The organism is Zemynaea arenosa (assembly GCF_004614185.1).
Classification (GTDB): domain Bacteria; phylum Pseudomonadota; class Gammaproteobacteria; order Burkholderiales; family Burkholderiaceae_D; genus Telluria; species Telluria arenosa.
Window position 1 is genome coordinate 1 of sequence record NZ_SPVF01000067.1, and the last position, 55,229, is coordinate 55,229.

Annotated in this window: 43 protein-coding genes, 1 rRNA gene and 2 pseudogenes; 30 read left to right on the forward strand and 16 right to left on the reverse strand. The window is 66.1% G+C overall.

Annotated features, from left to right (window positions below; translation table 11 throughout):
* Positions 1-156: 156 nt before the first annotated feature.
* The 3 genes from rrf to E4L96_RS04370 all read left to right on the forward strand — a co-directional run bounded on the left by rrf (position 157) and on the right by E4L96_RS04370 (position 3,075).
* A 5S ribosomal RNA gene (gene rrf / locus E4L96_RS04360) occupies positions 157-269 on the forward strand.
* A gap of 306 nt (positions 270-575) precedes the next feature.
* Entirely contained in the window at positions 576-1,232 is a 657-nt protein-coding gene (locus E4L96_RS04365; protein ID WP_135206004.1) for a hypothetical protein, read from the forward strand.
* A 178-nt stretch (positions 1,233-1,410) separates the two neighbouring features.
* Positions 1,411-3,075, forward strand: coding sequence for an alkaline phosphatase D family protein (locus tag E4L96_RS04370; RefSeq protein ID WP_229414218.1), 1,665 nt, complete (start codon positions 1,411-1,413; stop codon positions 3,073-3,075).
* Here E4L96_RS04370 and E4L96_RS04375 read toward each other — a convergent pair.
* Both E4L96_RS04375 and E4L96_RS04380 read right to left on the reverse strand, forming a co-directional pair.
* Positions 3,076-4,517: pseudogene (locus E4L96_RS04375) on the reverse strand (DHA2 family efflux MFS transporter permease subunit).
* A gap of 40 nt (positions 4,518-4,557) precedes the next feature.
* Entirely contained in the window at positions 4,558-5,112 is a 555-nt protein-coding gene (locus E4L96_RS04380) for an acyloxyacyl hydrolase (protein WP_135206006.1), read from the reverse strand.
* 85 nt (positions 5,113-5,197) lie between these two features.
* On the opposite strand from E4L96_RS04380, the gene E4L96_RS04385 reads away from it, so the two are divergent.
* A complete protein-coding gene (locus E4L96_RS04385) occupies positions 5,198-6,088 on the forward strand; it encodes an NAD(P)-dependent oxidoreductase (RefSeq protein WP_135206007.1) in 891 nt (296 codons plus the stop codon).
* Here E4L96_RS04385 and E4L96_RS04390 read toward each other — a convergent pair.
* Positions 6,085-7,275 (reverse strand): M20 aminoacylase family protein, encoded by a 1,191-nt coding sequence (locus tag E4L96_RS04390; RefSeq protein ID WP_135206008.1) that lies wholly within the window; start codon positions 7,273-7,275, stop codon positions 6,085-6,087. The genes E4L96_RS04385 and E4L96_RS04390 overlap by 4 nt on opposite strands.
* Positions 7,276-7,456: 181 nt before the next feature.
* On the opposite strand from E4L96_RS04390, the gene E4L96_RS04395 reads away from it, so the two are divergent.
* The 4 genes from E4L96_RS04395 (at position 7,457) to E4L96_RS04410 (ending at position 14,222) form a co-directional block, all read left to right on the forward strand.
* Positions 7,457-9,550, forward strand: coding sequence for a molybdopterin-containing oxidoreductase family protein (locus E4L96_RS04395; protein ID WP_135206009.1), 2,094 nt, complete (start codon positions 7,457-7,459; stop codon positions 9,548-9,550).
* The gene (locus tag E4L96_RS04400; RefSeq protein WP_135206010.1) at positions 9,498-10,604 is read left to right on the forward strand and encodes an aminopeptidase; all 1,107 of its coding nucleotides are present in this window, start codon (positions 9,498-9,500) and stop codon (positions 10,602-10,604) included. Before E4L96_RS04395 ends, E4L96_RS04400 begins: the two co-directional genes overlap by 53 nt.
* 217 nt (positions 10,605-10,821) lie before the next feature.
* Positions 10,822-12,513, forward strand: a complete 1,692-nt coding sequence (locus E4L96_RS04405; protein ID WP_135206011.1) for a long-chain-fatty-acid--CoA ligase — start codon at positions 10,822-10,824, stop codon at positions 12,511-12,513.
* A gap of 26 nt (positions 12,514-12,539) precedes the next feature.
* On the forward strand, positions 12,540-14,222 hold the full coding sequence (locus E4L96_RS04410) for a long-chain fatty acid--CoA ligase (protein WP_135206012.1): 1,683 nt from the start codon (positions 12,540-12,542) through the stop codon (positions 14,220-14,222).
* Here E4L96_RS04410 and E4L96_RS23515 read toward each other — a convergent pair.
* The 3 genes from E4L96_RS23515 to E4L96_RS04425 all read right to left on the reverse strand — a co-directional run bounded on the left by E4L96_RS23515 (position 14,219) and on the right by E4L96_RS04425 (position 18,085).
* Complete coding sequence (locus E4L96_RS23515; RefSeq protein ID WP_167758596.1) at positions 14,219-15,994, reverse strand: hypothetical protein; 1,776 nt, start codon at positions 15,992-15,994, stop codon at positions 14,219-14,221. The genes E4L96_RS04410 and E4L96_RS23515 overlap by 4 nt on opposite strands.
* A 66-nt stretch (positions 15,995-16,060) precedes the next feature.
* Positions 16,061-17,638 (reverse strand): alkaline phosphatase D family protein, encoded by a 1,578-nt coding sequence (locus E4L96_RS04420; protein ID WP_135206013.1) that lies wholly within the window; start codon positions 17,636-17,638, stop codon positions 16,061-16,063.
* Positions 17,639-17,644: 6 nt separating this feature from the next.
* On the reverse strand, positions 17,645-18,085 hold the full coding sequence (locus tag E4L96_RS04425) for an acyl-CoA thioesterase (RefSeq protein ID WP_135206014.1): 441 nt from the start codon (positions 18,083-18,085) through the stop codon (positions 17,645-17,647).
* 60 nt (positions 18,086-18,145) lie between these two features.
* Between E4L96_RS04425 and E4L96_RS04430 the strand changes: the two genes are divergently transcribed.
* A complete protein-coding gene (locus E4L96_RS04430) occupies positions 18,146-19,993 on the forward strand; it encodes an ABCB family ABC transporter ATP-binding protein/permease (protein WP_135206015.1) in 1,848 nt (615 codons plus the stop codon).
* A 31-nt stretch (positions 19,994-20,024) separates the two neighbouring features.
* Here E4L96_RS04430 and E4L96_RS04435 read toward each other — a convergent pair whose 3' ends face one another.
* Complete coding sequence (locus tag E4L96_RS04435) at positions 20,025-21,059, reverse strand: type II asparaginase (protein ID WP_229414222.1); 1,035 nt, start codon at positions 21,057-21,059, stop codon at positions 20,025-20,027.
* A gap of 111 nt (positions 21,060-21,170) precedes the next feature.
* Positions 21,171-22,430 (reverse strand): dicarboxylate/amino acid:cation symporter, encoded by a 1,260-nt coding sequence (locus E4L96_RS04440; protein ID WP_135206017.1) that lies wholly within the window; start codon positions 22,428-22,430, stop codon positions 21,171-21,173.
* 124 nt (positions 22,431-22,554) lie between these two features.
* On the opposite strand from E4L96_RS04440, the gene E4L96_RS04445 reads away from it, so the two are divergent.
* Positions 22,555-23,280, forward strand: coding sequence for an amino acid ABC transporter ATP-binding protein (locus E4L96_RS04445; protein ID WP_135206018.1), 726 nt, complete (start codon positions 22,555-22,557; stop codon positions 23,278-23,280).
* A gap of 3 nt (positions 23,281-23,283) precedes the next feature.
* Here the strand turns inward: E4L96_RS04445 and E4L96_RS04450 are convergent, their stop codons facing one another.
* On the reverse strand, positions 23,284-23,583 hold the full coding sequence (locus tag E4L96_RS04450; protein WP_135206019.1) for a type II toxin-antitoxin system RelE/ParE family toxin: 300 nt from the start codon (positions 23,581-23,583) through the stop codon (positions 23,284-23,286).
* Positions 23,580-23,852 carry a YlcI/YnfO family protein gene (locus E4L96_RS04455; protein ID WP_135206020.1) on the reverse strand — a complete coding sequence of 91 codons (273 nt, stop codon included), beginning with the start codon at positions 23,850-23,852 and terminating at the stop codon, positions 23,580-23,582. The genes E4L96_RS04450 and E4L96_RS04455 overlap by 4 nt, the downstream gene beginning before the upstream one ends.
* 101 nt (positions 23,853-23,953) lie before the next feature.
* Between E4L96_RS04455 and pyrC the strand changes: the two genes are divergently transcribed.
* From pyrC to E4L96_RS04470, 3 genes are read left to right on the forward strand one after another with little or no spacing between them, the layout of a single operon-like run.
* Positions 23,954-25,003, forward strand: coding sequence for a dihydroorotase (gene pyrC / locus E4L96_RS04460; RefSeq protein ID WP_135206021.1), 1,050 nt, complete (start codon positions 23,954-23,956; stop codon positions 25,001-25,003).
* Positions 25,004-25,010: 7 nt separating this feature from the next.
* Positions 25,011-25,814 carry a DUF3025 domain-containing protein gene (locus tag E4L96_RS04465; RefSeq protein WP_229414219.1) on the forward strand — a complete coding sequence of 268 codons (804 nt, stop codon included), beginning with the start codon at positions 25,011-25,013 and terminating at the stop codon, positions 25,812-25,814.
* Entirely contained in the window at positions 25,811-26,791 is a 981-nt protein-coding gene (locus E4L96_RS04470) for a Gfo/Idh/MocA family protein (RefSeq protein WP_135206023.1), read from the forward strand. The genes E4L96_RS04465 and E4L96_RS04470 overlap by 4 nt, the downstream gene beginning before the upstream one ends.
* Here the strand turns inward: E4L96_RS04470 and recG are convergent.
* Positions 26,788-28,836, reverse strand: coding sequence for an ATP-dependent DNA helicase RecG (gene recG, locus E4L96_RS04475; RefSeq protein ID WP_135206024.1), 2,049 nt, complete (start codon positions 28,834-28,836; stop codon positions 26,788-26,790). The two genes, E4L96_RS04470 and recG, sit on opposite strands and share 4 nt — an antisense overlap.
* A 100-nt stretch (positions 28,837-28,936) precedes the next feature.
* On the opposite strand from recG, the gene queA reads away from it, so the two are divergent.
* The 13 genes from queA (at position 28,937) to E4L96_RS04540 (ending at position 47,425) form a co-directional block, all read left to right on the forward strand.
* Positions 28,937-29,980, forward strand: coding sequence for a tRNA preQ1(34) S-adenosylmethionine ribosyltransferase-isomerase QueA (gene queA / locus E4L96_RS04480; RefSeq protein WP_135206025.1), 1,044 nt, complete (start codon positions 28,937-28,939; stop codon positions 29,978-29,980).
* Positions 29,973-31,112 (forward strand): tRNA guanosine(34) transglycosylase Tgt, encoded by a 1,140-nt coding sequence (gene tgt, locus E4L96_RS04485; protein WP_135206026.1) that lies wholly within the window; start codon positions 29,973-29,975, stop codon positions 31,110-31,112. Before queA ends, tgt begins: the two co-directional genes overlap by 8 nt.
* A 123-nt stretch (positions 31,113-31,235) precedes the next feature.
* The gene (yajC, locus tag E4L96_RS04490) at positions 31,236-31,559 is read left to right on the forward strand and encodes a preprotein translocase subunit YajC (protein ID WP_135206027.1); all 324 of its coding nucleotides are present in this window, start codon (positions 31,236-31,238) and stop codon (positions 31,557-31,559) included.
* A 28-nt stretch (positions 31,560-31,587) separates the two neighbouring features.
* A complete protein-coding gene (gene secD, locus E4L96_RS04495) occupies positions 31,588-33,477 on the forward strand; it encodes a protein translocase subunit SecD (protein WP_135206028.1) in 1,890 nt (629 codons plus the stop codon).
* Between the two features lie 15 nt (positions 33,478-33,492).
* Entirely contained in the window at positions 33,493-34,512 is a 1,020-nt protein-coding gene (secF, locus tag E4L96_RS04500; protein WP_135206029.1) for a protein translocase subunit SecF, read from the forward strand.
* A gap of 57 nt (positions 34,513-34,569) precedes the next feature.
* The gene (locus E4L96_RS04505; protein ID WP_229414220.1) at positions 34,570-35,271 is read left to right on the forward strand and encodes a helix-turn-helix transcriptional regulator; all 702 of its coding nucleotides are present in this window, start codon (positions 34,570-34,572) and stop codon (positions 35,269-35,271) included.
* 54 nt (positions 35,272-35,325) lie between these two features.
* The gene (locus E4L96_RS04510) at positions 35,326-35,934 is read left to right on the forward strand and encodes a glutathione S-transferase family protein (RefSeq protein ID WP_135206030.1); all 609 of its coding nucleotides are present in this window, start codon (positions 35,326-35,328) and stop codon (positions 35,932-35,934) included.
* A 184-nt stretch (positions 35,935-36,118) separates the two neighbouring features.
* Complete coding sequence (locus E4L96_RS04515) at positions 36,119-36,739, forward strand: PEP-CTERM sorting domain-containing protein (RefSeq protein ID WP_135206031.1); 621 nt, start codon at positions 36,119-36,121, stop codon at positions 36,737-36,739.
* Between the two features lie 131 nt (positions 36,740-36,870).
* The gene (locus E4L96_RS04520; protein ID WP_135206032.1) at positions 36,871-40,338 is read left to right on the forward strand and encodes a choice-of-anchor X domain-containing protein; all 3,468 of its coding nucleotides are present in this window, start codon (positions 36,871-36,873) and stop codon (positions 40,336-40,338) included.
* Between the two features lie 20 nt (positions 40,339-40,358).
* The gene (locus E4L96_RS04525; protein ID WP_135206033.1) at positions 40,359-40,937 is read left to right on the forward strand and encodes a hypothetical protein; all 579 of its coding nucleotides are present in this window, start codon (positions 40,359-40,361) and stop codon (positions 40,935-40,937) included.
* A gap of 42 nt (positions 40,938-40,979) precedes the next feature.
* Positions 40,980-44,603: an NIDO-like domain-containing protein gene (locus E4L96_RS04530; protein ID WP_135206034.1), complete on the forward strand. Its 3,624-nt coding sequence runs from the start codon at positions 40,980-40,982 to the stop codon at positions 44,601-44,603.
* Positions 44,600-46,261, forward strand: a complete 1,662-nt coding sequence (locus tag E4L96_RS04535; protein WP_135206035.1) for a di-heme oxidoredictase family protein — start codon at positions 44,600-44,602, stop codon at positions 46,259-46,261. The genes E4L96_RS04530 and E4L96_RS04535 overlap by 4 nt, the downstream gene beginning before the upstream one ends.
* A gap of 207 nt (positions 46,262-46,468) precedes the next feature.
* Entirely contained in the window at positions 46,469-47,425 is a 957-nt protein-coding gene (locus E4L96_RS04540) for an IS1595 family transposase (protein WP_135206036.1), read from the forward strand.
* A 338-nt stretch (positions 47,426-47,763) separates the two neighbouring features.
* On the opposite strand, the gene E4L96_RS04545 is transcribed toward E4L96_RS04540, so the two are convergent.
* The 4 genes from E4L96_RS04545 to E4L96_RS04560 all read right to left on the reverse strand — a co-directional run bounded on the left by E4L96_RS04545 (position 47,764) and on the right by E4L96_RS04560 (position 49,780).
* Complete coding sequence (locus E4L96_RS04545) at positions 47,764-47,970, reverse strand: hypothetical protein (RefSeq protein ID WP_135206037.1); 207 nt, start codon at positions 47,968-47,970, stop codon at positions 47,764-47,766.
* A gap of 120 nt (positions 47,971-48,090) precedes the next feature.
* Positions 48,091-48,924, reverse strand: a complete 834-nt coding sequence (locus tag E4L96_RS04550; RefSeq protein ID WP_135206038.1) for an HDOD domain-containing protein — start codon at positions 48,922-48,924, stop codon at positions 48,091-48,093.
* A 116-nt stretch (positions 48,925-49,040) separates the two neighbouring features.
* Positions 49,041-49,322 carry a hypothetical protein gene (locus E4L96_RS04555; RefSeq protein ID WP_135206039.1) on the reverse strand — a complete coding sequence of 94 codons (282 nt, stop codon included), beginning with the start codon at positions 49,320-49,322 and terminating at the stop codon, positions 49,041-49,043.
* Positions 49,319-49,780, reverse strand: coding sequence for a MarR family winged helix-turn-helix transcriptional regulator (locus E4L96_RS04560; RefSeq protein ID WP_135206040.1), 462 nt, complete (start codon positions 49,778-49,780; stop codon positions 49,319-49,321). The genes E4L96_RS04555 and E4L96_RS04560 overlap by 4 nt, the downstream gene beginning before the upstream one ends.
* Positions 49,781-49,897: 117 nt before the next feature.
* Here E4L96_RS04560 and E4L96_RS04565 point away from each other — a divergent pair, with 117 nt between their 5' ends.
* A complete protein-coding gene (locus E4L96_RS04565) occupies positions 49,898-50,812 on the forward strand; it encodes a DMT family transporter (protein WP_135206041.1) in 915 nt (304 codons plus the stop codon).
* A gap of 28 nt (positions 50,813-50,840) precedes the next feature.
* Complete coding sequence (locus E4L96_RS04570) at positions 50,841-51,788, forward strand: GlxA family transcriptional regulator (RefSeq protein WP_135206042.1); 948 nt, start codon at positions 50,841-50,843, stop codon at positions 51,786-51,788.
* A 592-nt stretch (positions 51,789-52,380) separates the two neighbouring features.
* Here E4L96_RS04570 and E4L96_RS24215 read toward each other — a convergent pair.
* A pseudogene (locus E4L96_RS24215) lies at positions 52,381-52,947 on the reverse strand (NUDIX domain-containing protein); the annotation flags it as partial.
* A 69-nt stretch (positions 52,948-53,016) separates the two neighbouring features.
* On the opposite strand from E4L96_RS24215, the gene E4L96_RS04580 reads away from it, so the two are divergent.
* Complete coding sequence (locus E4L96_RS04580) at positions 53,017-53,778, forward strand: DeoR/GlpR family DNA-binding transcription regulator (RefSeq protein ID WP_135206044.1); 762 nt, start codon at positions 53,017-53,019, stop codon at positions 53,776-53,778.
* 131 nt (positions 53,779-53,909) lie between these two features.
* Entirely contained in the window at positions 53,910-55,163 is a 1,254-nt protein-coding gene (gene astC / locus E4L96_RS04585; protein ID WP_135206045.1) for an acetylornithine/succinylornithine family transaminase, read from the forward strand.
* Positions 55,164-55,229: the final 66 nt, after the last annotated feature.

Sequence of the window (55,229 nt, forward strand, 5' to 3'; positions counted from 1 at the left end):
TAAGCTAACTGATACTAATTGCCCGTACGGCTTGTCCCTATAACCTTGACAGGTTGAAGCGCTCTACTGTGTGAGTGCTACCCCAAGTAAAACCAATACTTCTTCCAGATTCAGAGCGCCGCCCGCGATACCGCAGCGACGCTCGTACAAGTTATGCCTGATGACCATAGCAAGTCGGTCCCACCCCTTCCCATCCCGAACAGGACCGTGAAACGACTTTGCGCCGATGATAGTGCTGCAACCAGTGTGAAAGTAGGTTATCGTCAGGCTAGTTATAAAGAAAAAATCCCCGACAGACTGGACGCGCTCAAGATCGCGCCCAGCGCCGTCGGGGATTTTTTTGCTTTGTGCCCGCCGGTTAAGTACCGCTTAACCGCTGGTCAACGCTTCTGCGCTAGCATGCCGCAATTTCAACTCTGCAGGAGTGGATATGAAAAGCGCATTGCTGGTGACTCTGGCCCTCGCGACCCCCGCCTTGCCTTCCGCTGAACAGGCCATCTACGCTGGCGATTTCACACTGGCCTACTCCGTCATCCACCACCGCCTGCAAGCCAAGCCGACCCCTCAGCAGCGCTTTGACCTGCTCCTCCAGCTGGCACGTGCCCAGCAGACTGCTCGCCTGTCCGGCCTGCCCTCGGACGATGAGTCTCGCACGGTGGCAGCTGGTCGCGCAGGCCAAGAAGCTGGGTGCCGATGAGCAAGCCCAGGCCCGCCATGCCGAACTGGTGACAACGTATTTCCGTCAGCTCACCGGCGCCGAGAAAGAAGACTTCATGTCGCTGCAGCCCGCCTTCGCCGCCGTCGCGCGCCAACTCAAGGATCCCTGCAGGAAAGCCGATGCCTTGTTCTTTGCGGCCCTGATGCCCCAGGTGGCCAACCGCGTGCTCGAGTCGGCAGCCGGCATGGAACAGGCGCGCGCCACCGCGGCGGCCGCCCAATGCGAGCTCGAGTTGTCCTACGCCTACCGGCATTTGGCCGAGGTGGCGGAAGCGCGAGGCAACCTGGCGGAGGCGGCGCGGTTGTCCGACCAAAGCCTTGCCTTGCGTCGCCAGCTGAAGTTCCAGGTGTTCCTGCCCTATTCCCTGCTCCAGACGGCCAACTACGCGGACAAGCTTGGCGACCACAGGAAGGCTGGGGCGCAGCGAGCCGAAGCCTTAGCGCTGGCCCAGCGGCTGCATTTGCCCGCCCAGGAAAAGGCCGCGCAGGAAGCGCTGGCTGCTGTGCAGCGCTGAGCACAAGCCAGCAACGTCGCTCTGGAACGGTCAAACCGTTCAGATCGTTGTTTCGATAAAGATCAAGAGGTTTGCTCTTGTGTATCGTCACGCCGCTGTCAAGAAATCGGGGTAAGGTCAGTCTCAGCACTTAACACTGGAGGCTGAGCTCATGCCGGTTCCGTTACCGCGGCGTCGCTTGATCCTGCAAATGCTGTCGGGTGGCCTGCTCGGAGCTGCAGGACTGGGGACCGCCGGCGTGGCCGACACGGTCGACCCGCGCGCCAATCCCCGTTTCTTGCACGGCGTCGCCAGCGGCGACCCGCTGCCCGACCGCGTCATCCTCTGGACGCGCGTGACACCGAATGACGACTGGCACGGGGAAATCCCCGTGGACTGGCGGATCGCCGAGGATCCGGGAATGCGCCATCTCGTTGGCAGCGGCAGGTTGTACGCGACCGAATCGCGCGATTACACGCTCAAGGTTGACGTTCCGAACCTGCGCCCCGGCCACATCTACTTCTACCAGTTCCAGGCGGGCGCCGAACCTTCGCCGATCGGCCGCACGAAAACTCTGCCGGACGCCAGTGTCAGCCAGGTCCGCTTCGCTGCCTTTTCCTGCTCGAACTACCCCGCAGGGTACTTCCATGTCTTTGCCGACGCGGCCAAGCGCGACGACCTCGATGCCGTGCTGCACCTGGGTGACTACATCTACGAATACGGCAAGGGCGGCTATGCAACTCAGCGCTGCGTCGAGCTGGACCGCATTCCGCAGCCGCTCGGCATCCTGATGACCCTGCAGGACTACCGCGCCCGCTATGCCCAATACCACAGCGACAGGGACCTGCAGGCCCTGCACGCGTCCGTGCCCTTCATCACCGTCTGGGACGATCACGAGTTTGCTGACGACACCTGGAGCAGCGGCGCCTGCGACCACGATGAATCGAAATCGCCCTTCGCCGCCCGCCGCGCGGCCGCAGTGCAGGCCTATCACGAGTGGCTGCCGATCCGCATGCCGGACGCCACCAATCCCGACCGCATCTACCGCTCCTTCGACTTCGGCAAACTGGTCTCGCTGCACATGCTGGACACGCGCCTGATCGGCCGCGACCGTCCGGTGAACATCGATGAATTCCGCGACCCGGCCGGCCGCCTCAACGTGGAGGCCTACAAGGCCGCCGTGGCCGACCCGGCCCGCAACATGATTGGCGCCGAGCAGCTGGCCTGGCTGGAGGGCCAGGTCGCGCGCTCGAAGGCGCGCTGGCAAGTCCTCGGCCAGCAGGTGCTGATGGCCAACATGGCTCACCCGCAATCCGTCATCGATGGCCAGCTGAGCATGCCGGAACTGCAGACCCTGCGCGAGCTGGAGCGCAGCGTCCCCGAACGCTTGAGCGAGGCGGACTGGGCGTATCTGAAGGCGGACGCGCTGCCCTGGTATCTGGACTCCTGGGATGGCTACGCTGCAGAGCGCGAGCGCGTGTTCGACATCATGCGCAAGCGCGGCAAGAACCTCGTCGTGCTGGCGGGCGACACCCACAACGCCTGGGCCGCCGACCTGTTCGATGCGCAGAACCGCCGGGTCGGCGTCGAGTTCGCGACCGCATCTGTCTCCTCGCCGGGCCTCGAAACCTGCTACGAGATGGCGCCGGTCGACATCGCCGCCATGTACCGCGACACCGTGCCCGCCCTGCGCTATGCCGAGACTGCCCGGCGCGGCTACATCGTCATCACGGCCACGCAGACCGAGCTGACCTGCGACTACCATTTCGTCGATCGCACCGACAGCCGCCATTACACCGCCACTCTCGGCAAGACCCTGCGCACCTTGCCGGGTCCGTCTCACCGCACCGTACTCGACACCTGATCAGTCGCTGGGCGTCACCGTCACCGGCTCGACCGTGGGCGGCGGCGCGGTCCCGCGGCTGATTGTCTCCCCATCGGTTCGCTTGAGCCGCCAGAACACGGCGGACGACAGGATCGTCAGCCCCGCCAGCGTGAGAAAGCCGTGGTGGATGGCCTGCGTCACCAGCCGGTGATCGGTCTGCGGCACCTTGCCCAGGAACCATTGCGTGACCAGCGTCCCCGAGGCGAGGCCGAAACTCATCGACAGCTGCTGGAACGAGCTCGAGATGGTGCTCGCCATGCTGGAATCTTTTTGCTCGACATCCGCATACGCCAGCGTATTCATGCTGGAGAACTGCAGCGAGTTGAAGAAGCCTGCGTCAGGCCGATCAGCACAATGACCCAGATCGGCGTCGCATCGTTCACGGTGGAGAACAACGAGATGGTCACGCCGATCAGCACAGTATTCACGACCAGCACCTGCCGGTAGCCGAGCTTGCCGAGGATGCGCGCCGACAGGAACTTCATCCCCATCGCCGCCAGCGCCGCCGGCATCATCAAGAGACCGGACAGCCACGGCGGAAATCCCATGCCGACCTGGTACAGCAGCGGCAGCAGAAAGGGCAGGCCGCCCACGCCGAGTCGGGTGATGAAGCCGCCCAGCACCGAGATGCGGAAGGTGCGGATGCGGAACAAGCTCAGCCGCAGCAGGGGATGCGCCCGCTCGCTCGCGTGCCAGGCATAGGCGGCCAGCAGGGCCACGGACAGGCCGAGCATCAGGAATCCGGTCACCGGATCGAGGGTGTGCTCGCCAAACACTTCCAGCAGCCAGGACAGGATCGCCGTGCCCGACGCATACAGGATGAAGCCGATCACATCGAGCGGCCGCTTCTCGCCGCCCTTGTAGTCCGGCATGTAACGCCAGACCAGGAACAGCGCGATGATCCCGACCGGCACGTTGACGAAGAAGATCTCGCGCCACGACATCCAATGCACGATGAGCCCGCCAACCGTCGGCCCCAGTAGCGGCCCGATCAGCGCCGGGATGATGACGAAGTTCATCGCCCCCAGCAGCTCCGACTTGGGAAACGTGCGGATGATGGTGAGCCGCCCGACGGGCATCATCATCGCCCCGCCGACGCCCTGCAGCAGGCGCGCACCCACCATCATCTCCGAGTTTAGCGACAGCCCGCACAGCGCCGAGGCCAGCGTGAAGATGGCAATGGCAGTCGCAAACACGCGCCGCGTACCGAACCGGTCCGCGATCCACCCGCTGATGGGAATGAAGACGGCGAGGCTGAGGATGTAGGTGCTGGCCACCGACTTCAGGCTCAGCGGTGTGACCAGAAGGCTGGCGGCGATGGATGGGATGGCGGTATTGACGATCGTCGCGTCCAGCTGTTCCATGAACAGCGCCGTCGCCACCAGCCAAGGGAGATAGGTTTTTACTGCGGGGCTGGCCATGCCCGATTGTGGCATATCGGCCAGCCGCCAGACGCACGCGTCAGAAGTGGTAGCCGAGCTTGGCCACGACCGTATTCACGCCGCTGTTGGGATGCTTGATGCCGCCGTTGGAGTAGTGCTGGATCTTGAGGGCCGCATCGAAGCCGTTGTCGAACACATAGCCCACGCCGATGTGGTCGCCGAATTCGAAGGCGGTCGACAGGCGGCGCCCGTCGTTGTCATAGGTGTGCGACAGCAGATGCGCGCCGATCGCGCCCTCCACGTACAGGCCCTTTTTGCTCACGTTCTCCCAGCGCCACACGGGGGTGATGCCGATGTCGACCAGGTTCTGCGAATTGCCGGGAATGCTGTGCCAGTAGTTGGCGCGCCAGTCGGCCACGGTCAAATCCCAGTAGCCGGACAGATGGCGGCCATTGGACTCGAACCAGCTGCGGTTGAAGTCGTGCTGCACGCCGAAGCGGACGATCTGCGTACGGGTGCCGGTCGCGACTTCGAAAGAGGTGCCGTTCACGAAGTCCTGCGCCGAGGCGGCCTGCGCGGCGCCCAGTGCGCTCGCGACGGCCAGGCATTTCCAAACTTGCTGAAGAGAGAACATAATGGCCTTTGAAAAAAGAACGCCGTCAATTGTACCCATGTTGTCGAATTGACGAGTGAGACCAAACTGAAATGAAGGAGTTGCCGTGAACCGGCCGGACATCGCATTCCTGGGCATCGGCTTGATGGGCCAGCCGATGGCGCGGCGCCTGCTGCAGGCGGGCTACCGCGTGCGGGTGTGGAACCGGTCGCCGGGCAAGGCGGAGGCCCTGCGCGCGGACGGTGCCGCACCGGCGCTGAGCGTGGCCGAGGCCGCGCAGGGTGCGCAGATCGTGATCAGCATGGTGGCCGACGGGACGGTCGTGCGCACCTGTATCCAGCAGGCGCAGCCCGCGCTGACTCAAGACGCGTTGTGGATCGACATGAGCTCGACGCAGCAGGCCGAGGCGCTGGAGTTCGACGCGCTGCTGCCGGCTTTCATGGATGCGCCCGTGTCCGGCGGTGTCGCCGGCGCCCAGGCCGGGACGCTGGCGATCATGGCGGGCGGCAGCGTGGCGGACTTTGCGCGCGCCGAGCCGGTGCTGCAGGTGCTGGGGCGGCCAACGCTGGTCGGCCCGGCGGGCAGCGGGCAGGTGGCCAAGCTATGCAATCAGCTCATCGTCGGCGGCACGATCAACATCGTGGCGGAGGCGCTGCTGCTGGCCCAAGCGGCGGGCGCGGACCCGGCGGCCGTACGCCAGGCCATCCGTGGCGGCTTTGCCGAGAGCCGCATCCTCGAAGTGCATGGCCAGCGCATGCTGGAGCGGAACTTCATCCCCGGTGGGCAGGTCAAAACGCAGGTCAAGGACATGCAGAACATCCTGGCCGCCGCCGCCGATGCGGGCATCGCGCTGCCAGTGACGGCGCTCGCGCTGGAACACTACCTGAGCATCGCGGACGAGCTGCCGCGCGCCGACCACGCGGCCGCGCTCATCGCGCTGGAAAAGCTGAACCCGGGCCAGCGCCTGGGCGCCGCGCCCGACATCCTGCCGGACTAGGCCGGCAGCGCCGTCTCCACCAGCTTGACCCAGTAGCTCGCCCCGATCGGCAGCAGGTTGTCGTTGAAGTCGTAGCTGGCATTGTGCAGCTGGCACGGGCCAAGCCCGTGGCCGCCCGCGCGGTGGTCGCCTTCGCCATTGCCGATGAACACATAGCACCCCGGTTTGGCCTGCAGCATGAAGGCAAAGTCCTCCGCCCCCATGGTCGGCTCCACGTTGCCATCGACGCGATCGGCGCCGACCACTGCCTTCGCCACCTCGGCCGCAAACGCCGCCTCCTTCTCGTGATTGATCAACGGCGGGTAGTTGCGCTTGAAGTCGAACTGCACCTTAGCGTTGTAAGCCGCCACCGTGTGCTGCGCGATCTCCCGCATGCGCGTCTCGACCAGGTCCAGCACGCCAGTGGTGAAGGTGCGCACCGTGCCCACCAGCTCGGCCTCGTCTGGGATCACATTGGTCGCGCTGCCGGAATGGATCTGCGTGATCGACAGCACCGCCGTGTCGAGCGGATTGCGTTCGCGCGAGATGATGGTCTGCCAGGCCTGCGCCAGCTGCACCGCGATCATGATCGGGTCGATGCCGCGGTGCGGCTGGGCCGCATGCGACCCCTTGCCCTTGATGACCACGCGGAACTCGTTGGACGAGGCCATCATCGGCCCGGACCGCACGCCGAAGCTTCCGGCCGGCATGCCCGGCCAATTGTGCATCCCGTACACCGCCTCCATCGGAAATTTTTCGAACAGCCCATCCTCGATCATGCGCCGCGCGCCCGCGCCGCCTTCCTCGGCGGGCTGGAAGATCAGGTACACCGTGCCATCGAAATTGCGATGCTGCGCCAGATGATGCGCCGCCCCCAGCAGCATGGCCGTGTGCCCGTCATGTCCGCACGCATGCATCTTGCCTGCGTGGCGGGAGGCATGGTCGAACTGGTTCAGCTCCTGTACGGGCAGCGCGTCCATGTCCGCGCGCAGGCCGATTGCGCGAGAAGAGGTGCCGTTCTTGACGATGCCGACCACGCCCGTCACGCCCAGCCCGCGCACGATGGGAATGCCCCACTCGGTCAGGCGCGCGGCCACCACATCGGCGGTGCGGTTCTCTTCGTACGACAGTTCGGGATGCGCGTGCAGGTCGCGGCGGATGAGTTGCAACTCCTGCTGAAAAGCGAGAATGGGTTCGACGAGTTTCATGATGAGTCTCCGTGCGGCCAGCGCTCGTGGCGCTGCCGTAAATGCATGGCGGTGGCCATCCTGTTGCGGCCTGTTCTCAAAGTATTGTAGCCCTTGCCATACCGCGATAGCCAGCCCAGCGAAGAGCTCCCGATTGGTTTACAGTATGCGTTTCCTTCCCCCATCAACACGAGTTGCCGCCATGACCACGACCACTGTGCGCGCCACCTGCCCCCATGACTGTCCGGACACCTGCGCCTTGCTGGTGACGGTCGAAAACGGTGTGGCCACCGAGGTCAAGGGCGACCCCGACCACCCGACCACGGCGGGCGTGCTGTGCACCAAGGTCTCGCGCTACACCGAGCGCACCTACCACCAGGACCGGCTGCTGTACCCTCTGCGCCGCGTCGGCAAGAAGGGCGAAGGCAAGTTCGAACGGATCAGCTGGGACGAAGCGCTCGACACCATCGCCGACCGCCTCAAGAGCATCGTGCGCCGCGCGCCGCAGGCCATCCTGCCGTACAGCTACGCGGGCACGATGGGCCTGGTGCAGGGTGAATCCATGGCCCTGCGCTTCTTCCACACGCTGGGCGCCTCTTTGCTGGACCGTACGATTTGCGCCACGGCGGGCGGCACCGCGTACAAGTACACCATTGGTGGTTCGATCGGCACCGATCTGGAACAGTTCCAGAACTCGAAACTGATCGTGATCTGGGGCGGCAATCCGATCGCGTCCAACCTGCATTTCTGGATGCGCGCACAGGAAGCCAAGCGCCGCGGCGCCAGGCTGATCGCCATCGACCCCTACCGCTCGCTGACGGCCGAGAAGTGCCACCAGCACATCGCCCTGCTGCCTGGCACCGACGCCGCGCTGGCCCTGGGCCTGATGCATGTGCTGATCGCCGAGGACCTGCTGGATCACGCCTACATCGCCCAATACACGGTCGGCTTCGACCAGCTGAAGGAGCGCGCCGCCGAATTTCCGCCCGCGCGCGTGGCCGAGATCTGCGGCATCACGGTCGACGAAGTGATCAACCTGGCGCGTGAATACGGCAGCATGGCCCGCGCGGGCGAGCCGGTGGCGATCCGCATGAACTACGGCCTGCAGCGCGTGCGCGGCGGCGGCATGTCCGTCCGCTCGATCGCCTGCCTGCCCGCGCTGGTGGGCGCCTGGCGCCACCCGGCCGGCGGCGTGCAGCTCTCGACCAGCGGCGGCTTCCCGGCCAACAAGGCAGGCCTGCAGCGCCCCGACCTGCTCAAGGGACCGGCGCGCACCATCAACATGGTCACCATCGGCGACGACCTGCTGAAGGAGACCTCGCCCGAATTCGGCCCGAAGATCGAAGCCGTCATCGTCTACAACTCCAACCCGGTCGCGGTGGCGCCCGAGTCGCCCAGGGTGGCGCAGGGCTTCGCGCGCGAGGACCTGTTCACGGTGGTGCTGGAGCACTTCCAGACCGACACCGCGGACTACGCCGACATCGTGCTCCCCGCCACCACGCAGCTGGAACACACCGACGCGCACCTCGCCTACGGCCACCTGTACATGATGGCCAATAACCCGGCCATCGCGCCGCTGGGCGAGGCCAAGCCGAACACGGAGATCTTCCGCCTGCTGGCGGCGCGCATGGGCCTCGACGATCCGATCTTCAAGGAGACCGACGAGCAGCTCGCCGCCCAGGCCTTCGACAAAAATGATGCGAAGGCCATCCATTTCGACTGGGAGTCCCTGAAGCGCAAGGGCTGGCAGAAGCTCAACATGCCGGCTGCGCCGTTCGCGGAAGGCGGCTTTCCCACGCCCTCCGGCAAGTGCGAGTTCTACTCCGAGCAGATGCTCAAGGACGGCCTCGATCCGCTGCCCGCCTACATCCCGCCGTATGAATCCGTGGCCTCGAATTCCGCGCTGGCCGCGAAGTATCCGCTCGCGATGATCTCCCCGCCGCAGCGCAACTTTTTGAATTCCACTTTCGTCAACGTGGCCAGCCTGCGTGCGACGGAAGGCGAACCGCATCTCGACATCCACCCGCACGACAGCGCACAGCGCGGTATTGAGAACGGCGACATGGTCCGCATCTTCAATGATCGAGGGTCGTTCGTCTGCAAGGCCCGCGTGACCGACAAGGCCCGCCGCGGCCTCGTGGTCGGCCTGTCGGTGTGGTGGAAGAAGCTCGCCGCCGACGGCAAGAATGCCAATGAAGTCACCAGCCAGCGCCTCACCGACATGGGGCGCGCACCAACGTTTTATGACACGCTCGTACAAGTGGAAAAAGCTGCTGCCGGAACGCATCCGGCATAGCAGCAAGGCGCGGCGCCTGATCGCTGCAGGACTGGTCGCGGGCCTGCTGGCCAGCTGCTCCACGCTCAACTACTACGCCCAGGCCGCGCACGGCCAGCTCGCGCTGCTCTCGGATGCCCGTCCGGTCGACGACTGGCTGGCCGACGTGAAGACCGACGCCAAGCTGCGCAAGCGGCTGGAGAGCGCGCGCAAGATCCGCGCCTATGCGGTGGCGGAACTCGGCCTGCCGGATAACCAGAGCTACAAGAACTACGCGTCTCTGCAGCGACCCTTCGTGCTGTGGAACGTGGTCGCCACGCCCGAGCTGTCGCTCAAGCCCATGCAGTGGTGCTTCCCCATCGCGGGTTGCGTGGCCTACCGTGGCTACTACAGCAAGGACGATGCGCAGACCTACGCGAAAGAGCTGCGCGCCGACGGCAACGACGTGCAGGTCGGCGGCGTGCCCGCGTACTCCACGCTCGGCTGGTTCAACGATCCGCTGGTCTCCACCTTCATCAACTATCCGGATGCGGAGCTGGCGCGCCTGATCTTCCACGAACTCGCTCACCAGGTGGCCTACATTGCGGGCGACTCGCAGTTCAATGAGTCCTTTGCCACCACGGTGGAAGAGGAGGGCGTCAAGCGCTGGCTGGACGCCTTCGGCAATGACCAGATGCGCGATGCCTACACGCGCTACTCCTCGCGCAAGAAGGACTTCCTGCGCCTCCTGCTGGATGCCCGCGCGAAGCTGGACACGGCCTACAAGGCGCCGACCAGCGTGGAGCAGAAACGGGCCGACAAGGCGCGTATCTTCCAGGAGCTGAAGGACGAATACCAGGTGCTCAAGGAACAATGGGGCGGCTACGCGGGCTACGACCGCTTCTTCAACGAGCCGCTCTCCAACGCGCACCTGGCGTCGATCGCCACTTACAACGACTACGTCCCCGCCTTCCGCGCGCTGCTGGCGAAAGAAAGGACTTTCCCCCGCTTCTACGCCGCCGTCAAGCAGCTGTCCACCCAGGACAAGGCGGTGCGCGACCGCCGCCTCAAGGCCCTGGCTCCGCCGACGGCCTGAGCCGCATCTACTCCCGTTAATGCTGCACCGCAAGACCGCCCGAGGGCGGTTTTGCCGTTTTTTGACGCAGTAGAGATATTGCTCAAATTTCAGCCAAATACCTTGCATCCCCGCCGTCCGCCCGATAGCATCTGCTGAGGAGCTGCAAAGCGCTTGCTTTCCTGCGCCCGTAGGCCGGGCTCAATAACGATAAATATTCGGAGACACGAGGCTCACGATGGACAAACTTTGGCTGAAGTCCTACCCTCCCGGAGTCCCAGCGGAGATCGACCCTGACCAGTACAGCTCACTGGTGGAGGTGTTCGAAGAGTCCTTCCGCAAGTACGCCGACCGCAACGCGTACGTGTGCATGGACAAGTTCATGACCTACGCGGAGCTGGACGCCTACTCCAAGCTCCTCGCGGCCTGGCTGCAAAGCCGCGGCATGCAGAAGGGCGCCCGCGTCGCGGTGATGATGCCCAACGTGCTCCAGTACCCGGTCGCCATCGTCGCCATCCTGCGTGCGGGCTATACGGTGGTGAACGTGAATCCGCTGTACACGCCGCGCGAACTGGAACACCAGCTCAAGGACTCCGGCTCCGAAGCCATCATCGTGCTCGAGAACTTCGCGCACACGCTGGAGCAGGTTCTCACGCGCACCCCGGTCAAGCACATCATCGTCGCCAACATGGGCGAGATGCTCGGTGGCCTCAAGGGCATGCTGGTCAACTTCGTGGTCCGCAGCGTCAAGAAGCTGGTGCCGGCGTACGCGCTGCCGAACGCCGTCAGCTTCAAGGACACGCTCTCGCACGCCAAGCGCATGACCTTCACGCCGGTGCAGGCGAAGAGCAGCGACGCCGCCTTCCTGCAGTACACCGGCGGCACCACCGGCGTCTCGAAAGGCGCCACGCTCACCCACCGCAACGTGATCGCCAACGTGCTGCAGACCGAGGCCTGGTCCAAGCCCGGCATGGACCGCGAGCCCAGGGTGGACCAGGTCACCATCGTCTGCGCGCTGCCGCTGTACCACATCTTTGCGCTGACCGCCTGCGCCATGTGGGGCATGCGCGTGGGTGCGCTGAACATCCTGATTCCGAACCCGCGCGACATCGGTGGCTTTATCAAGGAGCTGACCAAGTACAAGGTCAACATGCTCCCCGCCGTGAACACGCTGTACAACGCGCTGGTCAACCACCCGGACTTCAAGACCATCGACTTCTCGGGCCTCAAGTTCTCCAACGGCGGCGGCATGGCCGTGCAACAGGCGGTCAACGAGAAGTGGCTCGCCGCGACCGGTACCCCGATCATTGAAGGCTACGGCCTGTCCGAGACCGCGCCGGTGGCCACCTGCAACCGCGCCGACCAGACCCGCTTCAACGGCACCATCGGCCTGCCCGTGCCCTCCACTGACATCGCCATCCTCGGTGATGACGACCAGCCGGTGCCGCTCGGCCAGCCGGGCGAGATCGCGATCCGCGGCCCGCAGGTGATGGCCGGCTACTGGAACCGCCCGGACGAAACGGCCAAGGTCATGACCCGCGACGGTTTCTTCAAGTCCGGTGACGTGGGCGTGATGAACGAGGAAGGCTACGTGAAGATCGTGGACCGCAAGAAGGATATGATCCTGGTCTCCGGCTTCAACGTGTACCCGAACGAAGTGGAGGCGGTGGTCTCTTCGCACCCCGGCGTGCTGGAATGCGCCTGCATCGGCGTGCCGGACGAGCATTCCGGCGAAGCGGTCAAGCTGTACGTGGTGAAGAAGGATCCGGGCCTCACCGCCGACAAGCTGATGGAGTTCTGCAAGGAGCAGCTGACCGGCTACAAGAAGCCCAAGTACATCGAGTTCCGCGAAGAGCTGCCCAAGACGAACGTCGGCAAGATCCTGCGCCGCGTGCTGCGCGATGAGATCAAGGCCAAAGAAGCGGCATGACAGACACGATTCATAACGAGGTAAGGATGGACAAGATTTGGCTCAAGGAGTACCAGCCGGGCGTGCCCGCGGAGATCGACTGGACGCAGTACCGGTCGCTGACCCATTTGCTGGAGGAGTCATTCCGCAAGTACGCCGACCGCAAGGCCTATGCCTGCATGGACAAGACCATCACCTTCGGCGAAGTTGACCGCATGTCGCAGCAGATGGCGGCCTGGCTGCAGAGCCGGGGCATGAAGCCGGGCGCGCGCGTGGCCATCATGATGCCCAACGTGCTGCAGTACCCGGTCGCGATGGCGGCCATCCTGCGCGCGGGTTACACCATCGTCAACGTGAATCCGCTGTACACGGCGCGCGAGTTGCAGCACCAGATGGTGGATTCGGGCGCGGAAGCCATCGTCGTGTTGGAGAACTTTGCCACCACCGTGGAGCACGTGCTGCCGCACACGCAGATCAAGCACGTCATCGTGGCCGCCATGGGCGACCTGCTGGGCGCCCTCAAGGGCACGGTGGTCAACTTCGTGGTGCGCCGCGTGAAGAAGATGGTGCCCACCTACTCGCTGCCGGGCGCGATCTCCTTCAACAAGATGCTGGCCGAGGGCGCGCGCATGACGCTCAAGCCGGTCAAGCTGGGGCATGACGATATCGCCTTCCTGCAATACACCGGCGGCACCACTGGCGTGTCGAAAGGCGCGGTGCTGCTGCACCGGAACGTGATCGCCAACGTACTGCAAAACGAAGCCTGGCTGCAGCCGACCATGGACACGCTGCCCAAGGACTCGCAGCTGCAGTTCGTGTGCGCGCTGCCGCTGTATCACATCTACGCGCTCACTGTTTGCGCGTTGATGGGCATGCGCCTGGGCGGCATGAACGTCCTGATCCCGAACCCGCGCGACATCCCCGGCTTCATCAAGGAACTGAAGAAGTACCGCATCAATGTCTTCCCGGCCGTGAACACGCTGTACAACGGCTTGATGAACAATCCCGAATTCGCGAGCGTCGACTTCTCGGGCTGCAAGATCGCCAATGGCGGCGGCATGGCGGTGCAGCAGTCGGTGGCCGAGCGCTGGCTCAAGCTCACCGGCTACCCGATCATCGAAGGCTACGGCATGTCCGAAACCTCCCCGGTGGTCACCGCCAACCGCTGCGATATAAAGGAATTCACGGGCACCATCGGCCTGCCGTATCCGTCGACCGAAGTGCGCATCCTGGACGACGCCGGCAACGAAGTGCCGCTCGGGTCTCCGGGCGAGATCGCGGTGCGTGGCCCGCAGGTGATGGCAGGCTACTGGCAGCGCGACGACGAAACCGCCAAGTCGATGACGCCGGACGGCTTCTTCAAGACCGGCGACGTCGGCATCATGGACGACCGCGGCTACACCCGCATCGTGGACCGCAAGAAGGACATGATCCTGGTCTCCGGCTTCAACGTCTACCCGAACGAAGTGGAAGGCGTGGTCGCGATGCACCCCGGCGTGCTGGAGGTGGCCTGCATCGGCGTGCCGGACCAGCACTCGGGCGAAGCGGTCAAGCTGTTCGTGGTGAAGAAGGACCCGGCCCTGACCGAGAAGGCGCTGATGGACTTCTGCAAGGAAGAGCTGACCGGCTACAAGCGCCCCAAGTACATCGAGTTCCGCGACGAACTGCCGAAGACCAACGTCGGCAAGATCCTGCGCCGCCAGCTGCGCGACGAGAAGAAGGCGGCTTAAGCCACCTCGTTCACGAAACGCGCGGCCACGGCGTCCAGCAGTGGCTCACGATACGCCGGGGCCGGCGTCCGCAGCCCGCCCAGCGGGGTATTCATGATGGGGTGGTCCAGCGCCGGATTGGCCAGCCCCAGTTCCTTCCTCAGGTGCAGCACCAGCACGATCTCATACGGGTCGTACCAGTATTCGTCCCGCTCCAGGTCCGGCGATCCCTTCGCCATCGACACCTGGGTGTGGCGGTCGCAGGCCGCCAGCATCAGGGGCGCGAGCGCCTCCGGGTCCGGATGCCGCCAGTGGGCCAGCAGCGCTTCGAACAGCGGCTCGCTGTGCGCCTGCGGCGGATATTTGTCACGGCCGCTTTCGAACCACTGATCCAGCAGGCGCAGGGCGAACAACTGCGTACGCCGTTCGGGCGCGTACTTTTTCTGGCTGAGATCCGCGAAGTCGGCGGTCAGCCGCGCATGGCAGTACTGATGCATTTCGCGCGCCTTGTCCCGCCACCCGATCAGCAGGCAGTGGACAGCCGTGGGCACCATGTGTTCCAGGTCGTCGGCTCGCAGCGTGCCCCGCGCGTGTTGGGCCATGCGCGCACCCTGGACGTGGTAGGCGAGGCTGCGCGTCCATGGAATGGTCCAGTCCTTTCCGATCTCCTTGCGGTACGCCTCCAGCCCATCCTGCTCCCGTTCGCGCATCTGGATGAAGCAGCGGGTGCTCGGGTCGTTCACGGCAGCGCTCACGACTTTTGCAGCGTAGGACGCGCGCATCTCCGGCTCGCTGTCAGCAAGGCTCGGCGAGGCGAGGATGGCGGCTTCCATATCCGCAGCGGTGAAGGCCTCGTCGTACATCAGGAATTTGGCGATCTTGATGTCCCGCGTTTCCGTGTCATCCCCCAAGCTCCAGATATGCGGAGCGCGCTGGCGCAGTGCTTCATACCGTTTGGCGCAGGCCGCGGCGCCCTTGGAGACAGCGCGCTTGGGCACACCCGCGCCCAGCGCCACCTGGATGGCGTGCCAGCGCAGCATCATCGCGCAGTGATCCACGTCGCGCACTGCGCCGTCGTTGCGGTAGGTGTAGCGGTCCGCGCCCTCGTAGTCATACGAGGTGTATTCGAAGCCGGGGCCCCGGTCTGCGTAGGTCTGGAGGAAGGCCAGCTCGTTGAACTGCCAGTCGCGGAAGTTGACGGTGTAGTCCTTGAGGTACTTCTTCAGGTCCGGAAAGCGTGGCGCGATGCCTGGGCGCTCGATGAGCGGAATGCCCGCTGCGGACACCTGGGTCTCCGCGCGGACCGCGGCATCGAGGTGCACGACTTCACTGGCTGCCGCCAGTGTCCTGCAGCGCTGCGCCAACCGGTGGGCGTGCGGGTGGGGCTCGGTGGCCGGGTCTTGCTCCGCCCATTCCGCGTGCAGTTCTGCCAGGCGATCGAGCAGGTCCGCCACGATGAGCCCTTCCGCCGCGCTGATGGTGGCCGGTGGTGTGCTGGCATACTTTTCGGCGAAGAAGGCGGCGGCCCATTCATCCGGAATGACGTACGTGTCGGGCCGGGTGCTGCTGCCTTCCAGCCAGTTGGCCGGGTTCTTCGCCCCCGTCCATTGCGCCCCCAGCTCCGCCATCTGCGCGGCCACCACCGGCTCCAGCGCCGCGCGGTTCTCGGGCGAGCGCGCCACCGAAAAATCGTTGCAAGACTGGTCGGTAAAGTCGGCGGCGGCGCAGGCCAGTGCGTCGGCCAGCAGGGCGAGGTCGGAAGCGGAAAGCGTTGCGCGGGCAGCCTGGGTCATTACATTCTCGACGTTAAGATATTGAACTTATCCTATCGTCGGTTTTAACCTTTGGCAACGGTCTGTTCAGGCCTTAAGCAGGCCCGATCTCCCGGACTCCACCACATACGCGCCCACCGCCGCGATGCCGGAGTCGGCGCGCTGCACGTCGTCCAGCCCGAGAAAGGTCGCGCGGCTGGACTGCGGCGTGAGCTCCATGAGCGTGAAACCGCGCTTGTCGCTGCGGCCGAACCTGATGTGCGGGTTCATTTGCAGGAACTGCTCGGTGCGGGATTGCGGGCGCGAGTTGGAGGTCACCGAGGTGACCACGAACTCGGTCGCCAGCAGGGGATTGTCCTTGCTCGGCGGCCGGTCGAAATCGGCGCGCAGTTCGGTGGCGTAGAAACCGTGCACGTCCCCACCCAGCACCAGCGGATTGGAAACGCCGTAGGTGCGGAAGGACTCCAGCAGCTTGCGGCGCGCGGCTGGATAGCCGTCCCACCCATCGGTCCAAAAGCGGCCATCGCCTAGCTGCAAGACAGGCACCTGGCTCGAACGCGCCATCAGCGTCTGCTGGGCGATCACGTTCCACTCGGCGCGCGAGGTACGCAAGCCCTCGGCCAACCAGGATTCCTGGTCGGCGCCGAGCATGGAACGCTTCGGGTCATTCAGCTGAGTGCAGGCGCGTGTGACGGAGTTGGAACCGCCGCGGCCTGGCCGCGGACAGGCTTCGTAGGCGCGATACTGGCGGTCGTCCAGCACGTGGAAGCGCGCCAGCCTGCCCCAGTCGTAGCGCTGGTACATGCGGGTACGGGTGAAGTCGCCGTTGCGCGGCACCTCCAGCCGTAGCGGCATGTGTTCGTAGAAGGCCTGGTAGGCTGCGGCACGGCGCTGCAGGAAATCCGGCGACAGCAGCTCGTCCCGGTCAGCCGCGTAGTCGTTGGCGACTTCGTGGTCATCCCAGGTCGCGATCCATGGCGCCACCAGGTGCGCCGCCTGCAACTGCGTGTCGCTCTTGTACTGCGCATAGCGCGCGCGGTAGCTCTCCAGCGTGAAGCTCTCGTTCTCGCGCACCGGGCGCGTTGGATGGGTAAGCGCGAACGGGCCCCATTCGTAGATGTAGTCGCCGAGGAAGGCCACCAGGTCCGGCGACGCCTGCGCGATGTGGTGGTGCGCCGCGTAGCTGCCGAATTCCCAGTGCTGGCAGGAGGCCACGGCCAGCTTGAGCGAGGCGGGCAGGGCGTCCGGCGCCGGTGCGGTGCGCGTGCGGCCGATCGGGCTCATGGCGCCGCCGTACATGAAGCGGTACCAGTACCAGCGGTCCGGCCGCAGGCCTTGCGCGTCCACGTGCACGCTGTGCGCCAGCTCTGGTGCGGCCAGCGCCGTGCCTTTGTTGACGATGGTACGGAAACCTTCGTCCTCCGCGATCTCCCAGCGCACCGGCACCGCGACCTTGGGCGCAGAGGACGCGTCGAGAGGCTTGGGCAGGATGCGCGTCCACAGGATCACAGCGGTCGGCAGCGGCGAGCCGGAGGCCACGCCCAGGCTGAAGGGATCGTCCTGCGGCGGCTCGGCCTCGGCCTGGCTGCGCACGCAGCCAGTGGCCGCCGCCAGCGCGGCCAGCTGCCCGGCGCGGGCGAGGAACAGCCGGCGCTGCGCGTCCATCTCTCGTTATTGCTGGATCAGGGACTCGATCGGCGGCAGCTGGCGCGGCTTGCGGTCCGGGCCTGTCGCCACATAGGTCAGGGTGGCTTCCGTGACCTTGACCACGTCCGCCTGCAGGCGGTTGCGCTCCGCGTAGACCTCGACGTACACCGTAATCGACGTGTTGCCGACCTTGACGATGTCCGCATAAAACGAGAGCAGGTCGCCCACGAACACGGGGTGCTTGAACAGGAAGGAATTCACGGCGATGGTCGCGACGCGGCCATTGGCGCGGCGCGTCGCGGGCAGCGAACCGGCAATGTCCACCTGCGCCATGATCCAGCCGCCGAACACGTCGCCGTAGACATTGGCGTCGGACGGCGCGGGCATCACGCGCAGTTCGGGCATTTTCCCCTCGGGCAGGCGGGCGCGCTGGTTGGTGGCGGGCGGATTTTGCTGCGTGGTCATCTTGTTTTTCCGTGAAAAGCTACAATCGTCTGGAATTGTCCCATACTTCCCCGACCCGCCATGCGACGCCACGCTTCCAGTTCCCTGCCGCTGCCCGCGGCCGACAAAGACCAGCGCAACGACTGGGCCACGCTCAAGACGCTGTTTCCCTATCTGTGGGTGTACAAGTGGCGCGTGCTGATGGCCATGGGCGCCCTGGTGTGTGCCAAGCTGGCCAACATGGGCGTGCCGCTGATCCTCAAGCGGCTGGTGGACCAGATGAGCTACAAGCCGGGCGATCCGCACGCGCTGCTGATCCTTCCAGTGGCCACGCTGGTCGCCTACGGCCTGCTGCGGCTCGCGACCACGGTCTTTACGGAGCTGCGTGAATTCCTGTTCGCGCGGGTGACGCAACGGGCGGTGCGCACTATCGCGCTGAAAGTCTTCCGGCACTTGCACGCGTTGTCCCTGCGCTTCCACCTCAATCGCCAGACCGGTGGCATGACGCGCGACATCGAGCGCGGCACGCGCGGCGTGAACTCGCTGATCTCCTTCACCCTCTTCAACATCCTGCCCACGCTGGTCGAGATCACGCTGGTGCTGGGCTACCTGGTGCTGCACTACGACGTCTGGTTCAGCGCCATCACGGCGGGCGCGCTGGTGACCTACATCGTGTTCACGGTGATGGTCACGGACTGGCGCACCCACTTCCGCCGCACCATGAACGAGCTGGATTCCAAGGCCAACACGAAGGCAATCGACTCCCTGCTCAATTACGAGACGGTCAAGTACTTCGGCAACGAGGACTATGAGGCGCGCCGCTACGACGAAGGGCTGCAGCACTTCGAGGCCGCGGCCGTGCGTTCGCAGACCTCGCTCTCACTGCTCAACACCGGGCAGTCTGCGATCATTGCGATCGCCGTGACGCTGATTCTGTGGCGCGCGACCGTGGGCGTGATCGACGGCACCATGACCCTGGGCGATCTGGTGCTGGTGAACTCCTTCATGCTGCAGCTGTACATTCCGCTCAACTTCCTGGGGGTGATCTACCGCGAGATCAAGCAGGCGCTGGCCGACATGGAGCGTTTGTTCGGGCTCCTGCACGAGAACCGGGAAGTGGCCGATTCCGCAGGTGCCAAGCCGCTGGTCACAAAAGGGGCCGAGGTGAAGTTCGCGCACGTGGACTTCAGCTACGAGACCAAGCGCCAGATCCTGTTCGATGTGGACTTCACCATCCCAGCAGGGACCACCACCGCCATCGTGGGCCACAGCGGCTCGGGCAAGTCGACCCTGTCACGCCTGCTGTTCCGGTTTTATGACGTCAACTCGGGCGCCATCACGATCGACGGTCAGGACCTGCGCGATATCACCCAGGATTCGCTGCGCCATGCGATCGGCATCGTGCCGCAGGATACGGTGCTGTTCAACGACACCATCGAATACAACATCGCCTACGGCCTGCCAGGCGCTTCGCATGCCGAAATCGAGGCGGCGGCCCGGGCGGCGTCCATCCACGACTTCATCGTGACGCTGCCGGATGGGTACCAGACCATGGTGGGCGAGCGTGGCCTGAAGCTCTCCGGCGGCGAAAAGCAGCGGGTGGCGATTGCGCGCACGCTGCTCAAGAATCCGGCGATCCTGGTGTTCGACGAGGCCACGTCCGCGCTGGACTCCAAGTCCGAGCAGGCGATCCAGGGGCAGCTAAAAGAGATTGCGAAGGACCGTACGACGATGGTGATTGCGCACCGCCTGTCCACCATCGCGGACGCGCACCAGATCATCGTGCTCGATCACGGCCGCATCGTGGAGCGCGGCACGCACCAGACGCTGTTGCTGGCCAACGGGCTGTATGCCCAGATGTGGGAACGGCAGCAGGCGCGGAAGGATGAAACCTATGCGTCGCCGGCTGCCGCTGTGGAGGACGATTAGTACGGACGCGTACTAATCTGAGTGCATCACATCAGTAAGTCCAGAACATCCGCTGGATGTCCTTGGTGTTGCTGGTCTTGGTCAGCGCCAGCATCAGCAGGATGCGCGCCTTCTGCGCATTGAGCGTATCGGCCACCACGAAGTCCAGTTCATCGTCATTCGCCTCGCCATTGCGCGCCAGGATGCCGGTGCCGGTACGGCTCGCGCGCACGATGATGGCGCCTTTCGCGCGCGCCGCCTTCAGCGCCGGAACCATTTGCGCGGCCAGCGAACCGTCGCCGGTACCGGCGTGGATGATGCCTTTGTCGCCTGCCGCCACGAAGGCGTTCAGCGCCACCGGCGTCACGTTGGCATAGCCGTACACGATATCCACGGCGGGCAGCGCGCTGAGGTTTGACACGTCGAATTCGGTGTCGACCGTGTGCTTGCGCGTCGACGCACGGTAGAAGTAAGCCTTGGAACCCTGGATGTAGCCGAGCAGGCCAAGATCCGTGGACTTGAAGGTGTCCATGGTCGCGGTGTTGGTCTTGGTGACATCGCGCGCGCCGTTGATCTGATCATTCAGGCACACCAGCACGCCCTTGCCGACCGCCTCCGGGCTGGCAGCCAGCAGCACCGCGTTGTACAGATTGATCGGGCCATCCGCCGAGATCGCGGTGGAAGGGCGCATCGCGCCGACCAGCACCACCGGCTTGCGGCTCTTGACCACCAGGTTGAGGAAGTACGCGGTTTCCTCCAGCGTGTCCGTGCCGTGGGTGATCACGATGCCGTCGACGTCGGCCTGCGCCAGCAGGGTGTTCACGCGCTTGGCAAGCGTCAGCCAGTGCTCGTTGGTCATGCTCTCGCTGGCGATCTGGAACACCTGCTCGCCGGTGACGCGCGCCACCTTGGACAGTTCCGGCACCGCCTTGATCAGGCCTTCCACGCCGACCTTGGCGGCGGTGTAGCCCACCGTGGTGGTGCTGGTGGCGCCGGTGCCCGCGATGGTGCCGCCGGTAGCCAGGATGACGACGTGGGCCTGCTTGGTCTGCGCGGTTTGCGCCTGCGAGGCCGGAACGAACAGCATGAACCCGAGCAGCACGGCAAACAGCTGCGTCAGCGAACGTTGAATCATGAGGATCTCCTTCAGATGAAAAAAAGGCCTTCACGCGGAAGGCCCTTTGCTACGTGATGGGTGTCAGGCGGCTTTGACTTCGCTGATCGTGTCCTCGCCCGGGGCGGCCAGCTCGCCCTCCCACTTGGCGACGACGGCGGTGGCGATGGCGTTGCCGACCACGTTGGTGGCCGAGCGGGCCATGTCGAGGAAGTGGTCGATGCCCAGCAGGAGCAGCAGGCCCGCTTCCGGAATGTGGAACTGGTTGAGCGTTGCGGCGATCACCACCAGTGAGGCGCGCGGCACGCCGGCCATGCCCTTGGAGGTCAGCATCAGCACCAGCATCATGGTGACCTGGGTGCCGATCGACAGCTCGATGCCATAGGCCTGGGCGATGAAGATGGACGCGAAGGTGCAGTACATCATCGAGCCATCGAGGTTGAACGAGTACCCGATCGGCAGCACGAAGGCGGCGATGCGGTTGCGCACACCAAAGCGCTCCAGGCCTTCCAGCGTTTTCGGGAATGCCGCTTCCGAGGACGCGGTGGAGAAGGCCAGCAGGGTCGGTTCGCGCACTTCCTTCAGCAGGCGGATCACGCGCGGGCCGATGAACAGGAAGCCGAGGCCCGTCAGTACGATCCACAGCAGCACGATACCCAGGTAGAACTCGCCCATGAAGGTGCCGTACGATGCCAGTACCGAGAGCCCGCTCTTGGCGATGATCGCGGTGACAGCCGCGAACACGGCGATCGGCGCGAGGTTCATCACGTAGCCGGTCAGCTTGAGCATGATGTGGGCGACGCCGTCCAGGAATTCGGTGACCGGCCGGGCTTTCTCGCCGAGGGCGGCGGCCGCGGTGCCGAAGAAGATCGAGAAGATCACGATCTGCAGGATTTCGTTTTTCGCCAGGCCGTCGAAGATGGAGGTCGGCACCAGGTGGGTGACGAATTCCTTGAGCGTGAGGCTGGACGACGAGATGCCGGACGATTCGGTGACGGCCGGCAGGTGCTGGGTCAGGCCGATCCCCGGCTGGAAGATGTTCACCAGGATCAGGCCGAGGGTCAGCGAGATGATGGAGGCGATGATGAACCAGCCGAGCGCCTTGGCGCCGATGCGGCCCACTTCGGAGGCGTCACCCATTTTCGCGATGCCGACGACCAGCGTGGAGAACACCAGCGGCGCGATGATCATCTTGATCAGGCGGAGGAACAGCGTGGTGACCAGGCCCAGATTGTCCGACAGCGCGGCCGGATTGGCCAAAGTGGTATTCGCGATGTACCCGGCGACGATGCCGAGGATCAGGCCAGCGAGAATATAAGTGGTCAGGCGGTTCCGTTTGGTCATGGCGAGTCCTGTGATGCGGATGCGGGGCCGCGGAAATACTGCAATTTGGCGGGTTCCGCAGTATCCTAGGGGGCGCTGGTGATGTCAAGCTAGCCAGTTTTCGCTTTCACCCTCGAATTCGCACATGATTGAACTTCAAAATGTCAGCAAGTGGTATGGCCAGTTTCAGGTGCTGGCCGAGTGTAGTACGCGGGTCGGCAAGGGCGAAGTGGTGGTCGTGTGCGGGCCGTCCGGGTCGGGCAAATCGACTCTGATCAAGACGGTGAATGGTTTGGAGCCGGTGCAGCAGGGCGTCGTCGTGGTCGACGGCGTGCGGGTGACCGACCCGAAGACCGATCTGCAGAAACTGCGTGCGCGGATCGGGATGGTGTTCCAGAATTTCGAACTGTTCCCGCATCTGTCGGTACGCCAGAACCTGACGCTGGCGCAGGTGAAGGTGCTGGGGCGCTCGCCGGAAGAGGCAACCGAGAAGGGGCTGAAGTACCTGGACCGCGTCGGCCTGCTGGCGCACCAGGATAAATACCCCGCCCAGCTCTCGGGCGGCCAGCAGCAGCGCGTGGCGATCGCGCGTGCGCTGGCGATGGACCCGGTGGCGATGCTGTTCGACGAGCCGACGTCCGCGCTGGATCCCGAGATGATCAACGAGGTGCTGGACGTGATGGTCGGCCTGGCGCAGGACGGCATGACGATGATGGTGGTGACTCACGAGATGGGCTTCGCCCGCAAGGTCGCGGACCGCATTGTCTTCATGGACCACGGCCGCATCGTCGAAGATTCGCCCAAAGACGCCTTCTTCACCGCCCCCACGTCCGACCGCGCCCGCGACTTCCTCGCCCGGATCCTCCACTGACCCTCAGTGATAATCGTCCTCGCGCTGATGTCGCGCCGCGATAATGGTGACGAAGCCACCCGTTTGAATCTTGTAGAGCAGGACGAAACCTGTCGCGCCGAATGGGACGACCATCTCGCGCAGGAACGGATCGTCTGGCAGCGCTTTTCGGCACGAAAAGGGGAATTGCTCCAGCAAACGAGTCGCGCTGGCGATGGCGGCGCGGACCCGCTTGGTGCTGGGCCGGTCGCGCTCAGCGATGAAACGCATCAGCCGCGCCAGGTCTTCCCGCCCGCCCGCCGAAAACCGGACGCGGTATTTCATTTCTGAGGTTTGGTCTCAGCCTCGCGGATGATGTTATCGAGCTCCGCCAGGACTTCATCGCTTGAGTAGTATTCGCCGGTCCGTTCTGCCTCGCGCAGACTTTCGAGTCCGCGTGCGATGAACTCGTCCTGCAGCTGGCGGCGGCGGATCTTCTCCCGCACTGCTTCTTCGACGAATTGGGAGAGGGACTCGCCCGGGGCCAGCGCTTTCTCGGCCGCTTCCCGCAGCTCGGGCTCCACGCGGAGCGAGGGGAATGTCGCGCTTTTCATGAACGCCTCCAATGCGTCGCAATTGCGATGCAGTATGGCACCGCGAGCGGTGGGCGGCAAGCGGAGAGGGTAAAATAGCGGCTTCCGCATTGAGGTTTTCCATGAGCGAATTCGATCTCCCCGAGTCCATTACGATCACCCGGCCGGACGACTGGCACGTGCACCTGCGCGATGGCGCGCATCTGGGCAGCGTGGTGGCGCATACGGCCGCGCAGTTCGCGCGCGCGATCGTCATGCCCAACCTGAAGCCGCCCGTCACCACGACCGCCGCCGCCGCCGCATACCGCGACCGCATCAAGGCCGCGCTGCCGCAGGGGAGCGATTTCGAGCCGCTGATGACGCTCTACCTGACCGACAACACGCCGCCGGATGAGATCCGCCGCGCCGTGGACAGTGGCTTCATCCACGCCGTCAAGCTGTACCCGGCCGGCGCCACCACCAATTCGGACGCCGGTGTCACCGACCTGCGCAAGTGCTACGCCACGCTGGAAGTGATGCAGGACCTCGACCTGCCCCTGCTGGTGCACGGCGAAGTCACCGACAACGACATCGACCTGTTCGATCGCGAAGCCGTCTTCATCGAGCGCGTGATGCGCCCCCTGCGCCGCGACCTGCCCGCGCTGCCCGTGGTCTTCGAGCACATCACCACCAAGGACGCCGCACAGTACGTGGCTGAAGCGGAAGGCCCGATCGGCGCTACCATCACCGCCCACCACCTGCTCTACAACCGCAACGACATCTTCCGCGGCGGCATCCGTCCGCACTACTACTGCCTGCCGGTGCTCAAGCGCGAAGAACACCGCCTGGCGCTGGTGACTGCGGCCACCAGCGGCGACGAGCGCTTCTTCCTCGGCACGGACTCCGCACCGCACGGCATCGGCGCCAAGGAAACTTCGTGCGGCTGCGCGGGCTGCTACACCGCACTGCATGCGATGGAGCTGTACACGGAAGCCTTCGCCCGGGCTGGAGCACTGGACAAGCTTGAAGCCTTCGCGTCGCTGAATGGTCCGGCCTTCTACGGCCTTCCGAAGAACGATGGCACCGTCACCTTGCGCCGCGAGACCTGGACCTTGCCGGCCACGCTGCCCTTCGGCGAAACGCAGGTGGTGCCGCTGAATGCCGGTGAGCCGATCGGCTGGAAGATGGCCTGACCTGTCCGTGGACCTGGCCCTGGAACCGGAACCGGTCGACTGGACCCGGCCCTGGTATGACGCGGTCCGCCCCGCATATGCGCGGCTGGGCCAGGGCCCGCTTATCGAGGCGCTGAACCGGGCCTCCGCCGCGCATGCGCTGCACAACGCGGCAGGCCAACCACTCCGCTTCGTCCCGCAGAGCGCACTGCCGGAGGGCGTGGCCTACGAAGCGTTCATTGGCGCCACTGGCAATGTCCCCACGCGGGACAATCTGCACGATTTCTTCAACGCGCTGGTCTGGCTGACCTTCCCGCGCATCAAAGTCCAGCTCAATGCCCTGCAGGCCGCGCAGATCGCGCTGGCAGGTGTCGGCAAGTCCCGCGGTCCGGCGCGCGACGCCGCCACCATCTTCGACGAAAACGCCGCCCTGCTGGTCGTCACCGACGACGACACAGGCCGCGCCCATGTGGCAGCGCTGCGCAACCACGACTGGTACTCAGCGCTGTATGCAGGCCGGGCGCGCTTCGGCCCACAGGCGCAAGTCTGGTCCTTCGGCCACGCGCTGATGGAAAAGCTGGTCGCCCCGCGCAAGGCCATCACCGCCCACACCCGCGTGCTGTACGCCCCGGCGGACTTCTTTGCGCTATCGTTCGACGAGCGCCGCGCGTGGATCGACGCCACCGTGAGCGCGCAGCTGCGCGACGAGGAACTGGCCACCGCATCCTTCACGCCGCTGCCGGTGCTCGGCGTCCCCGGCTGGTGGGAGGGCCAGGACGAGGCCTTCTACGCCGACGCCACCGTGTTCCGACCAAAGAGGAGAACAGAATGACCGAGACCCGCTGGGGCATCATCAGCACGGGCAAGATCGCGCGCCAGTTTGCGACGGCGCTCAAGGACACGCCGGGTGCGGTGCTGGCCGGCGTCGCCTCGCGCACGCTGGACAAGGCGCAGGAATTCACGCGCGAATTCGGCGGCACGCCGTATGGCTCGTACGAAGAGCTGTGCGCGGAGCCGGGGATCGACGTGGTGTACATCGGCACGCCGCATCCGCTGCACGCGCCGAACGCGATGCTGGCGCTGAACAGCGGGAAGGCCGTGCTGTGCGAGAAGCCGTTCACCATGAACCTGCGCGAGGCGGCCGCCGTGGTGGCCCTGGCGCGCGAAAAGAACCTGTTCCTGATGGAGGCAATGTGGTCGCGCTACTTGCCGGCGCTGGAGGAGGCTAAGCGGATCATCGCGTCCGGTGAGATCGGCGAGGTCACGCAGGCGGTGGCAGACTTCGGCTTTTCGGCGCAGGTGCCCGAGGAGCACCGGCTCGTCAATCGAGAACTGGGCGGGGGGGCGCTGCTGGACCTGGGCATCTATCCGCTGTCGGTGTGTGCGTACCTGCTCGGGCCCGTGGCAGGCGTGCAGGCGATGGCCACGATGCGGGATAACGGAGTGGATGCGCATACAGCCTTCACGCTGCGGCACGCCAGCGGGGCGCTGTCATCGTGCACAGCGTCGATGATCGCGCGCTCGCCGGTGGAGCTGACGGTGTCCGGCACCAAAGGATTTGTGCGGCTGGATACGCTGTTCTACAAAGCGAAGACGGTGACGGTGCAGCTGGAGGATGGCTCACGCCGTACCGTCGAGACGCCGCATCTGGGCAACGGTTACGTGCACGAGGCGCTGGAAGTGCAGCGCTGCCTGCGCGAGGGCATGACCGAAAGCCCGCGCATGCCGCTGGACGAAACGCTGGCGCTGATGGGCGTGCTCGATGAGATCCGCGCACAGATCGGCCTTCGCTACGCCGCCGACTCCTAAACCTTCAGGAACTCTTCCCGGCCGCCCAGCCAGCGGGCGAGGTGGGCGTCGACGGTGCGTTCGTCGCCAGCCTGCAGCAGCGCGGCCGCCGTGTCGCGCGCCTTTTCGACCAGCCACTGGTCCGTCTCCAGGTCCGCGAAGCGCAGCATCGCCTGCCCGGACTGGCGCGCGCCCAAAAACTCACCCGGCCCCCGAATCTCCAGGTCGCGCCGCGCGATCTCGAAGCCGTCCTGGGTTTCGCGCATGGTCGCCAGCCGCTGCTTGGCGACGGGACCAAGCGGCCCCTGATACATCAGCAGGCACACCGATGCCGCCGACCCGCGCCCCACGCGTCCGCGCAGCTGGTGCAGCTGCGACAGCCCAAAGCGCTCCGCATGCTCGATCACCATCAGCGACGCATTCGGCACGTCCACGCCGACCTCGATCACCGTGGTGGCCACCAGCACGTGCACAAGGCCGGACGCAAAGGCATCCATGACCTCCTGCTTTTCCTGCGGCTTCAAGCGACCGTGCACCAGCCCCACGTTCAGGTCCGGCAGCGCCTCCTGCAGCGTGAGGTGCGTGTCGGTGGCCGTCTGCAGCTGCAGCGCCTCCGATTCCTCGATCAGTGGACAGACCCAGTACGCCTGCCGCCCTTCCAGCACGGCGGCGTGCACGCGCTCGATGACTTCCTCGCGCCGGTTCTGGTCCACCACCCGCGTGACGATCGGGCTGCGGCCCGGCGGCAGCTCGTCGATGACCGAGACCTCCAGGTCTGCGTAGTAGGTCATCGCCAGCGTGCGCGGAATCGGCGTGGCGGACATCATCAGCTGGTGCGGCACCAGCCCTGCGCTGCCCTTGTTGCGCAGCGTGAGCCTCTGGCCGACGCCGAACCGATGCTGCTCGTCGACGATGACCAGGCCGAGGTTCGCAAAATTGACCGTGTCCTGGATCAGCGCATGCGTGCCGATCACCAGCTGCGCTTCGCCCGACTCCACCATCTCCGTAGCCATGGTCTTCTCACGCTTCTTCAGCGATCCGGTGAGCCACGCCACGCGCACACCCAACGGCTCCATCCACGCCGCGATCTTGCGGAAGTGCTGGTCCGCGAGGATCTCGGTGGGCGCCATGAGCGCAGCCTGATAGCCGCTGTCGATGGCCTGCGCCGCCGCCAGCGCTGCCACCACCGTCTTGCCGCTGCCAACGTCGCCCTGCAGGAGCCGCTGCATGGGGAAGGGATTGCGCAGGTCCGCGCGGATTTCGCGCAGCACGCGGTCCTGCGCGTCCGTGAGCGTGAAGGGCAGTGCGGCCAGAAAGCGCTCGCTCAACGAGCCGATAGCACCGAGCACCGGCGCGCCCTTGGTGCGGCGGTCCTTCTGCGCCCGTTTCAGCGAGAGCTGCTGCGCCAGCAGCTCGTCGAACTTCATCCGTACCCAGGCCGGGTGGGTACGCTCGGTGAGTTCATACGGATCGACGTTCTGCGGCGGATAGTGCAGCAGCTTGATGGCCGGCTCGAAATCCGTGAGGCCGAGGCGCGCGCGCATGGGCAGCGGCAGGGTGTCGGTCCAGTCCACGCGCTTCATCGCATCCGAAATCGCGCGCCTCAGGATCGTCTGGGACAGGCCTTCGCCCGCCGGGTACACCGGTGTGAGGGCGGTCGGCAGCGGCGCCCCTTCGTTGACGATCTTGTACGTCGGATGCACCATCTCCGCGCCAAAGAACCCGTGTTTCAGCTCCCCGCGCGCCCGCACCCGCGTACCCTCGGCCATCTGCTTGACCTGCGAGCCATAAAAGTTCATGAAGCGCAGCTGCAGCTCGCCCGTGTCGTCCGAAATGGTGACCAGCAGCTGGCGCCGCGGGCGGTAGGCGATTTCAGTCTTGATCACCACGCCCTCGACCTGCGACGTGTACCCGCCGCGCAGGCAGGCCTCGCGCACCGGCACGATCTCGGTTTCGTCCTCGTAGCGCATGGGCAGGTGCAGCACCAGGTCCATGTCGGTGCGCAGTCCCAGCTTGGCCAGTTTGTCTTGCGTCTTGGGCGCGGATTTGGCTTTGGTTGGCGGCATAGTGCTGCATTTTTCGCGAGGGAGACAACACCCGCGTACGGGCGTACAATAGAGGGTTCGCCCAGCGATTTATTCTTGCAGATTCCTGTAGATTGTCTCGATGTACACGCTCTCCGACTTCGATTTTAACTTGCCGCCCGAGCGCATTGCGCAATTCCCACTGCCCGACCGGGCGGCGTCCCGCCTGCTGCACCTCGATGGCGCCACCATCGTTGACCGCTCCTTCGCGGACATCGTGGACCTGCTGCAGCCCGGCGACGTGCTGGTGATGAACAACACGCGCGTGCTCAAGGCTCGCTTCTTCGGCGTCAAGGAAACCGGCGGGCAGGTGGAAGTGCTGGTGGAGCGCGTGCTCGACCCGCGCACGGTGCTGGCCCAGGTGCGCGCGTCCAAGTCGCCCAAGCCGGGCAACCGCATCAAGCTGGCCGACGCCTTCTGGGTCGCGGCGGGCGAGCGTGCGGGCGAATTCTTCACCCTGCACTTCGAGGGCGACGTGTTTGAACTGATCGAGGCGCACGGCAAGCTGCCGCTGCCGCCCTACATCGAGCACGCGGCCGACCAGGTGGACGAAGAGCGTTACCAGACCGTCTACTCGAAGGAACCGGGCGCCGTGGCCGCGCCGACCGCGGGCCTGCACTTCACCGAAGAGATCCTGCGCAAGCTGAAAGAGAAGGGCGTGCTGACCGCCGAGGTGACCCTGCACGTGGGCGCCGGCACCTTCCAGCCCGTGCGCGTGGAAGACCTGACCCAGCACCAGATGCACACCGAGTGGTACACCATCCCGCAGGAGAGCGTGGACCTGGTGCGCGCCGCAAAAGCCAACGGCAAGCAGGTGGTCGCCGTGGGCACCACGAGCCTGCGCGCGCTGGAATCGGGCTCGCAGTCGGGCGAGCTGCAGGCGGGGAGCGCCGACACGGCCCTCTTCATCACGCCCGGCTACCAGTTCCGCACCGTGACGCGCCTGATCACCAATTTCCATCTGCCGAAGTCCACGCTGCTGATGCTGGTCTCCGCCTTTGCGGGCTACGCCGACATCAAGAAGGCCTACGCGCACGCCATCGCAAATGAATACCGCTTCTTCAGCTATGGCGACGCCATGCTGCTGACTACGAACTCGATCTACCAGCCGAACCAAAATGCTTGAATTCACCCTCCTGAAAAAAGACACGAGCGGCCTGTCCCACGCACGGCGCGGGCGCCTCAAGCTCAATCACGGCACCATCGAAACGCCGATCTTCATGCCGGTCGGGACCTACGGCTCGGTCAAGGCCATGTCCCCGGTCGAGCTGAAGGAGATCGACGCCCAGATCATCCTGGGGAACACCTTCCACCTGTGGCTGCGCCCCGGCACGGACGTGATGGACAAATTTGGCGGCCTGCACCGCTTCATGGGCTGGGACAAGCCGATCCTCACCGACTCCGGCGGCTTCCAGGTGTTTTCGCTCGGTGCGATGCGCAAGATCACCGAGGAAGGCGTCAAGTTCCAGTCGCCGATCGACGGCAGCCGCCAGTTCCTGTCGCCGGAAGTGTCGATGCAGATCCAGCGCTCGCTCAATTCGGACATCGTGATGCAGTTCGACGAGTGCACGCCCTACGAGATCGACGGCCGCCCCGCCACCGCGGAAGAAGCCGCGACCTCGATGCGCATGTCGCTGCGCTGGGCCCAGCGCTCGATGGATGAATTCAAGCGCGGCGAAAACCCGAATGCCCTCTTCGGCATCGTGCAGGGCGGGATGTACGAGCGCCTGCGCGACGAGTCCCTCGCCGGGCTGGAGGAGATCGACTTCCCCGGCCTGGCCATCGGCGGCCTGTCGGTGGGCGAGCCGAAGGAAGACATGCAGCGCATCCTGGCCCACGTCGGCCCGCGCCTGCCCGAGAACAAGCCGCACTACCTGATGGGCGTCGGTACGCCGGAAGACCTGGTGGACGGCGTGGCCAACGGCGTCGACATGTTCGACTGCGTGATGCCGACCCGGAACGCGCGCAACGGCTGGCTGTTCACGCGCTTCGGCGACATCAAGCTGAAGAACGCGCGCTACAAGGATGACCAGCTGCCGCTGGACGAGACCTGCGACTGCTACACCTGCAAGAACTTCTCGCGCGCGTACTTACATCACCTGCAGCGCTCCAAGGAGATCCTGGGCGCGCGGCTGAACACCATCCATAACCTGCACTATTACCTGCAGCTGATGCGCGAGGTGCGCGCGGCCATCGATGCGGACCGCTTCAACGAGTTCCGCATCCAGTTCGCGGCCGAGCGGCAGCGTGGTATATGAGCGGCGTGTGAACTGTTGAACCGCACAAAGCTTGTAAAAGCAACACCAGCCCTCAAATAGGGCTGAACGCGCACCCCCGGTGCTAGAATACAGCGCTAATTTTTTTAACAATACGGAGTACTTGTGTTTATCTCTAACGCCTACGCGCAGTCCGTCGAGCCGGGCCTGGCCAACAACCTGAGCACCTTCCTGCCGCTGATCCTCATGTTCGTGGTCATGTACTTCGTCATGATCCGTCCGCAGCAGAAGCGCGCCAAGGAAACCAAGGCGATGATCGAAGCGCTCACCAAGGGCGACGAAGTGGTCACCATCGGCGGCATGGTCGGCAAGGTGTCCAAGGTCACCGATGCGTACGTGCTGATCGAAGTGGCGGCGGGCACTGAAGTGTGGGTGCAGAAGAACGCCATCAGCATGCCGCTGCCGAAAGGCACCCTGAAGTCGCTCTGATTCGTCAGACCCACCCGGTCCCCACGCCATGAACCGTTACCCCGTCTGGAAGTACGTCATCATCGTGCTCGCGCTGCTGTTTGGCGCGCTGTACACGACGCCGAACTATTTCGGCGAAACGCCGGCCCTGCAGGTCACCACCGGCAAATCCACCGTCAAGGTCAATAGCGACACCGCCGCCCGCGTGGCCGCGGCCCTCAAGCGCGAGAACATTCCGGATTCCGGCGTGAGCGTCGACGGAGCCGGTTCCACCGCCTCCGTGCGGGCGCGCTTCCCGACCCCGGACGCGCAGTTCAAGGCCAAGCTGGCGCTGGAGCGCGACCTCAACGCCGACCCCACCGACCCGGACTACATCGTCACCGTCAACCTGGCCAAGAACACCCCGGCCTGGATGGAGGCGATCAACGCCAAGCCGATGAACCTGGGCCTGGACCTGCGTGGCGGCGTGCACTTCTTGATGCAGGTGGACACCCACGCGGCGCTGGACACGCGCCTCAAGGGCCTGATCGCCGGCATTCGCAGCCAGCTGCGCGACCAGAACATCCGCCACTCCGGCATCGAGCGTGCGGGCGACAATATCGTCATCAAGTTCCGCGACGAAGCCACCCGTACCCAGGCGCAGAACTACCTGGGCAACCAGCTGCAGGAGCTGCAGTTCGCCAGCGGCTCCGACGGTTCCGACCTGACCCTGACCGCGTCGATCAAGCCGGCCGCGCTGCGCACCATCATCGACGAAGGCATCAAGCAGAACATCATCACGCTGGGCAAGCGCGTGAATGAACTGGGCACCACCGAGCCGGTGATCCAGCAGCAGGGCGCGGACCGCATCGTGGTCCAGCTGCCGGGCGTGCAGGACGCCGCCCACGCCAAGGACATCATCGGCCGTACCGCCACGCTCGAGCTGCGCGCCACCGACGACAGCGTGGTGCCGGGCACCGAATCGACCGCCACCATCCCGCTGGACGCGGAAGTGTTCAAGGACATGAACGGCCAGTCGGTGGTGGTCAAGAAGGACGTGTTCCTGACCGGCGACTACATCTCGTCCGCAACCTACACCACGGACCAGAACCAGCAACCCGCCGTGTCGATTGACCTGAACGGCGACGGCGGCCGCAAGATGCGCACCGCGACCCGCGACCGCATCGGCAAGCGCATGGCCATCCTGCTGAAGGAAAAGGGCAAGTACACCGTGCTGTCCAACGCCACCATCCAGAGCGAGCTGGGAACGCACTTCCAGATCACCGGCCTGGGTACGCCCGAGAAGGCGGCCGAGCTGGCGCTGCTGCTGCGCTCCGGCGCGCTGTCCGCCCCGATGGACGTGGTGGAAGAGCGCGTGGTCGGCCCGCAGCTGGGTGCCGAGAACATCGCCAAGGGCCTGCACTCCACGCTGTGGGGCTTCATCGCGATCGCCATTTTCATGGTGATCTACTACCAGCTGTTCGGCTTCTTCAGCGTGCTGGCACTGGCGCTCAACCTGCTGCTGCTGCTGGCGCTCCTGTCCACGCTGCAGGCCACCCTGACCTTGCCGGGCATCGCCGCAATCGCGCTGGCGCTGGGTATGGCGATCGACTCCAACGTGCTGATTAACGAGCGGATTCGCGAGGAGCTGCGCAACGGGAACACACCGCAGGCGGCGATCGCGGAAGGCTTCCGCCACGCGTGGGCCACGATTCTCGACTCGAACGTGACCACCCTGATCGTCGGCCTGGCGCTGCTGGTGTTCGGCTCGGGCGCGGTGCGCGGCTTCGCGGTGGTGCACTGCCTGGGCATCCTGACCTCGATGTTCTCCTCGGTGTTCTTCTCGCGCGGCGTGGTCAACCTCTGGTACGGCCGCAAGAAGAAGCTGGGCAAGATCGCGATTGGCACGGTGTGGAACGGCGGCGCCAAGGCGCCTGCCGCCACCGCAGAGAAGAATTAAGGACGGGACAGCAAGATGGAATTTTTCAAGATCAAGCGGGACATCCCGTTCATGCGCCACGCGTTGATTTTCAACGTGATCTCGGCGCTGACCTTCGTGGCGGCGGTGTTTTTCCTGCTGCACCGCGGGCTGCACTTCTCGGTGGAGTTCACGGGCGGCACGGTGATGGAACTGCGCTATCCGCATGCGGCCAACCTGGAGAAGATCCGCGGCACGCTGGAAAAGCTGGGCTATGAACAGCCGGAAGTGACGCCGTTCGGCACCGCGCAGGACGTGATGCTGCGCCTGCCGCCGAAGACCGCGGCCGGTTCCACCACCTCGCAGAGCGTGTTCAACGCGATCTGCGCGTCCGAAGGCGGCTCGCCGCGCCAGGTCGCCGCGACCGGCGGCACCGGTGCGCAGTCGAGCAAGGCCACCTGCGTCAACGCGGCCGGCACCGAAGTGGTGGCGCAGCAGCGCGTGGAATTCGTCGGCCCGCAGGTCGGCGAGGAACTGGCGCAGAACGGCTACAACGCGCTGGCCATGGTGGTGATCGGCGTGATGATCTACCTGGCCGTGCGCTTCGAATGGAAGTTCGCGGTGGCGGCGATCATCGCCAACCTGCACGACGTGGTGATCATCCTTGGCTTCTTCGCCTTCTTCCAGTGGGAGTTCTCGCTGACGGTGCTGGCGGCGGTGCTGGCGGTGCTGGGCTACTCGGTCAACGAATCGGTCGTGATCTTCGACCGGATCCGCGAGAACTTCCGCAAACAGCGCAAGATGACCGTGACGGAAGTGATCAACAACGCGATCACCAGCACCATCTCCCGCACCATCATCACCCACGGCTGTACCCAGATGATGGTGCTGTCGATGCTGTTCTTCGGCGGCCTGACCCTGCACTACTTCGCCATCGCGCTGACGATCGGTATCTGCTTCGGCATCTACTCGTCGGTGTTCGTGGCGGCTGCCGTGGCCATGTGGCTGGGCGTGAAGCGCGAAGACCTGATCAAGCCGGTGCGCGAGAAGGACGAAACCGACGGCGCGGTGGTGTAAGCGCCGCTGCGCAAGCAATGCCGCCTCCGGGCGGCATTTTCATTTGGAGGGCGCCGCATGGCCACCAAGAGCTCCCGTTTGCTGCTGCTGATGGACGCCCTGCGCGGCCACCGCCGCCCCGTCACCGCCGCGCAGCTGGCCGAGAAGACCGGGGTCTCCGAGCGCACCATCTACCGCGACCTGCAGGCGCTGGCCGAACTGGGCGCCCCGGTGCAGGGCGAGGCGGGCGTGGGCTACATGCTCAAGCCCGGGATGTTCCTGCCGCCGCTGATGTTCAATGCGGACGAGCTGGAAGCGCTGGTGCTGGGCGCGCGCTGGGTGGCGCGCCAGGGCGACACGGAGCTAGCCGCCGCCGCGCGCGGCGTGCTGGCCAAGGTGGCCACGGCTTCGCCGCAGGACCTGCGCGACCGCATCGCCGAAACCAGCCTGTGGACGCCGGTGTACCACACGCCGCTGCCGGAAGACTTCCTGGCGGCGGTGCGGCTGGCCATCCGGCGCGAGCGCAAGCTGCGCATCGCCTACCGCAGCGAGGCGGGACAGGACAGCGAGCGGGTGGTGTGGCCCTTCGCCCTGGCCTACCTGGACCAGTACCGCGTGCTGGCCGCCTGGTGCGAGCTGCGCGGCGGCTTCCGCCACTTCCGGGTCGACCGCATCGGCGCCGCGCACACACTCGATGAGGTGTATCCAACGCGCCGCCACGAACTGCTCAAGACCTGGCGCGCCGAAAAGGGCATCGCCGAGCCTCCTGACAGAATCTGACGCACGGCGCGGTTATATTGACGTTTTAACCACACACCCTGATGGAGAAACGCCATGCGCCTGTACCAGCATCCGATGTCGACCAATGCCCGCCGCGTCACACTCGCCGCCGCCCATGTCGGCGTGCCGCTCGAACTGGTGGAAGTGAATTTGATGAGCGAGGAAGCGCGCCGCCGCCTGGAGGAGCTCAACCCCAACAGCAAGGTTCCCGTGCTAGAGGACGACGGCTTCGTGCTGTGGGAATCGAACGCCATCATCCAGTACCTGTGCGAGAAGCGGGGCGGCCACCCGGCCTATCCGGCCGGGCTGCGCGAACGCGCGGACGTGAACCGCTGGCTGTTCTGGGGCGCGCAGCACTGGGCCCCGGCGGTGAGCACGCTGGCCTGGGAAACCTTCTTCAAGGGGGCGCTGGGGATCGGGGCAGCCGATCCCGCCATGGTCGCCAAGGGCGAAGCCGAGGTGGCGCGCTTCGCGGCCGTGCTGGATACGCACCTGGCCGGGCGCACCTGGGTCTGCGGCGACGGCGTGACCCTGGCCGACCTGGCGCTGGCCGCGCCGCTGATGTACAAGGACCAGGCCCGCCTGCCGCTGGCCAGCCACGCGCACCTGCTGGCCTGGTTTGCCCGCGTGCAGCAGCTGCCGGCCTGGCAGGCTACCGCTTAATGCTGCGCGGAATCCCGACTCACCGTGCGGCAACATTTTGTGAAATGTTGCAATGTCGATACATTTTACATTCCACAATCCGGCGGTGAGGCGGTTTGTTCCAAATCAAATACTTACGTTTCTGGCCCAAGAATTGCTTCAGTGCTCCGCCATAAATCTATAACCAAAACTGCGGAGAAACACCATGAAAGAACGCGGACTCGCCTGGAGCACCCTCCTGGCGGCGGGAAGCCTGTGTGCGGCGCTCAGCGCCCCGGCCCACAGCGCCATCATCACCTACAACTTCGAGGCCTATGACGACGGCGCGGTCGTCACCACGCTGCCAGGCGTCTCGCTCAGCAACGCAATGGTTCTGCGCTCGGGCATGAGCCTGAACGAGATCGGGTTCCCGCCGAAGTCCGGTGCGGCCGTGATCATCGACGACGGCGCACCGATTGCGCTGTCGTTCGCCAGCGGCGTGTATTCCGTGGCCGGCTACTTCAACTACACGAGCGGCCTGCGCCTGGACGCCTACGACAGCGCCGACCAGCTGCTGGGCACCGTGTTCTCCAGCTACCTGGCCAACCTGGCCGACGGCTCGGGCGACCCCGGCAGCCTGCCGAACGAGCTGCTCAGCTTCGGCACCGGCAGCCCCTTGATCGCCAAGGTCGTGCTCTCCGGTGACCCGGCCGGCTATTCCTTCACGCTCGACGACCTCACCATCGTCACCGCCGACCGCCAGGGCGTGCCCGAACCGGGCAGCTGGGCGCTGCTGGCGCTCGGCGCGGCCTGCCTGGTGGGCAGCCGCCTGCGCTGGCGGGGCTGAGCCACGCGGCATAGGCCGCGCCCCCGGCCGCAGCTCGCCGGGCCGCAGCGCGGTCGCCGCACCACTTTCCGATTTCTTTTTTTCGGTTTCCACTCACCGCGGGCGGTCTGCGTCCGCGTCCAGGAGGACTTATGGGTATCGTTTCGCGCATCCGCGGCACGGGGCTGCTGCTCGCCGCTCTGCTCGGCGGATCGGCCATCGCCGGCACACTGGGCAGCACCAGCCTGTCGCCGGACTCGGCTCGGGCCGGCCGGGCCACCACCGTCACCGCCACCGTGGTGATCACCGACCCCAACTACACCGCAGGCAGCGCCAACGTGCAGCGCCTGAAGGCCGACGGCAGCATCGCCGCCGTGGTAGGCAACCTGCATGACGACGGCTTGAACGGCGATGCGATGGCCAACGACCATCTGTACACGCTGACCTGGACCGTCAACGAGGCCAATGCGGACACGCTGCGCTACCAGGTCAGCGCCGCCTTCAAGAAGGAGCTCAAGCGCACCTTCTCGGCGCCGATGAGCCTGACCATCGAACCCACCACGCCCGCACCGCAGATCGTGAGTGCGACGCTGGCGCCAGGTTCGGTGTCGGCCGGGGTCGGCTTCACCGGTCTCGCCACCGCCCAGTTGGGCGGCCCCGCACCGACCAGCGTGGTGCTGGAGAAGATCGATGCCGCCGGCCGCGTGCTGGTCAGCCTCGGCGAACTGCGCGACAACGGCAGCAACGGCGACACCACCGCCGGCGACGGCCGCTACGCACTGCAGCTGCCGCTGCTGGAAGCGGCGCCAGGCGTGGCCCACTACCGCATTGCTGCAGCCTTCCCCGGCCTGCCGGCGCCGCTGTATTCCGGCGCGCTGGACATCAGCGTGCAGGGCGTGCCCACCGGCGTGACCCTGAGCACGCCGCAGAACGGCGCCTACCTGAACACCCCGGTGATCACGGTGGCGGGCACGGTGCAGGACCCGGGCGCCACGGTCAAGCTGAATGGCATCGCCACGCCAGTCAGCAACGGCAGCTTCTCGGCCTCGGTGCCGCTCAACGAAGGGCCGAACACCATCAACGCCGTGGCGACCAATGCCAACGGCAGCATCAGCACCGCCAACCTGCTGGTCACGCTGGACACCACCGCGCCCAAGGTCGAGATCTACACCCCGGCCGCGAACGGCAGCACGGCGTCCGACCTGGTCACCGTCAGCGGCATGGTCAACGACATCGTGGTCGGCACCGTCAATCCGCAGCAGGCCGTGGTCACCGTGAACGGCCAGGCGGCCGACGTGCTGAACCGTAGCTTCATCGCGCGCAACGTGCCGCTGCAGGTCGGCGCCAACACCGTGCAGGCGGTCGCCACCGACCGTGCCGGCAACCGCGCCACCACCACCATCAATGTCACCCGCACCGCCGCGGGCGGCGCGGGCCTGCGTGTCACGGGGGGCAACAACCAGAGCGGCGTCGTCAACAGCGTGCTGCCGCAGCCGCTCACCGTGGCGCTCACCGACGAGCAGGGTAACCCGAAGGCCAACGTGCCCGTGGTGTTCCGTGTCATCGCCCTCGATGGCGCACTCGGCACCACGGTCGCCGTCAGCGGCAACCAGAGCGCGCTGGCGGTGAACACCGACGCCAACGGCGTGGCCAAGGCCTACCTGCGCCTGGGCAGCCGCGCCGGTGCGGGCAACAACCTGGTCGAGGCCAGCGCCGCCGGCCTCGCCTCCACCGCCGACTTCGCCGCGTCCGGATCGCCGACACGCGCGGCGCTGATGGTGGTCGACTCCGGCAACAACCAGACCGGCACCGTCGGCCAGGCCCTGCCGTTCCCGCTGATCGCCATCGTCACCGACGCCAGCAACAACCGCCTGGCCAACGTGCCGGTCACCTTCGCCGTGACCGGCGGCGGCGGCGGCTTCGGCCCCAACCGCGACAGCACCTTCTCGACCACCAGCGATGCCGACGGCCGCGTGGCCGCCTCGCTGGTCCTGGGCCCGACCCAGGGCGTGAACAACAACGTGGTGGAAGCCAACTTCATCGGCAACACCGGCTACCCGGCCGCCTTCAGCGCCACCGCGCTGGTGCCGGGCGCGGCCAGCGAAACCAGCATCAGCGGCGTGGTGCTCGACAATTCCAACCGTCCGCTGCCGGGCGTGACCATGCGCCTGCTGCACATCACCCAGGGCAACCGCTCCAACATCCCGCAGGAGATGGCGACCGCCGTGCAGACCGACGCCCAGGGCCAGTTCGTGATGAAGCCGGTTCCGGTCGGCGTGTTCAAACTGATGACCGACGGCGGCACCACCACCCGTCCGGGCACCTGGCCGACCCTGGACTTCGACATGATCACCGTGCCGGGCCAGAACAACACGCTGGGCATGCCGATCTTCCTCCCCGAGCTGAACCCGACCAACCGGGTGTGCGTCAACGAGACCACCGGCGGCACCCTGACCCTGGCGGACGTCCCCGGCTTCGCCCTCACCATTGCGCCGGGCTCGGCGACCTTCCCGGGCGGCTCGCGCTCGGGCTGCGTGTCGGTCACTCCGGTCAACATGGACAAGGTGCCGATGGCGCCGGGCTTCGGCCAGCAGCCGCGGTTCGTGGTCACGATCCAGCCGGTCGGCACCCACTTCAGCCCGGCCGCGCGGATGACCATCCCGAACGTGGACGGCCTGCCGCCGCGCGCGGTCACCGAGATGTATTCGTATGACCACGACCTGGCGAGTTTTGTGGCCATCGGCAGCGCCACCGTCAGCGAGGACGGCGCCACCATCACCTCCGACGTCGGCGCCGGCGTGATCAAGGCCGGCTGGCACTGCGGCGGCAACCCCAACACCGCCGGCTCGGCCGGCACCTGTCCGACCTGCAAGAAGTGCCAGGGCGCCAGCTGCGTCAACGACAACGCCGGTACCTGCGACGACGGCCTGTACTGCACCTCGGCCGACGGCAACGCGCCCGGCGCCGACAAGTGCCTGGACGGCTCCTGCCAGGGCAAGGCGATCGGCATCCAGGACGTGGCCAACGGCACCCTGCAGGAATGGAACTTCACCGAGCTGCGCAACATCCTGAACGGCACCGCCGAAGCGTTCAAGTTCGCGCCCGGCTGCTCGATCCAGCCGCCCAGCTTCTCCGGCGCCATCACCATGGGCGCGGTATCGGCCTGCTGCGAAAAAGAGAAGAAGATGGCCACCCAGTTCAAGTACGGCGGCGGCCTGTCGTTCAACGGCATCGGCGCGCAGTGTCTGGTGCCGGGCCTGTCGTTCACCTTCCTCGGCGTGTTCGAGGGCGGGGTGCAGGTCGGCGTGGGCCTCGGCGGCGAGGTCACCGGCACCGGCTACGGCGGCGACTGCATCGGCTGCAAGTGGAAGGTGGAAGGCAACATCAAGGCGACGATCTCCGGCAGCGTCACCGTGGTCACCAAGATCGACCCCAGCATGATTCGCTTCGAAGGCGGCGTGAAGGGCACCGGCCAGGTCGGCGTGAGCTGCACCTGCGACGGCTGCAGCGGCAGCGGCTGCCTCGGTCCGATCACGGTGTACGGCACCGCGATCCTGGGCGGCTTCCTGTCCAAGGGCGGGGAAGTGGTCATTCCCGGCACCACCGTCTGCTACCCCTAATTCGTCTCAAGGAGAATTCCATGTTCCTGCAAGCTACCCTGCGCCTCGGCGCCCTGGCGCTGGCCCTGGCGGCCGGCGCCGCGTCCGCCCAGTCGACCGAAGCCATCACCGCGCACCTGCGCGCCCCCAACTACACCGGCCCGGCCGAGCGCGACGCCCTGCTGACCTTCCAGGGCACGCGCTACAACCCGCCGCTGGTGATCAGCGGCGCCGGCGGCGGCGACCCCGCCAGCATGCAGGCGCGCGCCGACGTCAAGGCACTGCGCGCCCTGATCGAGGCCAACGCCTCCGGCGACGTGAACAAGATCCTGGACCTGTGGACGCTCAAGGAGCGCCCCGAGATCCAGCGCCGCGCCGACCCGGAATCGGTGTCCAAGAACGCCAGCTACTACCGCAAGGTCGAGAAGACCGAGCTGTTCACGGCGGCCATGTACGGCGACTACCGGCTGCTGGTGGTGCGCCATTCCGGCCAGGCGATGTCGCCGCACTTCCGCGTCTATCCGTACATCGTGCGCAATGGCGACTACCAGATGACCAACGACCTGTCCGACGACCCGTTCTACGTGTACCTGCTGAACGCGTACGCCAAGAGCCTGTAACGGGCATCCCGTGAACCGAGGTCATTTCTAACAAGGCACAGTATGAAACCCTTCACTGCAAGCCGCCTCGCCCGCCTGGCCGCGGGCACCGTCCTGCTGGGCGGCCTGGCCGCCGGCGCGGCCGCGGCCGACCTGGACGAGAACTGCGTGGTCAGCGTCCTGAACCGCAACGTACAGGTCAAGGCCGACGGCAGCTGGGTGCTGCCCAACCTGCCCGCCAACTTCGGCGAGGTGCGCGCGCGCGCCACCTGCGTGCGCAGCGGCGTCACCACCTATGGCGAATCGAACACCTTCACCATCCCGGCCAACGGCTCGGTGAACATCCCGCCGATCCACATCGGGCCGACCACGCCGATCCCGACCAGCCTGGTCCTGTCGGCCTCCCCGACCGTGCTGACCACGCCCGGCGCCACCACCCAGCTGCGCGCCATGGCGACCTACAACAACGGCGGCAGCCAGACCGACGTGACCGGCAGCGGCACCAGCTTTTCCACCACCAATCCGGCCATCGCCACCGTCAGTGCGGGCGGGCTGGTGACGGCGGTGCGCAGCGGCACCGTGGTGCTGCTGGCAAACAACGAGGGCACCTCCGGGCTGCTGCAGCTGCGCGTGTCCCTGCAGGGCGCGGACAGCGACGGCGACGGCATTCCGGACGAAGAGGAACTGCGCCTCGGCATGAACCCGAACAACCCGGCCGACGGCCAGCTCGACGTGGACCATGACGGCCTCACCGCCGCCGAGGAATTCGCGGCCGGGTCCGACCCGCGCAACCCGGACAGCGACGGCGACGGCCTGAGCGACGGCGCCGAGGTCAAGTGCGGCCGCAGCGCCTGCACCAGCCCGCTCCTGGCCGACACCGACGGCGACGGCGTGCGCGACAAGCTGGAGCTGCAGACCGGCAGCGACCCGCTCAACGCGGCCAGCGTCAACTGGGGCGCGGCGATCGCAACGATGCGCGTGGCACCGGCCAACTTCACCCTGGTGGTGAACTCACTGACCGGCAGCGCCAGCGTGCAGCTGACCGTGACCGGCGTGCTGGTCGACGGCACCGAGGTCAACCTCACCAGCAGCGCGCGCCAGACCGCCTACGCCAGCAGCAATGTCACCAGCTGCAACTTCGGCGCGCCGGACGGCCGCGTGTACGCCAGCACCGCGGGCACCTGCGACATCACCGTCAGCAATAACGGCCACACGGCCGTGGCCCAGGGCATCGTGCAGGACTTCGCGCCCAACCAGCTCGGCTACATCACGATTCCGGGCTTTGCCAACGGCATCGCGGTCAGCGGCGACTACGCCTTCATCGCGGCCGGCAGCAGCGGCCTGCAGGTGGTCAGCCTGAGCGCCGACCGCCGCACGCCGGCGATCGTGGCCAGCCTGAACCTGTCGGCTAACGCGAACGACATCACCCTGGCGGGCAACATCGCCTACATCGCCACCACCGGCGGCCTGAAGGTGGTCGACGTGGCCACCCCGACCGTACCGCGCCTGCTCGGCACCTTCAGCGGGGTCGGCAACGCAATGGGTGTCAAGGTGCGCGGCACCACGGCCTATGTGGCCGCGGGCAGCACCCTGTACATCGTCAGCGTGGCCAATCCGGGCGCGATGATCCAGGCCGGCAGCATCGGCCTGTCCGGCCAGGCCTGGAACCTGGACGTGGACACCAGCCGCAACCTGGCCGCCGTCGGCATGGGCTATGGCGGGCTGGCGCTGGTCGACATCTCCAACCTGTCGGCCCCGGTGCTGCGTGGCACCGCCCAGACCGGCGATGCGCGCGGCGTGGCCCTGCGCGGCAACCTGGCGATCGTGGCCGACTACAGCAACTCGATGACCTCGGTGGACATCGCCAACCTGGCGGCGCCCCAGATCCTGTCGCGCACCCAGCAGTCGCTGGGCGGCCTGCTGCAGAACGTGATCCTGTCCGGGAACTTCGCGCTCGGCGCCGACGTGGTGTTCGTGAACGGCGTGCCGATCGTCGACATCTCCAACCCGGCCGCGCTGCAGCCGCGCACCATCCTGAACTTCCCGGCGCGCGACGACAACGGCATGGGCATCGCCGCCGATGACAGCTTCATCTACCTGGTGACCGAGCACAGCAGCCTGCAGCGCGGTGGCAGCAGCGGCGACAGCCGCCTGTACATCGGCCAGTACCAGCCGCGCGTGGACCTGGCCGGGGTGGCGCCGACCGCGGCGATCTCGCTGCCGGCCGAAGGCACCCAGGTGTACGAGGGCGCGCCGCTGACGGTGGTGGCGGAGGCGCAGGACGACATCACGGTGGCCGCGGTGCGCTTCCTGGTCAACAACCAGACCGTGTTCACCAGCACCGCCGCGCCGTACCAGTACACCTTCACGGTGCCGAACGGCGTCTCGTCCCTGACGCTGGGCGCGGTGGCCCGCGACCTGGGCGGCAACGAAGGGGCGGCTGCGCCGGTGACGGTCAAGGTCGCACCCGACCCGCTGACCACGGTGATCGGCCGGGTGATCGACGTCGGCGGCCTGCCGCAGGCGGGCGCCACGGTGACCGCACCGGGTGGACGCACTGCCACCACCGATGCGGACGGCCGTTTCCAGATCGTCGGCGTGCCGACCGTGCTGGGCAACCTGGTGCTGCAGGCCAGCCTGACCGGCGGCGACGGCCTGGTGCGCACCGGCGCCTCCGGCGCCACCGCGCCAGTGCTGGCGGGCACCACCGATGTCGGCAGCATCACGCTGATCGAGGCGCGCTGGGAGGATAACTTCGGCACCCTGTGGACCACCTGCGACGACTGCAACACCACCCGCACGCTGCCGTTCACCTTCCCGTTCTACGGCCAGCCGCAGACCACCGCCTACGTCGGCACCAATGGCTACATCACCTTCGGCAGCGGCGACAGCACCTACACCGAAAGCGTGCCTGCGTTCAACAATCGGCCGCGCATTGCCGCCTTCTTCGACGACCTGATCGGCGGCGGCGGGGTGCTGATCAACGACACCCTGCCGGACCGCTTCGTGGTCACCTACGACCGCACCCGCCAGTACTCGCAGGGCGGCAGCAACACGCTGCAGATCCAGCTGTTCAAGGACGGCCGCATCATGTTCGGCTTCAAGGGCATCACCGCGCTCACCTCGGGCAGCATCACCGGCCTGACCCCAGGGCCGAACGCGCCGTTCCAGCAGGTCGACTTCAGTGCCACGCCGAGCCTGGAGCTGGCGGCGCAGACCGCGATCTACGAGTATTTCACCTCGACCAGCCTGTTCGACCTGGACTACGCCTTCATCGTGTTCACGCCGACCGCCGCCGGCGGCTACAGCGTGCGCACGGTGCTGGCGCCCGTGACGGCGCCGGTGGCGACCCTGGTGGGTGCCCCAGCGGGCAGCTCTGGGCCGACCATGCTGCGCGCCGCGATGGCCACCACCACCTCGGTGTCCGCCAGCACCCTGGCCAATGCCGAGGTGCGGGTGCGCTCGTCCACCAACCCGGCCTGGGCCGGCATGGTGAACACCGATGCGCAAGGTGCGTTCAGCCTGTACGGCGTGCCGCCAGGCGGCGTCACCATCGAAGTGTGGCGCAGCGGCGTGCTGGTGGCGCGCGGCGCCGCCGTCTCCACCGGCAAGCTGACCGAGGCCGAACTGCTCCAGGCCCAGCTGGCGGCGCCGGTGGCCCAGCCAAAGTCGGGAGCCGGGCAATGAGCCGGCTGCTGCGGGTAAGTGCCTTGCTGGGCCTGGCCGCCGCGGGCGGCTGGGCGCTGGCCCAGGTCGATGCCTCCCTGGGCACCGGCGGCATCGGACGCGAGATCGCCGTCGAGCGCCATTTGCAGGATGACGAGGAGTTCCGCGTTCCGCTGGCGGCCCTGATCGAGCACGGGCGCAAGCTGTTTGCCGCCAACTGGACCGGGACCGAGGGCGGCGGACGCCCGCTCACCAAGGGCAACGGGCGGGCGCTGTCCGACCCAGCCTCGCCGCTGGTGGGCATGCGCTCGATGAACCGGATTTCCGGTCCGGACTCGAATTCCTGCGCGGGCTGCCACAACCAGCCGTTCGGCCAGGCCGGCGGCAGCGGGGACTTCGTCGCCAACGTGTTCGTGCAGGGGCAGCGCTTCGACTTTGCCACCTTCGACCGCGGCGACAGCGTGCCCACGCGCGGCGCGCTGGACGAGGCGGGCAAGCCGGTGACGCTGGCCTCGATCGCCAACTCGCGCCACACGCCGGGCATGTTCGGCGGCGGTTACATCGAGATGCTGGCGCGCGAGATCACGGTCGAGCTGCAGCGCATCCGCGATGGCATGAAGCGCGGCGAAACGCGGGTGCTGCTGGCCAAGGGCATCGACTTCGGCAAGCTGACCCGCCGCGCGGACGGGCTCTGGGACGTCAGCCAGGTCAAGGGCCTGCCGCGCCTGTCGCTGCTGACCGCCACGCCGATCGATCCGCCGACGCTGGTGGTGCGGCCGTGGCACCAGGCCGGCAATTCGGTGTCCCTGCGCGACTTCACCAACACCTCGTACAACCACCACCACGGGATCCAGACCACGGAGCGCTTCGGCGCCAACGTGGATGCGGATGGCGACGGCTTTGTCAACGAGATGACGCGCGCCGACGTGACCGCGGTGGCGGTGTTCCAGGCCACCATGGCGGTGCCGGGGCAGGTGGTGCCGAACGACGTGAAGGTAGAGAAGGCGATCCTGCACGGGCAGCAGAAGTTCAACGAGTTTCGCTGCGCGTCCTGCCACATCCCGTCCCTGCCGCTGTCGAAGCAGGGCTGGACCTACACCGAGCCGAACCCGTTCAACCCGAACGGCAACGCACGCGTGGGCGACATCCGCACGCTCAAGCTGGACCTGAACGACCCGGCCCTGCCGCAGCCGCGCCTGACCCCGGCCACGCCGAACGACGAGCAGCTGATGGTGCCGGCCTACACCGACTTCCAGCTGCACGACATCTGCGACCCCAAGGATCCGGCGCCGCCGGAAAGCCTGGACATGAACTGGCCCGTGTGGGCGCCCAAGTTCCTGGACGGGAACCGGCGCTTCCTGACGCGGCGGCTGTGGGGCATCGCGAATTCGGGGCCGTACTTCCACCACGGGATGTTCAGCACCATGCGCGAAGCGGTGCTGGCGCACCATGGCGAGGCGGAGGAATCGCGCAAGGCCTTCGTGGGCGGCAGCGACTATGACCGCGACGCGCTGATCGAGTTCCTGAAGTCGCTGCAGGTGCTGCCACCGGGCACGCGTGCGCTGGTGGTGGACGAGAACTTCCAGCCGAAGCGCTGGGGCACCACGAGCACGGCGGCGGTCAGCAACCCGGCTGTTTCAGCGAAAAATGGGGGCAAAACGGCCGCTTTGCCGCGTTGAGCGCGAATTCTTCCGAGTTGTGTGCGTTATCTAACGGAAGAGGGCGCATTGATAACCTACTATGGACTCGTCTCTTTCAGGACATCCCTAGTTTTGGACTTCAGCCCGCTCCCCCAGCGGGCTTTTTTTTTGGCGCTGTCACCGTTAAGTGTGGAACCTGCAGGTAACGCGCGTGTCGAACCAAGTATCTCGTCAGGAGGCTTGGTCATGCGAAAGTCTGATTTCGAAGTCTGGCTAGAGGGATTCAAACGACTAACTCGCACTCAGCGAGCGCACGTGCTGGCTCTCATGCGCGCCGCCGAGCCACCACCCGCAGCGCAGCTCTTAGAGGACGCGGGTGCTCCGGTACTCGCGTGCCCGGCCTGCCGCGGCCACCACCTCCATCGCCACGGTCACAAGTCGCAACTGCAGAGGTATCGCTGCGTCGACTGTGGCCGCACCTTCAATTCACTCACCGGCACACCCATGGCCAGGCTCAGATTGAAGGACAACTGGCTGGCGTACTGCAAAGCCCTGCTCAGATCCGATACCGTTCGGCGCGCAGCGGTGCGGGTAGGCGTTCACAAGAACACAGCATTCCGCTGGCGCCACCGCTTTCTCACCCTACCCAAGACGGACCGGCCGTTTCCACTGCACGGAATTGCAGAGGCCGACGAGCTATTTCTACGCGAGTCGGAAAAAGGCGCGCGCCACCTGGAGCGACCACCCCGCAAACGCGGGGGCGCAGCGACGAAGCGCGGCATTTCGCGCGAGCAGGTGTGCATCGTTGTCGCCCGCGATCGAGCTGGCCAGACTGTCGATTTCATTGCTGGGAAAGGTCCGGTTACCAAGCTTCAACTGCACCGTGGGCTCGCACCGATCCTCGCACCGGATGCATTGCTGGTGACCGACGCCAATGCCTCCTACCGGTACTTCGCCCAGGAACGCGGCTTTATGCACCAGTGGGTGAATCTCAAGGCAGGCGAGCGGGTCAAGGGCGCAGTCCACATCCAAAATGTGAACGCCTATCACAGCCGATTTCGGGGATGGCTCAGCAACTTTCACGGGGTCGCGACTCACTACCTGTCTAACTATCTGGGCTGGCGGTGGGCGCTCGATAAAAGTCGTATCGATGACCCCGCCGTCCTGTTACGAGCGACTGTCGGAGCGTTCTCCCACACTTAACGGTGACAGAGCCTTTTTTTTTGTCTCAGCGCAGAACCTGCGCCAACTTTCGACTGCCTGCCGAGTGGAAAGCAGCAGCGTAGTGGCGCCGCCCAGAATAAGGGTCGGGCGGTCATCGGCAAGTGGTCCCAAGTCTTGAGCGGAGAGCAGCAGTGTCACCGCAGTGATTTTCAGACCAGAACAGGCGCCAACCGTAGCAAGCAATGTTCTCACGGTTTCACCAGTGTCCGGCCATCGTTTGAAGCATGCTGCGGCCACCACGATCGTCAGAAAAACAAAGACCGCGAAATACGCGGCCATGCTTCCAAACGAGGGCAGGGCGACGAGTATGGCCGACCTCATGGTGACTTCGCTGTGACGAAACCGATCCAGCTGCCCAGGGCTAGCCCGGCCAGCAGGCCGGGAACGCCGAAAACGCTGCCGAGTGCGCCTCCGCCGACTGCCGATACGAAGACGGAGTCGAACCGGGAGAAATCCGCACGCGGCTCGGCATTGCAACGGTCAAGCGAGACGCTTTTCCTGACAGGCTTGACTTTGACGTTCATCTCCCCTCCTGCATAGAGTAGAAAAACAGCTTCCTACTTCGCGAGCGGGTCGTCAAGCCGGCACAATTGATCGCATCCAAAACGAAGCGTGCCGTTTTCTGATCCCTTGGTGCTGGACAGTCAGAGCAGGGCGGCGGTGAGGGAGCGCACTTCGTCGGCGGACTCGGCCAGAATGCTGGCGAGGGTGCCTTCGCCGACCACGAAGTCGATGGTCGCTGCCGACTGCGGGCCAGCCGCGCCGGGGCGCTCATGCAGGGGCGAGGCGACCGGGGCCAGGTCGTTGGCCAGCATCAGGGTGTCGCCCAGGGTTTCCGGGGGCAGGGCGCGCATGCCGTTCCACAGCGCCTCCACGGCCTCCAGCACCGCGGCGGGCACCCCGAGTTTCAGCAGCACGGCGCGGCCGATCTCGATCTCGCCGTGCTCGATCCATTCCTCCGGATCCCCGTCCAGCAGGCCCGGGAATTCCTCCACGCGCGACAGCAGGTAGAACGCACCCACCTCGTGCACGATGCCTGCGAACAGGGCCGTCTCCGGGTCCACCTGCGCCACCTTGCGGGCAATGACCTGGGCCAGTGCCGCCACATGGGCCGAGTGCTGCCACAGCTGGTCGGCCTTGGCGCGCAGGGCCGGGTTGGCAATCTTGCTGTCCAGCTGCCGCACCACCACGGCCGCGACCAGCGCGCCCAGGGTGCGGAAGCCCACCCGTTGCACCGCGCTGCGCACGCTGGTCACTTCGTTGCCGGCCCGGTTGTAGGCCACCGAATTGGCCAGCGCTACGGTGCGCGCGGCCAGCACCGGCTCAGCCTGCACCAGGCGGGCGGCGGCCTCGATGTGGCAATCGGGATCGTTCAGTGCGCGCTGCAGGGTGAGCGAGGCTTCGACGCTGGTCGGAAAGGCCAGTTCGCCCCGCGCAGCCTGCGCGGCAATCTGCTTGAATACGTCGGGTCTATCCATACGGAAATTATAAACCCGGTTCCATGCTCAAAAACCGGGCAATTGGTGCTGCACGGCATTATTTTTGGCTGGGCGGCACGGCTTCCCCCATAGCGGGGGCCTATGGCCGTGCGGCGTCAGCCGGCGCTGAAGATGGCGTCGTAGCCGTCCTGCGGGCCGTCCGCATCGCTGAGCTCGTCTTCGAGCCCGATGTCGGTCAGTTCCTCCACCGCGTTCATGAAGTTGTTGGGGCGGGCCGCGCCGATCAGGCGGTAGATCTCGCCCGCCTCGTTGCGCAGGCCGATCAGCATCTTCTCCTGGCGGACCTCGGCTTCGGGCGCCGCGTCGAGCAGGATGTTGGCGACGATCTGGCGGTCGTACTTGGCTGGTTTCTTACCTTCGAGCAGGACGGTTTTCAATGGTTTTCCTCTTTTTCTTCATCGGGGTGGGGTGTGTGGGCCAACTGCTCCTTCATGCGCGCCAGGGTCGTTTCGAGTGCCGCATAGTCGGCCTCGGTGTACGACGCGAACAGGCGCTTGCCGTCCGCGACCACTTTCGGGAACACGTCGTGGAACACCGCGTCGCCGGCCGGCGTCAGGCGCACGAAGAACGAGCGCTTGTCGTCGCTGCTCTGCGTGCGCGCCACCAGGCCCTTGGCTTCCAGGCGCTCGATCACGCCGGTCAGCGTGCCCTTGGTGATCAGGGTCTTCTCGCCCAGCTCCTTGTAGCTCATGCCGGGCGTGTTGCCGAGGGTGGCGATGATGTCGAACTGCGCGTGGGTCAGGCCACTGCGCCGCACCGACACGCCCGAAAAGCGTTCGAAGCCCTGCATGCACTCGGCCAGCAGGCGGACACTTTTTAAGTACCGTTCACCCATAGTTCACAGATTATAGCGGTCCACGCCATTTTGCTGCCGGTGATACCATTGCCGGTCTTGCCAGACGCGTCAGCGCGGCGATCCTTCAACATCAAAGCGACATCCGAAAGCCAGTTCATGACCCAGCACCTGCGCGGCATCCTCGCCCTCCTGCTCGTGACCATTGTGTGGGGCACCACCTTCCCGGCGATGAAGGACCTGACCGTCCACTTCTCGGCGGCGTGGATCGTGTTCGTGCGCTTTGCCATCGCCAGCGTGCTGCTGCTGCCGTTCCTGGTGCGGGGCACGCGGCGCGACATCGTCAACGGCGCGGTGCTCGGACTGCTGCTGTACCTGTGTTATGCCCTCCAGGTCGAGGGGCTGGCCCTGACCAGCTCCAACCGCAACGCCTTCATCACGGGCCTGAACTGCGTGTTCGTGCCGCTGATCGGCGTGTTCCTCGGGCGCGGCGTGGAAAAGCGCATCGTGCTGGCGCTGGTGCTCTCGGTGCTGGGGCTTGCGGCCCTGTGCTGGGACGGCGGGCGCTGGACCTTCGGCGATACCCTGTCGCTGGCTTGCGCGGTCAGCTACGGGTTCTACATCCGCATGATGGCCACCCGCACGCAGCAGGCCACCAGCCTGATGACGCTGACCGCCGCGCAGATCGTGACGGTGTGCGTGTGCGCGGCCGTGTGGCTGCTGCTGCACGAAGTGCCGCGCACCCCGGTCGACCTGCCTAATGACTACAACGACTACTGGGAATACATCGGCCGCAGCCTCGCGCAGCACTGGCTCAACTTCGCCTGGCTGGGCGTGATCTGCACCGCGGCCATCATCTCGCTGCAAAGCTGGGGCCAGCGCCACACCACGGCCAACGAGGCGGCCGTGATGTACGCCTTCGAGCCGGGAGCGGCCGCCGTCTTCGGCTACTTCTGGATCAACGAGACCCTGACGGCCCGCGGCTGGCTCGGCGCGGCCCTGCTGATCTCCGGTATGATAGTCAGCCAATGGAATACCGAGAGCCGTCCAGCGGCCAGCCTCGCTCCCGAATGAGCCTTCCTTCCCATCCCTGTTGACGACCGTGCGGCCTGACGATATCGCGCTGCTGGCGCAGGAACGTCCGCTGCGTGTCCTGCTCGTGCATGCCGGCGAGGCGGATGCGCTGACCTGGTCCGGCGTGTACCAGCCCTTGCGCATGGCGGCCAAGCTGCTCGGGCCCGAGCGGCTGCACGTGGACGTGCGCAGTCCCGACAAATTCGCCGCCGACGCCCCGCGCCATCACTGGCACCTGGTGCTGCTGGTGGCCGACGAGGCGCAGGCCGCGCTGCGCCCCCCGCAGCTGCGCGCCATCGTGGACCGCTGCCGCGCCGCGCCGTTCTGGGGTGGCGTGGGTGCGGGCGTGCTGTGGCTGGCCGACAGCGGCGCCTTGAATGGCGCGCGCACCGCGCTGCCCTGGTCCCTCTACGCGGACGTGGACACCGTGGCCGATCACGCGATCTTCACGCCGCACCTGTTCGAGGTGGATGGCCACCGGCTGACATGCTGCGGCGGCGCCGCGTCGATCGATTTTGCGTTGACCCTGGTGGAGTCGCTGTTCGGCGCGGGCGTGCAGGCGCAGATCAAGGAGGCCTTGTGCGTGGACCGTGTGCGCGGCCCGCAGGAGCGCCAGCGGGTGGCGCTGCAGGCCCGCTTCGGCACCCTGCAGCCGAAGCTGACGGAGGCCGTGACGCTGATGGAAGCGAACATCGAAGAGCCCTTGTCGACCGACGACATCGCGCAGCTGGTCGGCATTTCGCGGCGGCAGCTGGAGCGGCTGTTCAAGCAGTACCTCGATTCGCTGCCCTCGCGCTACTACCTCGAACTGCGCCTCAAGCGCGCCCGCCAGCTGCTGCGCGACACCAGCCACTCGATCGTGCAGGTCGGCCTGATGTGCGGCTTCTCCTCCGGCTCCCACTTCTCCACCGCCTTCGGCCAGCTGTTCGGCAACACCCCCCGCGAAGAGCGCCAGCGCAAGCTCGCCGGCCAGTAACGCCGCGCGCCCGAGCCGATTCCTACCCCTCTACGCCGGGGTACGTCCCCAAGTGTTTCGGCGGGGCGGCTGGCGTCACATTTCGGCGCCCTTTGCGGCGGACGCGCTATGTGCGGGCTGTGGGAAAGATCCGGAGCGGCGGGGCGGAAAGCGGGAAAGAGGGGTAGGAAGCAGAACCGCGTCCGTGGCGGCACGTTCTACGCGGTTCGGCTTGGCTGGCGGGTCAGGTGGCGGGCGGGATGTCAAGCATCGAGGTGAAGACCTGCTTGCCCAGGCTGCGGGCGGTTTCCGCCATCAGGTCGGCGCCGGACGAGGCGCCGCCGATGCGCAGGACGGCGTCGCAGCGGGACAGCAGGCGCTGGGCGTGGGGATGGAACAAGGCGTCGTAGATGGCGTCGCCGTCGGCGCGCGAACCGGCCAGGCGCACGGTCGGCAGGGCGAGCCATTCGCCCAGAACGGGCAGGTGTCCGGCCTCGTACAGCGGCAGCACGCAGGCCTCCATGGCCTCGACATTGCGCGCGATGAGGGCGGGATCGCCGCCGGTGCCGGAGCGGTATGGGCCGGCAATCAGGATCATCATCGCGCGCGGGGCGAACAGGTGCTGGGCGGCGTACTGCAGCAGCAGCACCGTCTTCCCATCGACGATGCCGCTGCCGATCATGCCCAGCGCCGCGTCGATCCCCAACTCCAGCACGTCCAGGTCTTCGCCTTCCTCCGCGATGCCGCCGCCCGCGCTCACGCGGTCCTGTGCCTCGTACTCGGCCACGAAGAAGTGCAGCCGCTCGGTCACGCTGCCGGGGCTCATGAACAAGTCCCACAGCCGCCGCACCGCGCCCACCCGGTAGCCCGTCTCCTCCTCGACTTCCGCCCGGATGCGCTCCTCGGGCGCGGCTCCGTCGAGCAGCCCCGCCGCGGTCTCGATCAGGTACCCGTCATGCCCGTTCACCCACGCGGGCAGACGGAACTGGCGCGTCAGCACCACGCTGCGCCGCGCGCGGTTGTACAGCAGCAGGGTGGCCCCATTGCCCCGGTCATAGGTCTCGCGCGTCTGCTCCACACGCACCCCGTCGCGGCCGGGCAGGGCGAAGGTCGTCTTCTTCAACACGCCCCAGTCATCCGACAGCAGTTCCACATTCCTGATCTCTACCAAAGCTTTCACGAAATCTCCAATTCATGCAATTTCGTGTAAACTATCGTGCATGATCGTGCAATGTCAAGGACAACCCGCATGCTGACCCGCCAGCGCAAGCAGCACCTCCTCGACCTCCTCAAGCGCGACGGCCGCCTGGTCGCCCGCCAGCTGAGCGAGGAATTGAACGTCTCCGAGGACACCATCCGCCGCGACCTGCGCGAGATGGCGCGCGACGGCCTGCTCCAGCGCGTGCACGGCGGCGCACTGCCCGCCAGCCCGGCGCTCGGCAACTTCACCGCACGCCAGGACATCGCCACCGATGACAAAGCCGCCATCGGCCGCGCCGCCGCTGCCATGGTCCAGCCGGGGCAGGTGATCTTCGTGGACGGCGGCACCACCTGCGCCCAGCTGGTGCGGGCCCTGCCGCGCCACCTGCAGGCCACCGTGGTCACCCACAGCCCGTCCATCGCCATGGAGCTGATGGGCCATCCGGCCATCGAGGTCGTGATGCTGGGCGGCCGCCTGTTCCGCCACTCGATGGTCAACGTGGGCGCCGGCACCATCGAGCAGATCGCGCAGATCCGCGCCGACACTTACTTCATGGGCGTCACCAGCGTGCACCCGGACACCGGCCTGTCCACCGGCGATTACGAAGAAGCGTGCGTGAAGCGCGCCCTGTGCCGCGCCGCCGCCGAGACTATCGTGCTGGCCTCCTCCGAAAAACTGGGCACCGCCGCGCCCTACAAGGTGGTAGGCCTGCAGGATGTCAGCGGCATCGTGCTTCCCGCCGGCGCCCCGGACGAGCTCACCCAGCCATTGCACGACCGCGGGCTTGCGTTGACCTTCGCGGAGGCATAAATCCGCGGGCATGCACGTTCGACAACACGTGCAAAACTGAAAATGCCTGTCGCCATTTCAAAAGAATCCCGCAGATGCGTTTCCTATAATGGCCCGACCATTGATCAACCTGAAATGGATGAGGAAGCCCCATGACCGCAATGCTCGATTCCAGCGCCACCACCCGCCCTGTCTCCCGGCAGACTTTCGACGAAGTCATCGTCCCCACCTATGCGCCGGCGGCCATGATCCTCGTGCGCGGCAAGGGCCTCGAGCTGTGGGACCAGGACGACAAGCGCTACCTGGACTTCACCAGCGGGATCGCGGTCTCCGCCCTGGGCCACTGCCCGGACGCCGTGGTGCACGCGCTGACCGAGCAGGCCCACAAGGTCTGGCACCTCTCCAACGCCTACACCAATGAGCAGGTGCTGCGCCTCGGCCTCGCCCTGACCGAAGCCACCTTCGCCGACCGCGCCTTCTTCTGCAACTCCGGCGCGGAAGCCAACGAAGCAGCCCTCAAGCTGGCCCGCAAGTACGGCCACGAGAAATTCGGCGCCCACAAGTCGCGCATCGTGTCCTGCCTGTCCTCGTTCCACGGCCGCACCCTGTTTACCGTGTCCGTCGGCGGCCAGCCGAAGTACACCGAAGGCTTCGAGCCGCTGCCGCCGAACATCGACCATATCAAGTACAACGACATCGAATCCGCGCGCGCCGCGATCGGTGACGACGTCTGCGCCGTGATCGTGGAGCCGATCCAGGGCGAGGGCGGCGTGATCCCGGGCGACACCGCCTTCCTGAAGGAGCTGCGCGCGCTGTGCGACAAGACCGGCGCCCTGCTGATCTTCGACGAAGTGCAATCCGGCGTGGGCCGCACCGGCGCCCTGTACGCCTACATGAACCATGGCGTGACCCCGGACATCCTGACCTCGGCGAAAGCACTGGGCAACGGCTACCCGATCGGCGCCATGCTGACCACCAACGACATCGCCAAGCATTTCGGCGTCGGCTCGCACGGCACCACCTACGGCGGCAACCCGCTGGCGGCTACCGTCGCGCTGAAGGTCATCGAGACCGTGAACCAGCCGGCCTTCCTGGCCCGCGTGCGTGAAGCGGCCGACAAGATCGTCGCCAACCTGCGCAAGCTGAAGGCCGACTACCCCGAGGTATTCGGCGAGCCGCGCAACGCCGGCCTGCTGATTGGCCTGCCCCTGGCCGATGCCTACAAGGGCCGCGCCAAGGACTTCACCAAGGCGGCTGAAGCCCTCGGCCTGATGCTGCTGGTGGCCGGCCCGGACGTGATCCGCATGGCCCCCGCGCTGGTGGTGACCGACGAGCAGATCGCCGAAGCCGACGCGCTGCTGCGCAAGGCCATCGACGCGGTGCTGGCCCCGGCCTCCGCCAAGTAAGCGGGCTTCCGGTGGGCCTGGCGGCATGCGCTGCCGGTCGGCCCGGCGGCCTGCAATGCCGGGTGG

Coding starts and splice junctions, on each gene's coding strand:
- E4L96_RS04380 (WP_135206006.1), bottom strand. CDS start 5,112: ATGTTCTCTCTTCAGCAAGTTTGGAAATGCCTGGCCGTCGCGAGCGCA.
- E4L96_RS04390 (WP_135206008.1), bottom strand. CDS start 7,275: ATGAAACTCGTCGAACCCATTCTCGCTTTTCAGCAGGAGTTGCAACTC.
- E4L96_RS04395 (WP_135206009.1), top strand. CDS start 7,457: ATGACCACGACCACTGTGCGCGCCACCTGCCCCCATGACTGTCCGGAC.
- E4L96_RS04400 (WP_135206010.1), top strand. CDS start 9,498: ATGACACGCTCGTACAAGTGGAAAAAGCTGCTGCCGGAACGCATCCGG.
- E4L96_RS04405 (WP_135206011.1), top strand. CDS start 10,822: ATGGACAAACTTTGGCTGAAGTCCTACCCTCCCGGAGTCCCAGCGGAG.
- E4L96_RS04410 (WP_135206012.1), top strand. CDS start 12,540: ATGGACAAGATTTGGCTCAAGGAGTACCAGCCGGGCGTGCCCGCGGAG.
- E4L96_RS23515 (WP_167758596.1), bottom strand. CDS start 15,994: ATGACCCAGGCTGCCCGCGCAACGCTTTCCGCTTCCGACCTCGCCCTG.
- E4L96_RS04420 (WP_135206013.1), bottom strand. CDS start 17,638: ATGGACGCGCAGCGCCGGCTGTTCCTCGCCCGCGCCGGGCAGCTGGCC.
- E4L96_RS04425 (WP_135206014.1), bottom strand. CDS start 18,085: ATGACCACGCAGCAAAATCCGCCCGCCACCAACCAGCGCGCCCGCCTG.
- E4L96_RS04430 (WP_135206015.1), top strand. CDS start 18,146: ATGCGACGCCACGCTTCCAGTTCCCTGCCGCTGCCCGCGGCCGACAAA.
- E4L96_RS04435 (WP_229414222.1), bottom strand. CDS start 21,059: ATGCTGTTCGTTCCGGCCTCGCAGGCGCAAACCGCGCAGACCAAGCAG.
- E4L96_RS04440 (WP_135206017.1), bottom strand. CDS start 22,430: ATGACCAAACGGAACCGCCTGACCACTTATATTCTCGCTGGCCTGATC.
- E4L96_RS04445 (WP_135206018.1), top strand. CDS start 22,555: ATGATTGAACTTCAAAATGTCAGCAAGTGGTATGGCCAGTTTCAGGTG.
- E4L96_RS04450 (WP_135206019.1), bottom strand. CDS start 23,583: ATGAAATACCGCGTCCGGTTTTCGGCGGGCGGGCGGGAAGACCTGGCG.
- E4L96_RS04455 (WP_135206020.1), bottom strand. CDS start 23,852: ATGAAAAGCGCGACATTCCCCTCGCTCCGCGTGGAGCCCGAGCTGCGG.
- pyrC (WP_135206021.1), top strand. CDS start 23,954: ATGAGCGAATTCGATCTCCCCGAGTCCATTACGATCACCCGGCCGGAC.
- E4L96_RS04470 (WP_135206023.1), top strand. CDS start 25,811: ATGACCGAGACCCGCTGGGGCATCATCAGCACGGGCAAGATCGCGCGC.
- recG (WP_135206024.1), bottom strand. CDS start 28,836: ATGCCGCCAACCAAAGCCAAATCCGCGCCCAAGACGCAAGACAAACTG.
- queA (WP_135206025.1), top strand. CDS start 28,937: ATGTACACGCTCTCCGACTTCGATTTTAACTTGCCGCCCGAGCGCATT.
- tgt (WP_135206026.1), top strand. CDS start 29,973: ATGCTTGAATTCACCCTCCTGAAAAAAGACACGAGCGGCCTGTCCCAC.
- secD (WP_135206028.1), top strand. CDS start 31,588: ATGAACCGTTACCCCGTCTGGAAGTACGTCATCATCGTGCTCGCGCTG.
- secF (WP_135206029.1), top strand. CDS start 33,493: ATGGAATTTTTCAAGATCAAGCGGGACATCCCGTTCATGCGCCACGCG.
- E4L96_RS04505 (WP_229414220.1), top strand. CDS start 34,570: ATGGCCACCAAGAGCTCCCGTTTGCTGCTGCTGATGGACGCCCTGCGC.
- E4L96_RS04510 (WP_135206030.1), top strand. CDS start 35,326: ATGCGCCTGTACCAGCATCCGATGTCGACCAATGCCCGCCGCGTCACA.
- E4L96_RS04515 (WP_135206031.1), top strand. CDS start 36,119: ATGAAAGAACGCGGACTCGCCTGGAGCACCCTCCTGGCGGCGGGAAGC.
- E4L96_RS04520 (WP_135206032.1), top strand. CDS start 36,871: ATGGGTATCGTTTCGCGCATCCGCGGCACGGGGCTGCTGCTCGCCGCT.
- E4L96_RS04525 (WP_135206033.1), top strand. CDS start 40,359: ATGTTCCTGCAAGCTACCCTGCGCCTCGGCGCCCTGGCGCTGGCCCTG.
- E4L96_RS04530 (WP_135206034.1), top strand. CDS start 40,980: ATGAAACCCTTCACTGCAAGCCGCCTCGCCCGCCTGGCCGCGGGCACC.
- E4L96_RS04535 (WP_135206035.1), top strand. CDS start 44,600: ATGAGCCGGCTGCTGCGGGTAAGTGCCTTGCTGGGCCTGGCCGCCGCG.
- E4L96_RS04540 (WP_135206036.1), top strand. CDS start 46,469: ATGCGAAAGTCTGATTTCGAAGTCTGGCTAGAGGGATTCAAACGACTA.
- E4L96_RS04545 (WP_135206037.1), bottom strand. CDS start 47,970: ATGAACGTCAAAGTCAAGCCTGTCAGGAAAAGCGTCTCGCTTGACCGT.
- E4L96_RS04550 (WP_135206038.1), bottom strand. CDS start 48,924: ATGGATAGACCCGACGTATTCAAGCAGATTGCCGCGCAGGCTGCGCGG.
- E4L96_RS04560 (WP_135206040.1), bottom strand. CDS start 49,780: ATGGGTGAACGGTACTTAAAAAGTGTCCGCCTGCTGGCCGAGTGCATG.
- E4L96_RS04565 (WP_135206041.1), top strand. CDS start 49,898: ATGACCCAGCACCTGCGCGGCATCCTCGCCCTCCTGCTCGTGACCATT.
- E4L96_RS04580 (WP_135206044.1), top strand. CDS start 53,017: ATGCTGACCCGCCAGCGCAAGCAGCACCTCCTCGACCTCCTCAAGCGC.
- astC (WP_135206045.1), top strand. CDS start 53,910: ATGACCGCAATGCTCGATTCCAGCGCCACCACCCGCCCTGTCTCCCGG.